53 protein-coding genes (1 of these 53 cut by a window edge) are annotated in these 57671 nt (G+C 58.7%); 43 read left to right on the top strand and 10 right to left on the bottom strand.

The genetic code is table 11. From position 1 onward, the window contains the following. The 13 genes from HMPREF2847_RS10515 to ftsY all read left to right on the top strand — a co-directional run. Positions 1 to 1571, top strand: partial view of an ATP-dependent DNA helicase RecG gene (locus tag HMPREF2847_RS10515; protein WP_070852360.1) — the 3' portion only. It extends 580 nt beyond the left edge of the window; only the last 1571 of its 2151 coding nucleotides appear in the window; its start codon lies off the left edge, out of view; it ends in the stop codon at positions 1569 to 1571. Between the two features lie 24 nt (positions 1572 to 1595). Beyond that, complete coding sequence (locus HMPREF2847_RS10510) at positions 1596 to 1868, top strand: acyl-CoA carboxylase biotin carboxyl carrier protein subunit (protein ID WP_005509454.1); 273 nt, start codon at positions 1596 to 1598, stop codon at positions 1866 to 1868. Further along, entirely contained in the window at positions 1869 to 2435 is a 567-nt protein-coding gene (gene rsmD / locus HMPREF2847_RS10505; protein ID WP_070852359.1) for a 16S rRNA (guanine(966)-N(2))-methyltransferase RsmD, read from the top strand. 45 nt (positions 2436 to 2480) lie between these two features. After that, positions 2481 to 2954, top strand: a complete 474-nt coding sequence (coaD, locus tag HMPREF2847_RS10500) for a pantetheine-phosphate adenylyltransferase (protein ID WP_070439649.1) — start codon at positions 2481 to 2483, stop codon at positions 2952 to 2954. A 10-nt stretch (positions 2955 to 2964) separates the two neighbouring features. After that, positions 2965 to 3726, top strand: coding sequence for an SPFH domain-containing protein (locus HMPREF2847_RS10495; protein ID WP_038628626.1), 762 nt, complete (start codon positions 2965 to 2967; stop codon positions 3724 to 3726). Positions 3727 to 3755: 29 nt separating this feature from the next. Next, complete coding sequence (locus HMPREF2847_RS10490) at positions 3756 to 4316, top strand: YceD family protein (protein WP_070595147.1); 561 nt, start codon at positions 3756 to 3758, stop codon at positions 4314 to 4316. 42 nt (positions 4317 to 4358) lie between these two features. Then, positions 4359 to 5087: a ribonuclease III gene (gene rnc, locus HMPREF2847_RS10485; RefSeq protein WP_070852358.1), complete on the top strand. Its 729-nt coding sequence runs from the start codon at positions 4359 to 4361 to the stop codon at positions 5085 to 5087. Continuing rightward, positions 5087 to 5950: a bifunctional DNA-formamidopyrimidine glycosylase/DNA-(apurinic or apyrimidinic site) lyase gene (gene mutM, locus HMPREF2847_RS10480; RefSeq protein WP_070566949.1), complete on the top strand. Its 864-nt coding sequence runs from the start codon at positions 5087 to 5089 to the stop codon at positions 5948 to 5950. The genes rnc and mutM overlap by 1 nt, the downstream gene beginning before the upstream one ends. An 18-nt stretch (positions 5951 to 5968) precedes the next feature. Then, complete coding sequence (locus HMPREF2847_RS10475; RefSeq protein ID WP_070852411.1) at positions 5969 to 7429, top strand: alanine/glycine:cation symporter family protein; 1461 nt, start codon at positions 5969 to 5971, stop codon at positions 7427 to 7429. Further along, the gene (locus tag HMPREF2847_RS11380) at positions 7419 to 7700 is read left to right on the top strand and encodes an acylphosphatase (RefSeq protein WP_083327371.1); all 282 of its coding nucleotides are present in this window, start codon (positions 7419 to 7421) and stop codon (positions 7698 to 7700) included. The genes HMPREF2847_RS10475 and HMPREF2847_RS11380 overlap by 11 nt, the downstream gene beginning before the upstream one ends. Positions 7701 to 7957: 257 nt before the next feature. Then, on the top strand, positions 7958 to 9274 hold the full coding sequence (locus HMPREF2847_RS10470; protein WP_070852357.1) for an ammonium transporter: 1317 nt from the start codon (positions 7958 to 7960) through the stop codon (positions 9272 to 9274). A gap of 88 nt (positions 9275 to 9362) precedes the next feature. Next, a complete protein-coding gene (gene smc / locus HMPREF2847_RS10465) occupies positions 9363 to 12857 on the top strand; it encodes a chromosome segregation protein SMC (RefSeq protein WP_070852356.1) in 3495 nt (1164 codons plus the stop codon). A 47-nt stretch (positions 12858 to 12904) separates the two neighbouring features. Continuing rightward, entirely contained in the window at positions 12905 to 14479 is a 1575-nt protein-coding gene (ftsY, locus tag HMPREF2847_RS10460; protein WP_070852355.1) for a signal recognition particle-docking protein FtsY, read from the top strand. A gap of 171 nt (positions 14480 to 14650) precedes the next feature. Here the strand turns inward: ftsY and HMPREF2847_RS10455 are convergent, their stop codons facing one another. After that, positions 14651 to 15418, bottom strand: coding sequence for an intestinal mucin (locus HMPREF2847_RS10455; RefSeq protein WP_070852354.1), 768 nt, complete (start codon positions 15416 to 15418; stop codon positions 14651 to 14653). 524 nt (positions 15419 to 15942) lie between these two features. Further along, positions 15943 to 16878 (bottom strand): hypothetical protein, encoded by a 936-nt coding sequence (locus tag HMPREF2847_RS11690; RefSeq protein WP_070852353.1) that lies wholly within the window; start codon positions 16876 to 16878, stop codon positions 15943 to 15945. 604 nt (positions 16879 to 17482) lie between these two features. Between HMPREF2847_RS11690 and ffh the strand changes: the two genes are divergently transcribed. After that, positions 17483 to 19078 (top strand): signal recognition particle protein, encoded by a 1596-nt coding sequence (gene ffh / locus HMPREF2847_RS10445; RefSeq protein ID WP_070852352.1) that lies wholly within the window; start codon positions 17483 to 17485, stop codon positions 19076 to 19078. Positions 19079 to 19094: 16 nt separating this feature from the next. Here the strand turns inward: ffh and HMPREF2847_RS10440 are convergent, their stop codons facing one another. Further along, on the bottom strand, positions 19095 to 21245 hold the full coding sequence (locus HMPREF2847_RS10440; RefSeq protein ID WP_070852351.1) for an acyltransferase family protein: 2151 nt from the start codon (positions 21243 to 21245) through the stop codon (positions 19095 to 19097). 299 nt (positions 21246 to 21544) lie between these two features. Between HMPREF2847_RS10440 and rpsP the strand changes: the two genes are divergently transcribed. The 4 genes from rpsP (at position 21545) to HMPREF2847_RS10420 (ending at position 24197) form a co-directional block, all read left to right on the top strand. Then, positions 21545 to 22027: a 30S ribosomal protein S16 gene (gene rpsP / locus HMPREF2847_RS10435; RefSeq protein WP_070852350.1), complete on the top strand. Its 483-nt coding sequence runs from the start codon at positions 21545 to 21547 to the stop codon at positions 22025 to 22027. A 144-nt stretch (positions 22028 to 22171) separates the two neighbouring features. Further along, positions 22172 to 22666: a ribosome maturation factor RimM gene (gene rimM, locus HMPREF2847_RS10430; protein ID WP_070852409.1), complete on the top strand. Its 495-nt coding sequence runs from the start codon at positions 22172 to 22174 to the stop codon at positions 22664 to 22666. Beyond that, entirely contained in the window at positions 22663 to 23550 is an 888-nt protein-coding gene (gene trmD, locus HMPREF2847_RS10425; protein ID WP_070852349.1) for a tRNA (guanosine(37)-N1)-methyltransferase TrmD, read from the top strand. Before rimM ends, trmD begins: the two co-directional genes overlap by 4 nt. Continuing rightward, the gene (locus HMPREF2847_RS10420) at positions 23550 to 24197 is read left to right on the top strand and encodes a phosphatase PAP2 family protein (RefSeq protein ID WP_070852348.1); all 648 of its coding nucleotides are present in this window, start codon (positions 23550 to 23552) and stop codon (positions 24195 to 24197) included. The genes trmD and HMPREF2847_RS10420 overlap by 1 nt, the downstream gene beginning before the upstream one ends. Here HMPREF2847_RS10420 and HMPREF2847_RS10415 read toward each other — a convergent pair. Then, a complete protein-coding gene (locus HMPREF2847_RS10415) occupies positions 24157 to 24651 on the bottom strand; it encodes a DUF1877 family protein (RefSeq protein ID WP_070833640.1) in 495 nt (164 codons plus the stop codon). The two genes, HMPREF2847_RS10420 and HMPREF2847_RS10415, sit on opposite strands and share 41 nt — an antisense overlap. A gap of 82 nt (positions 24652 to 24733) precedes the next feature. On the opposite strand from HMPREF2847_RS10415, the gene HMPREF2847_RS10410 reads away from it, so the two are divergent. Continuing rightward, positions 24734 to 27049: a Tex family protein gene (locus HMPREF2847_RS10410; RefSeq protein ID WP_070852347.1), complete on the top strand. Its 2316-nt coding sequence runs from the start codon at positions 24734 to 24736 to the stop codon at positions 27047 to 27049. Between the two features lie 38 nt (positions 27050 to 27087). Here HMPREF2847_RS10410 and HMPREF2847_RS10405 read toward each other — a convergent pair whose 3' ends face one another. Beyond that, positions 27088 to 28071, bottom strand: coding sequence for a DUF1648 domain-containing protein (locus HMPREF2847_RS10405; RefSeq protein ID WP_070852346.1), 984 nt, complete (start codon positions 28069 to 28071; stop codon positions 27088 to 27090). Positions 28072 to 28399: 328 nt separating this feature from the next. Between HMPREF2847_RS10405 and HMPREF2847_RS10400 the strand changes: the two genes are divergently transcribed. The 9 genes from HMPREF2847_RS10400 (at position 28400) to HMPREF2847_RS10360 (ending at position 36713) form a co-directional block, all read left to right on the top strand. Then, positions 28400 to 29797 (top strand): HNH endonuclease signature motif containing protein, encoded by a 1398-nt coding sequence (locus HMPREF2847_RS10400; RefSeq protein ID WP_070852345.1) that lies wholly within the window; start codon positions 28400 to 28402, stop codon positions 29795 to 29797. Between the two features lie 139 nt (positions 29798 to 29936). Further along, positions 29937 to 30278, top strand: coding sequence for a 50S ribosomal protein L19 (gene rplS, locus HMPREF2847_RS10395; protein ID WP_048735522.1), 342 nt, complete (start codon positions 29937 to 29939; stop codon positions 30276 to 30278). 74 nt (positions 30279 to 30352) lie between these two features. After that, the gene (gene lepB, locus HMPREF2847_RS10390) at positions 30353 to 31150 is read left to right on the top strand and encodes a signal peptidase I (RefSeq protein ID WP_048735525.1); all 798 of its coding nucleotides are present in this window, start codon (positions 30353 to 30355) and stop codon (positions 31148 to 31150) included. Between the two features lie 64 nt (positions 31151 to 31214). Then, on the top strand, positions 31215 to 31859 hold the full coding sequence (locus HMPREF2847_RS10385) for a ribonuclease HII (protein ID WP_083327377.1): 645 nt from the start codon (positions 31215 to 31217) through the stop codon (positions 31857 to 31859). Between the two features lie 53 nt (positions 31860 to 31912). Next, on the top strand, positions 31913 to 32215 hold the full coding sequence (locus HMPREF2847_RS10380) for a DUF2469 domain-containing protein (RefSeq protein ID WP_005509529.1): 303 nt from the start codon (positions 31913 to 31915) through the stop codon (positions 32213 to 32215). A gap of 210 nt (positions 32216 to 32425) precedes the next feature. Next, positions 32426 to 32851, top strand: a complete 426-nt coding sequence (locus tag HMPREF2847_RS10375) for a YraN family protein (protein ID WP_048735531.1) — start codon at positions 32426 to 32428, stop codon at positions 32849 to 32851. After that, positions 32852 to 34384 carry a YifB family Mg chelatase-like AAA ATPase gene (locus HMPREF2847_RS10370; RefSeq protein WP_048735534.1) on the top strand — a complete coding sequence of 511 codons (1533 nt, stop codon included), beginning with the start codon at positions 32852 to 32854 and terminating at the stop codon, positions 34382 to 34384. Between the two features lie 46 nt (positions 34385 to 34430). Further along, entirely contained in the window at positions 34431 to 35567 is a 1137-nt protein-coding gene (gene dprA, locus HMPREF2847_RS10365; RefSeq protein WP_048735537.1) for a DNA-processing protein DprA, read from the top strand. A gap of 231 nt (positions 35568 to 35798) precedes the next feature. After that, positions 35799 to 36713, top strand: a complete 915-nt coding sequence (locus HMPREF2847_RS10360) for a tyrosine recombinase XerC (RefSeq protein WP_070852343.1) — start codon at positions 35799 to 35801, stop codon at positions 36711 to 36713. On the opposite strand, the gene HMPREF2847_RS10355 is transcribed toward HMPREF2847_RS10360, so the two are convergent. After that, positions 36710 to 37231, bottom strand: a complete 522-nt coding sequence (locus HMPREF2847_RS10355) for a murein hydrolase activator EnvC family protein (RefSeq protein WP_083327369.1) — start codon at positions 37229 to 37231, stop codon at positions 36710 to 36712. The two genes, HMPREF2847_RS10360 and HMPREF2847_RS10355, sit on opposite strands and share 4 nt — an antisense overlap. Positions 37232 to 37608: 377 nt before the next feature. Here HMPREF2847_RS10355 and rpsB point away from each other — a divergent pair, with 377 nt between their 5' ends. The 5 genes from rpsB to HMPREF2847_RS10330 all read left to right on the top strand — a co-directional run bounded on the left by rpsB (position 37609) and on the right by HMPREF2847_RS10330 (position 41807). Further along, a complete protein-coding gene (gene rpsB / locus HMPREF2847_RS10350) occupies positions 37609 to 38430 on the top strand; it encodes a 30S ribosomal protein S2 (protein ID WP_038628671.1) in 822 nt (273 codons plus the stop codon). 55 nt (positions 38431 to 38485) lie between these two features. Then, complete coding sequence (gene tsf, locus HMPREF2847_RS10345; RefSeq protein ID WP_048735543.1) at positions 38486 to 39313, top strand: translation elongation factor Ts; 828 nt, start codon at positions 38486 to 38488, stop codon at positions 39311 to 39313. Positions 39314 to 39495: 182 nt separating this feature from the next. After that, complete coding sequence (gene pyrH / locus HMPREF2847_RS10340) at positions 39496 to 40221, top strand: UMP kinase (RefSeq protein WP_070429358.1); 726 nt, start codon at positions 39496 to 39498, stop codon at positions 40219 to 40221. 83 nt (positions 40222 to 40304) lie between these two features. Beyond that, a complete protein-coding gene (gene frr / locus HMPREF2847_RS10335; protein ID WP_038628675.1) occupies positions 40305 to 40862 on the top strand; it encodes a ribosome recycling factor in 558 nt (185 codons plus the stop codon). Positions 40863 to 40901: 39 nt separating this feature from the next. Further along, positions 40902 to 41807: a phosphatidate cytidylyltransferase gene (locus tag HMPREF2847_RS10330; RefSeq protein WP_070852341.1), complete on the top strand. Its 906-nt coding sequence runs from the start codon at positions 40902 to 40904 to the stop codon at positions 41805 to 41807. Positions 41808 to 41828: 21 nt separating this feature from the next. Here the strand turns inward: HMPREF2847_RS10330 and HMPREF2847_RS10325 are convergent, their stop codons facing one another. Then, the gene (locus tag HMPREF2847_RS10325) at positions 41829 to 42257 is read right to left on the bottom strand and encodes a lipopolysaccharide assembly protein LapA domain-containing protein (protein ID WP_070439607.1); all 429 of its coding nucleotides are present in this window, start codon (positions 42255 to 42257) and stop codon (positions 41829 to 41831) included. A gap of 117 nt (positions 42258 to 42374) precedes the next feature. Between HMPREF2847_RS10325 and rlmN the strand changes: the two genes are divergently transcribed. Then, the gene (gene rlmN / locus HMPREF2847_RS10320) at positions 42375 to 43472 is read left to right on the top strand and encodes a dual-specificity RNA methyltransferase RlmN (protein WP_070852407.1); all 1098 of its coding nucleotides are present in this window, start codon (positions 42375 to 42377) and stop codon (positions 43470 to 43472) included. Between the two features lie 117 nt (positions 43473 to 43589). Here rlmN and HMPREF2847_RS10315 read toward each other — a convergent pair whose 3' ends face one another. After that, positions 43590 to 43991 carry a DUF2631 domain-containing protein gene (locus HMPREF2847_RS10315; protein ID WP_038628682.1) on the bottom strand — a complete coding sequence of 134 codons (402 nt, stop codon included), beginning with the start codon at positions 43989 to 43991 and terminating at the stop codon, positions 43590 to 43592. Positions 43992 to 44206: 215 nt separating this feature from the next. Here HMPREF2847_RS10315 and HMPREF2847_RS10310 point away from each other — a divergent pair, with 215 nt between their 5' ends. The 4 genes from HMPREF2847_RS10310 (at position 44207) to HMPREF2847_RS10295 (ending at position 49793) form a co-directional block, all read left to right on the top strand. Next, positions 44207 to 45439: a M50 family metallopeptidase gene (locus tag HMPREF2847_RS10310; protein WP_048735558.1), complete on the top strand. Its 1233-nt coding sequence runs from the start codon at positions 44207 to 44209 to the stop codon at positions 45437 to 45439. A gap of 59 nt (positions 45440 to 45498) precedes the next feature. After that, the gene (locus tag HMPREF2847_RS10305) at positions 45499 to 47346 is read left to right on the top strand and encodes a penicillin-binding transpeptidase domain-containing protein (RefSeq protein ID WP_048735563.1); all 1848 of its coding nucleotides are present in this window, start codon (positions 45499 to 45501) and stop codon (positions 47344 to 47346) included. Between the two features lie 68 nt (positions 47347 to 47414). Continuing rightward, on the top strand, positions 47415 to 48326 hold the full coding sequence (gene map, locus HMPREF2847_RS10300) for a type I methionyl aminopeptidase (RefSeq protein WP_070852340.1): 912 nt from the start codon (positions 47415 to 47417) through the stop codon (positions 48324 to 48326). 3 nt (positions 48327 to 48329) lie between these two features. Beyond that, the gene (locus HMPREF2847_RS10295; RefSeq protein WP_070852339.1) at positions 48330 to 49793 is read left to right on the top strand and encodes a cobyric acid synthase; all 1464 of its coding nucleotides are present in this window, start codon (positions 48330 to 48332) and stop codon (positions 49791 to 49793) included. Here HMPREF2847_RS10295 and mtr read toward each other — a convergent pair. Together mtr and HMPREF2847_RS10285 are read right to left on the bottom strand one after the other, a co-directional pair. Beyond that, entirely contained in the window at positions 49790 to 51229 is a 1440-nt protein-coding gene (gene mtr, locus HMPREF2847_RS10290; protein ID WP_070852338.1) for a mycothione reductase, read from the bottom strand. The two genes, HMPREF2847_RS10295 and mtr, sit on opposite strands and share 4 nt — an antisense overlap. Positions 51230 to 51289: 60 nt before the next feature. After that, positions 51290 to 52324, bottom strand: coding sequence for an alpha/beta hydrolase (locus HMPREF2847_RS10285; protein WP_070852337.1), 1035 nt, complete (start codon positions 52322 to 52324; stop codon positions 51290 to 51292). A 165-nt stretch (positions 52325 to 52489) separates the two neighbouring features. On the opposite strand from HMPREF2847_RS10285, the gene mqo reads away from it, so the two are divergent. The 5 genes from mqo to HMPREF2847_RS10260 all read left to right on the top strand — a co-directional run. Beyond that, positions 52490 to 53986, top strand: coding sequence for a malate dehydrogenase (quinone) (gene mqo / locus HMPREF2847_RS10280; protein ID WP_038628692.1), 1497 nt, complete (start codon positions 52490 to 52492; stop codon positions 53984 to 53986). Positions 53987 to 54079: 93 nt separating this feature from the next. Continuing rightward, complete coding sequence (locus HMPREF2847_RS10275; protein ID WP_070852336.1) at positions 54080 to 55243, top strand: magnesium chelatase ATPase subunit I; 1164 nt, start codon at positions 54080 to 54082, stop codon at positions 55241 to 55243. 106 nt (positions 55244 to 55349) lie between these two features. After that, a complete protein-coding gene (locus HMPREF2847_RS10270; protein ID WP_246822006.1) occupies positions 55350 to 56027 on the top strand; it encodes a vWA domain-containing protein in 678 nt (225 codons plus the stop codon). Then, entirely contained in the window at positions 56008 to 56628 is a 621-nt protein-coding gene (gene cobO, locus HMPREF2847_RS10265; protein WP_070852403.1) for a cob(I)yrinic acid a,c-diamide adenosyltransferase, read from the top strand. The genes HMPREF2847_RS10270 and cobO overlap by 20 nt, the downstream gene beginning before the upstream one ends. Next, positions 56622 to 57671: cobyrinic acid a,c-diamide synthase CobB (locus HMPREF2847_RS10260; RefSeq protein ID WP_070852335.1), on the top strand; the 1050-nt coding region annotated here is incomplete at its 3' end. The genes cobO and HMPREF2847_RS10260, both read left to right, overlap by 7 nt.

Genomic DNA, 57671 nt, shown 5'->3' with positions numbered 1-57671 from the left:
AGCGCATCCTCGAATGGTTACCGCTGCAGCCAGACCCGTTGCCCGCCACACCGGAGGGACTTACCGATTTCGACTCCGCACTGCGTGGCGCACACTTTCCCTCCATCGCGGGCCCCGACATTGCGCTCACCCGGCTGAAGTACGACGAAGCGCTTGAGCTCCAACTCGCCGTTGGTGCACGCAAACGCACTCAAGAGAGCCTCACCGCTCCGGCCTGCACGGAGATCACCGGAGGGCTTCGCGACGAGCTACGCCGAGGACTGCCGTTTTCGCTTACCGACGGTCAGGTCGCGGTCGCGGCCGATATTGCGCACGACATGTCGCAGACCAGCCCTATGAACCGCCTGCTGGCAGGTGAAGTCGGCTCGGGTAAGACCGTGGTGGCCCTGCTGGGAATGCTGCAGGCAGTCGATGCCAGCAGACAGTGCGCGATGCTCGCGCCGACGGAAGTACTGGCCCAACAGCACTACCGCTCACTGACAGCGATGCTCGAGCAGGCTGGAGTAGCCGTCACTGTGCGACTGCTGACGGGATCGATGTCGACGAAGGAGCGCCGGGCAACCCTGCTGGAGGCAGTCAACGGGGAGGCGGACATTGTCGTCGGCACGCATGCCCTGCTCAGTGAGGGCGTGGAGTTCTTCGATCTCGGGCTGGTGGTTGTCGATGAGCAGCACCGCTTCGGTGTGCGCCAGCGCGACCAGCTGCGCAGTAGGGGACGGGGCGGAATGACACCGCATCTATTGGTGATGTCGGCAACCCCGATTCCGCGCACGGTAGCGATGACCATTTTTGGCGACCTCGCGGTATCGCAGTTGACGGAATTGCCACGGGGACGGCAGGAGATCCAATCCTTTGTCGTACCGACACTGGAAAAGCCGCGCTGGGAGGCACGGACCTGGGAGCGCATTGGGGAAGAAGTGGCCAAGGGTAACCGCGCCTTCATTGTCTGTCCCCGCATTACCCGAGACGAGGAACAGTTCCTCGACGAGTCTGTGGAAGCGGTGTTCGACCGCGCGAGGAAGAAACTGCCCGGTGTTCGTATCAGTCAGTTGCACGGCAATATGGCACCGGAGGACAAAGACCGCGTGATGCAAGCCTTTGCCACAGGACAGCTGGATGTGCTGGTGTCCACCACAGTTATCGAAGTCGGCGTGGATATACGAGAGGCCACAATCATGATGATTCGCCGCGCCGAGAGCTACGGTATCTCGCAGATTCACCAGCTGCGCGGTCGCGTCGGCCGCGGTGACCGGGGTGGACTGTGCTTCCTGTGTACACACACGCATTCGCAGACACCGGAGCGTACCCGGTTGGAACGCATTGCCGCCACCACCGATGGCATTCAACTGGCGGAGTTGGACCTGGCCACCCGTAGTTTTGGCGATCTACTCGGCGATGACCAATCGGGACTGGCAACTGGCCTCGGCCTGGTGGACCTCACCACCGACGGCGAGATCATCGAGCGCACCCGGCACGACGCCACGGCTTTCCTCGACAGCGATGAGAGACTTGTAGGGGAGCTCATCTCCGATATTGATGAAGAGCAGTCGAACTACTTGGACCGCTCCTAGTAAGACCTAAGTAGACTGTGGGACATGGTAAATGTCTGTGCACCTTTTGCAGGAGTAGTCCGCTGGGAGGTCGCCGAGAAAGACTCGGTGACGACTGGTCAGGTCATTGCGGTCGTGGAGGCCGTCAAGCTAGAAGCGCCGGTTTTAGCGCCCTGCCCGGGTACGGTCGCGGAGGTGGCGGCAGATCAATTTGTGGATGTCGAAGGTGGTCAGCTGCTGGCACGAATCACGCCAGCAACTCACAGCACGATGGCACAGAACAACGGCAACGAGAACACATCGCACGAAGGGAAGTAGATGACCCGCATTATTGCAGGTGAGGCGCGCGGTCGCAGACTAGTCGCACCCAAGGGAGAGACCACTCGGCCAACCAGTGACCGCGCGAAAGAAGCCATCTTTTCGTCCTGGTCCACACGCTTTGGGTTAGAGGGAACTCGCGTTCTCGACTTGTTCGCGGGCTCAGGTGCGCTCGGCTTGGAAGCGGCTTCCCGTGGCGCGCGTTCCGTCGTATTGGTGGAAAACGACCTGAACGCCATTGCCGCCATTGAAAAGAACATTCGCACCGTGGGGCATCCCGATGTGGCCGTGTCTCCGATGAAAGTGTCATCGTACCTTGCGGGCGCGCCGGCCGAGCCTTTTGACCGCGTCATCGCCGATCCACCCTACGAGCTGGCGGGGGAGGCCGTTACAGAGATGTTGGAGGCTCTGCGCAGCTTCCTCGCGCCGGGCGCGGTCGTGACTGTGGAGCGTCACCGCGATGACGATGAGACGCAGTGGCCCGAGGGCTACGAGCAGCTCCAGCAGAAGCTCAAGCGTCGCATTCACGGTATGGCGCGCTTCGACACCGCTATCTACAACGCTTAACGTTCTTCTTTACGCTTTACGACGGCCAAAGGTGGTTTGACCTCTATGACTCACGCATGCTGCCCCGGTTCCTACGATCCCATGACCTCTGGTCACCTCGATGTGATTGAGCGTGCCGCGCGTCAATTCGATCAGGTGACCGTGTTAGTTACCCACAACCCGAATAAGCAGGGCATGTTCAACGTCGAAGAGCGCATGGACCTCATTCGGCAGTGCACGCAGCACTTGGACAATGTGCGGGTGGACTCCTGGTCGAAGCTGTTGGTGGACTACACCTCCGCGCAGGGGATTACCTGCCTGGTCAAGGGACTGCGCTCGGCAGCAGACTACGAGTACGAGGCTCCTATGGCACAGATGAATCGGCGCATGACTGGCATTGAAACTCTCTTTGTGGAGGCTGATCCGAAGTACGGTCACGTGTCGTCGACACTGATGAAGGAAGTTGTTCGGTACGGCGGTTCGGTGGAAGGCCTAGTTCCTGAGCCTGTCTTGCACGCCCTGCAGCTCAGACTGAAGTAGCATGTAAGTCATGTTTCGCGTCTTCGAATCTCTTGATGAACTGGTCCAGATCCTAGAAGAGGCACACGGCGTGCCACTGTCGGCCAATTGTATGGTCCCGCGTCAGCGTGTTCTCGAGTTGCTCGATGAGCTGAGGGATGCTTTCCCGGCTGAGCTCGATGACGCGCAGGATGTCTTGGACCAGCGGGATGAGATTATCAACGATGCTGAAGCCCGGGCGAACAACACCATTTCGTCTGCGGATGAAGAAGCCCATCGTATTGTCGACGAGGCAGAGGCCCGCGCTAACCACACCGTCGAGAATGCCAATGCTCACGCGGCTGGCACCGTTGCGGCCGCTGAGGACGACGCCCGTCGTCTCCGCGAGGATGCTCAGCACGAGTACGACAACATTGTGGATCGTGCTTCTGCCGAGTCCGATCGCCTGATTCACGCTGGTAACGAATCCTACGAGCGTTCCGTTGCGGAAGGCCGTGAGGAGCAGGCTCGCCTGGTCGCTGAGTCGACGGTCGTCCGCGAGGCCAACGACGAGGCGAATCGTCTGCTGTCCGACGCACACGCGGATTCCTCTCGCCTCCGCGAAGAGTGTGACCGTTACGTTGACTCCAAGCTCGCCGAGTTTGAGCAGACCCTCCAGGAGACCCTGCGCAATGTCGGTCGCAATCGCTCTGTACTGCGTTCAGGGGCTGGTGCCGTCGGCGGTGGTGCAGGGGCGCAGAACGCGCCGTCTTCCTTCTCCGAGGGGCAGGAACGCCGCCGGTACGAGCGTTAGCGCATCTTCGGGGTAGACTGAGGTCTATCATGACTGACTCATCCCCATTTGTTCTGGACGTTTCGACATGTCTGCAGGGCGGCATGCCCGAGCAGTTCCGCAAGGTAGGCGATAGCCCAGTCCGCGTTGGTGTCGAGATGATTGGCATCGCCGCTGGCGAGGAGGTTGTCGTTGACGGCATTGTCACGAACCTCGGCAGTGGTGTCATGGTTGACGCGACTGTGACTGCCAAGGCCACCGGCGAGTGCGTGCGCTGCCTAGCCCCGCTGAATCCGGAGCTCAGCTTCCATATTTCGGCTGTCTTTTCCAACAACGAGGACTTCATCACAGGCGACGATGCCGAGGAAGAAGACCTTGAGGACGAAGTTGGTCAGATCGTCGACAATACGGTGGATATCACTCAAGCCGTCATCGATGAGGCGGGCTTGAATCTGCCCTTCAATCCGACCTGTCTGGATTTCGATTCCAGCTGTGCTGAGTCGGACTCGGAAGTGCCGGAACCAGACGGCATCTCGGGTGAAGAGGAGCGTATTGATCCGCGTTGGGCTGGCCTGGCGGAAAAGTTTGGCTCGCTCGGGGACGATAAGTAATCGACGACGACTTAGACGAAGACTTTAAAGGAGATATAACGGATGAGCCGCAAGCGTCGGCTAACCGGTGAAGCGGCTAGAAAGGCGGCCTTTGAGGCCGTCGATCACGCCCCGCTGTTGGAAAAACTCGGTGTTGAACTGCCAGAGGAGTCCCTGAAGCTCGCTCTGACCCACCGCAGTTTCGCAAATGAAAATGGCATGCTGACCAATAACGAGCGTCTAGAGTTCCTGGGCGACGCCGTGCTGGGCATGTGCGTTGCTGAAGAACTCTACCGTCGCTTCCCGGACCGTGCTGAGCAGGATATTTCCAAGATGCGCGCAGGTGTCGTGAACATGTACGCGCTGGCTGACCTGGCCCGCAGTATCGGATTGGGGGAGCACATTCTCCTCGGTCGCGGTGAGAAGGCCACCGGTGGCGCGGATAAGCACTCGATTCTCGCTGACACCACCGAGGCGCTGCTGGGTGCCATTTACCTGCAGCATGGCTTTGAGGTTGCCCGCGAGACCGTTCTTCGCCTGTTTAACCAGATGATTGACGATGCCCCGACGGAGTCTCGCGGTCGTGACTGGAAGACGCTGTTGCAGGAGCGCCTGGCAGCCAAGCAACTACGGGCTGCTGAGTACACTGTGCGCACCACCGGCCCCGACCATGACCTAACTTTCTACGTCGACGTGCTGGTTGACGGCGTGGTTAAGGGCAGCGGTACTGGCGCCACGAAGAAGGAAGCCGAGATGCACGCCGCGCATCAGGCGCATACTGCACTGGCATAATGCCCGAGCTTCCTGAAGTCGAGTCCGTACGCCGCGGTCTCGACGCTTACGTCGTCGGTGGCCGCATCGAGGATACTTTCGTCTACAACGCTCGTGCCGTGCGGCGCCAACCCGGTGGTGCCGCAGAGTTTATCGGTCGTACGCGCGGGCGCACGGTTATCGCTACGGATCGCCGCGGCAAGTTCATGTGGCTCACGCTTGACGACGACTCCGCAATCGCCATCCACCTGGGTATGAGCGGCCAATTGCGTGTGGAAGCTCCGTACACGTCCGATACGCTGCCCGGACGCCACACCAGGGCCGCATTTGACATAGCCCTGCCGGACGGCGCTCGGCACCTTATCAACTTCAACGATCAGCGCACCTTTGGTTGGGTCTGGGCCTGTGAAATGGTCGAATCCCACGGTCGCTTTGTTCCGGAACCCGCAGCCAAGATCGCGCCCGATCTATTGGAGCCAACTGTCGATGTGGTTGCACTTGCACACCGCATGATGAAGTCGCGTTCGCCAATCAAGGCCGTATTGCTCAATCAGAACATCGTGTCCGGCATCGGCAACATTTATGCCGACGAAATGCTTTGGGCAGCAAAGGTCGATGGTCGCGTGCCGGCGTGCGACCTTTCGGTCCGTCGATTAGCGAAACTTCTGCGGGAGGGCCAAGCGGTACTTCAGCGGGCGCTAGCGGCCGGCGGCACGAGCTTTGACGCACTATATGTGCATGTCAACGGCGAAAGTGGCTATTTCGAGCGGAGCTTGAACGCCTATGGCCAAGCGGGGGAGCCGTGCTCGAGGTGTGGGCGCGCAATTGTCCGTCTGCCATTTGGGAATAGATCGAGTTATCTGTGTCCCACCTGTCAGCGCTAGAATTTCCTTATGAGTTTCATGGAACAAGCAACCGACTGGGTAAATGCTTGGAATGACAAGTACTGGCTGTTCATGATTGTGCTGCTTGTCTGTGCAGGCCTGTACTTCTGTTGGCGGACCATTGTGGTGCAGCTCCGGTACATCCCGGAGATGTTCAAGGCAATTACCGAAAAGCCGTCTGACATCTCCGAGGGGGTCAAGGGCATCTCGGCCTTTAAGGCCTTCACAATCTCTGCTGCCTCGCGTGTCGGTACCGGTAACGTCGCAGGTGTGGCGGTGGCAATCACTACGGGTGGGCCAGGTGCCGTGTTTTGGATGTGGCTGCTCGCTGCGATTGGCGGTGCTACCAGCTTCGTGGAGTCGACGCTGGCGCAGCTGTACAAGGTGCGGGATAAGGACTCTTACCGAGGAGGGCCCGCGTACTACATCACCAAGGGGCTGGGAGAGAACTGGCGCTGGATGGCGTCGCTCTTCGTCATCGCTATCACGGTGACCTACGGTTTTGTGTTCAATGCGGTGCAGTCCAACTCAATCACGGCGGCTGTGGCTGAGTCGACTGGTCAGGGAACGCCGATCTTTAAATTCTGCGTCGGCATTGTGCTGGCAATCTTGGCCGGCGTCATCATCTTCGGTGGTGTGCAGCGCATTTCGGCGGTGACGCAAATTGTCGTACCGATTATGGCCGTGGCCTACATCATCCTCGGTCTGATTGTGCTGGCTCTCAATATCACTGAAGTGCCGGGCATGATCAAGCTCATCTTCGAGCACGCCTTCGGTATCCGTGAGATCGCTGGTGCCGCTGTCGGTACCGCCATGATGCAGGGTATTCGCCGTGGTCTGTTCTCCAACGAGGCCGGTATGGGGTCCACACCAAATGCGGCGGCTACGGCGTCGGTGTCGCACCCGGTCAAACAGGGCCTCATCCAGACGATGGGTGTCTACTTCGACACCTGGGTCGTCTGTACCATCACCGCAGTTATCATCCTGTTGTCCGATCCGACCTTCGGCGGCGATGCGGAGGGCACCGCGTTGACTCAGGCTGCGCTGTCGGCCCAGGTGGGTACGTGGGCCATCCACGCGGTCACGGTTATCATCTTCTTCCTCGCGTTCTCCTCGCTGGTGGGTAACTACTACTACGCCGAGGCGAATATCCCGTTCCTGTCAAAGAGCAAGGCTGTCTTGAACACCGTGCGCGTCCTGGTTATCCTGTGCGTGATTGGCGGAGCTGTCGGTTCCGTGCCACTAGTCTGGTCGCTTGCAGATACGTTCTCCGCACTCATGGCCACCATCAATATCATCGCGATTCTGCCGCTGGGTGGCGTAGCCGTCGCGCTTCTGCGGAACTACTCCGAGCAGAAGGCCAAGGGACTTAATCCAGTATTCCACCGCGATGATCTGCCAAATCTCCGCGGCCACGACAAGATTGAGTGCTGGGATGGTTCCGACCCGATGACGGTGCGTGAGACCGATGCCGCTTAACGACGTCCGCCTCACCGCATGGGTACACGGACGCGTTCAAGGCGTCGGTTTTCGCTGGCACACCCGCGCGACGGCACTGGAGTTGGGATTGGTTGGTTACGCCCAGAACTATCCGGATGGTCGGGTGTTAGTTGTTGCCGAAGGGCCACGGGCAAACTGTGAGAGCTTGCTCGCTTGGCTTGAGGGGCCGAATACTCCAGGCAATGTGACGGCAGTGGTGCCCCTATGGCAGGAACCGAAGGGGGCATTTAGCACGTTTGACCGTCGTTAAGCGGGTGCTAACTGCCTTCCTTCCCCCCCATGTCGGTGTAGGAAACCGAAAAATTCGAATACGTTCTATCCCTCGCTCTGTGTGATTGATTTTGCGCAGTTGGCGGGGGATTTTTTCGTGTCTTGGGGCAGTCGATTGGGACGCTAAAGAGCTCCCGGAGCGCTAGAAAGATACGTAAGTGAGAAACGGAATACGCAAATACGGAAGAAGGGTGGTTTAAGTTAATAACTACCTACTGACAGACAGGGGAGGCACAAATGACGCCTGAAGAAGTAATTGCACAGTCGGGAAACTCAGCGTGGATGCTGATCTCGGCTTCGCTGGTCTTGCTCATGACACCGGCGCTCGCGCTGTTCTATGGCGGCATGTCGCGACAGAAGTCGGTGCTCAACATGATGATGATGAGCTTTGGCGCTGTCGGCGTTGTCGGTGCCATTTACGTCCTGTGGGGCTGGTCGATGTCCTACGGGTCGCAGTCGATCGGTGGTGTATTTGCCAACCCGTTCGAGTTCTTTGGACTGCGTAACTCAATCACGGACGATGGCGGTAACTACATCGCGGGTGCGAATGGTTACCCGAACATCATCGACATCGGATTTCAGCTCACGTTCTGCTCTATTTCTGTAGCGCTGATTTCTGGAGCGCTGGCCGAACGCGTGAAGTTCTCCACCTGGTTGATTTTCGTCGGTATCTGGACAACGCTGGTGTACTTCCCAATGGCATACATGGTCTGGGGTGGTGGTCTGCTGAGCCACTCTGTAGAGAGCCTTTCGGCAAAGCTGTTTGGGGCCGCTGACGGCGAGGCTGCCATCGCTCCAATTGACTTCGCTGGCGGTACGGTCGTGCACATTGCTGCTGGTACCGCCGCTTTGGTGCTGGCGATTATCGTCGGCAAGCGCAAGTCTATCGATGGTAGCCAGCATCGCCCGCACAACCTGCCACTCGTCATGCTGGGTGCTGCACTGCTGTGGTTCGGCTGGTTCGGCTTCAACGGTGGTTCGGCATTTGCTGCCGACGGTGCCGCCGGTCTGGCATGGCTAAATACGACGGTGGCAGCGTGCCTAGGCATGCTCGGCTGGATTTCACTCGAGCGTTTTCGTGATGGACATCCCACCTCGCTGGGCGCCGCGTCGGGTGTTATCGCAGGGCTTGTGACTATTACTCCGGCTGCAGGAGATATGAACCCGGTGACTTCAATCATTCTGGGCTATATCGGCGGTGTGCTGGCTTGCTGGGGTGTTGGTTTAAAGTACAAGTTCAACTTCGATGACACCCTGGATGTGGTTGGTCTGCATCTGGTTGCAGCCATGTGGGGAACGATTGGTGTTGGCCTGCTGGCTAACGACCGCGGACTGCTTACCGGCGGTGGCATCGACGGCCTGAAATTGTTCGCCATCCAGATCATTATTGCGGTCATCGCAGCGGTGTTCTCGGGCGTGCTGACGTACATCATTGCCCGAGTTCTGAAGGTAACCGTCGGCTGGCGAATCCATGGTGAGCAGGAACATTCTGGTATCGACGTTGCTCAGCACGGTGAATCGGCCTACACGTCGGCCAAGCAGGCGGCTGTGTAATCCAGGCTGTGTAAATGAGACGGTGAAAACAAGTGGGTCCTTGGGTTAATTCAGCTCCAGTCCACAACTGCAGGTAAGATATTGCCCCATGTATTTGAAATCGCTGACTCTGAAGGGCTTTAAATCCTTCGCTTCGGCGACGACGATGAAATTCGAGCCCGGCATCTGCGCAGTTGTCGGCCCGAATGGATCTGGTAAGTCGAATGTCGTCGACGCCCTCGCGTGGGTTATGGGCGAGCACTCCGCCAAGACCCTCCGTGGCGGCAAAATGGAAGATGTCATCTTCGCGGGTACTTCCGGGCGAAAGCCCTTGGGGCGCGCGGAGGTTACTCTTACCATCGACAATTCCGATGGGGCACTTCCCATTCAATATAAAGAAGTCTCTGTCACGCGTCGCATGTACCGCGACGGCGCCAGCGAATACGAAATCAACGGTTCTCGCGTCCGCCTCATGGACGTCCAAGAACTCCTCAGCGACACCGGCATTGGCCGTGAGATGCACATCATCGTCGGCCAGGGTCGGCTTTCTCAGATTCTGGAGTCTCGGCCAGAGGAACGTCGTGCGTTTATTGAAGAAGCCGCAGGCGTGCTCAAACACCGTCGTCGCAAGGAAAAAGCGCAGCGCAAACTGCAGTCGATGCAGGCCAATCTCGACCGGCTGCAGGATCTGACAGGTGAGCTTTCCCGTCAGCTCAAACCGCTAAAGCGTCAAGCTGAGGCCGCCTCCCGCGCCCAGACCGTGCAGGCGGACTTGCGCGATGCCAAGTTACGTTTGGCTGCCGCGGACTTCGTGGATTTGCAGGACAGTCTCAATGATATTGCTGGTCAAGCCAAGCTGATTGAGGAAAAAGTAGAAGCTGCCACGGAGCGCGCCGAGATTGCCGCCGAGCGCACTGCAGAACTTGAAGCCGAATTGGAGGACATTACTCCAGCTGCCGATGCTGCCCGTGACCTATGGTTCCGTCTCTCCGCACTCGGTGAGCGTATTCAAGCGACGGCCCGCATTGCCGCCGATCGCGCGGCCGACCATTCCGTCGCTCCGTGGGTAGGCCCAGATCCGGACTTCCTGGAGCAGCGTGCTGACGATGCCGCCACCGAAGAAGCCACGCTTGCAGAGGCAGAGGCAGAGGCTCGCGAAAAGCTGGAGGAAATCCGAGAAACGCTTTTCGATGCCGAGGAAACCTTCCGCGAAGCCGAGGCCGAGCACCTCGCGGCCGTTCGCGCAATCGCCGACCGCCGCGAAGGAGTGGTTCGCCTCATTTCCGCAGAAGAATCTCTGCGCACTCGCTTGGAAGCCGCCGAAGCTGAAGCTGCACGCCTTGCCGAGCAAACCAATGAGGCCGACGAACGCCGTGCCGATGCCACCGAAGCCGTGGAAAACGCCGCGCAGGAACTAGCCGAGGCCGAATTCGAAGGTCCCGAGCTGCAGAGCGCTTATGAACAGGCTAACCGGGAAGCAGAGCTGGCCTCTACACGGTTGAAAGAACTCCGTGCTGACGAGCGCGACCTCGAGCGCAGCGTCTCAGGTTTGTCCGCCCGCATCGAAGCTCTAGAGACCGCCCGCACCGCCGCTGCCAACGACGGCACCGCGTGGCTACGCGAAAAGCATGAGCTCGGCGTTCTCTCTGAAGTCATTGATGTCGACGCTGGCTGGGAGAAGGCGCTCACCGCAGCCCTCGGCGCAGCCGCCGAAGCACTAGTCAGCGAGGGCAGTGGAGATTCGCTTATCGACGAGCTGGTGACCTCGGGCAAAGGCAGTGCCGTCGTTATCAATTCTGCGGATGCATCTGATTCTTGGCGCTTGGACATCACTTTGCCCGCACAGGCCTCCTGGCTGCTCGACCATGTGACAGTGCCTGCGGAGCTTTCGGGTTCGTTGACCTCTCTGCTCGTTGATGTCGTGGCCTGCGACGACGAACTCGTTGCCCGTGAGCTGGTGACGCAGGATACTCGACTGCGCGTTGTTGACCGCGATGGTGTGCTGCGTGGCTCTGGTTGGGTAGCTGGCGGCGCTGGTGGCACTGCATCAGGTGTGGAAATCGCCGCCGACATTGCTAAGACTCGCGAAGAACTAGCAGAAGCACAGGTGCGTTTGAGTGACCTCGGTGGTGTGCTCTCCGGTGCACAGGCCGAAGAAGAGGACCGCCGCACGGACGCTGCGGCCGCCCGTGCCGCGCTGCGTGAGCATCAGAGTCGTATGAAGGTCCTCATGGATGCCCGAACTCGGGCCACGGCGCAGCTGTCCGGCGTGGTGCATGATGCCGAACGCGCTGAGCAGCGCGGAGCCGAAGCCGCGGACCGAGTAACGAAGCTCCAGAAGGAATTGGCGGAGGTTGCGGACCGCTTGGCTCGCGTTGACCGTGACCCCGAGGAGGGGGAACCGTCGACAAGCGAACGTGACCGTGCCTCGGAGGCTCTGACGGCGGTGCGCGCCATGGAGACAGAGGCGCGTCTGTCGCTGCGTACGGCCGAGGAGAGACTGTCGAGTGTACGAGGTAAGGCCGAGCGGCTTCGTCGCCAGGCTGCGTCGGAGCGCATAGCGAAGGCGCGCCATGAGCAAACGCAGATGGCTAAGGTTGCCCAGCGTGAATTGGCAGAAGTCGTCGCGGAGCTGGCTGAGGATTTGCGTGCGAAGGTCAACGTGTCGTTGGCGCGGGCAGAGGCCGATCGCGACGATGCCGAGGCGCAGAAGAAGACGGTGTCGCAGGCACTATCGGCGGCACGGACGGAGGCAAATGGGGCGCAACGGGAGCTGGCACAGCTAACGGATTCCGCGCACCAGGGAGACATCGCCCGTGCACAGGCGCAGGTCCGTGTGACCGAGGCTGCAGAGCGCATCGTCGACCAGTTGGGGCTGTCTGTCGACGACCTGCTCGCGGACTTTGCTCCTGATGAGAACTTTGACCGCGCAGCCGTGACGAAGCAGCTCAAACAGGCGGAGAAGGATCTGCGTGTGCTCGGCCGCGTCAACCCGTTGGCGCTGGAGGAGTATAAGGCGATGGAGGAGCGCTACTCTTTCCTATCCACGCAGCTCGATGATGTCCTCAGGGCCCGCCAGGATCTCACCGATGTTGTCGAGGAAGTCGATGCCACGATTCTGCAGCTCTTCACAGACGCGTGGAACGATGTCGAGGCAGAATTCCCCGCGGTCTTTCAAACACTTTTCCCGGGCGGTGACGGACGACTGGTTCTCACTGAGCCTGACAACCTGCTCACGACAGGTATCGAGGTTGAAGCCCGCCCACCGGGCAAAAAGGTCAAGCGACTCTCGCTGCTCTCCGGCGGCGAGAAGTCGCTGACGGCGCTGGCAATGCTCGTCGCTATTTTCCGCGCGCGCCCGAGTCCCTTTTACGTACTCGACGAGGTGGAAGCCGCACTTGACGACGTTAACCTGCGTCGCCTTATTGCGTTGCTCGAGGAACTCCGCGCGACCAGTCAGCTGATTGTCATTACGCACCAGAAGCCAACAATGGACGTTGCGAATGTGCTCTACGGTGTGACCATGCGGGGCGATGGTGTGACTCGAGTAATCTCGCAGCGAATGTCACCGGCATCCGCAACTCCGTCGACAGGAGCGGAGTAGGAGCGGAGTAAGTGAGGAAGAGTCGTTGATACTGCATAATGAGAGTTATGACTCCAACTCAGTGGATACTCCTTGTCGTCGCGATTGTCGTTATTATCGCGCTGCTTTTTGTTGTGGGCTATGTCCGCAGGAAAAACCAGCGCATTTCCTTTGCGAAGGAAGATACTAAGGAACTCACCCAGCAGGAGAAGTCTGGAAATTACCAGGCCACTAGTGGTTTTAACTTCGCTCCGGCCGGTAGTGGGACTGATACCCGTGAGAAGCAGCCGGTTGAAAAACCGATGCCCAAGCCGGCGGAAAAGCCCATTGAAAAGCAGGTCCCGGAACCAGTTGAAAAGCGGGCAGATGAGCCCGTTGATAAGTCGACGGATGGCTCCCTACTGAAGCCGGAAGGCCAACTGCCTATTCCCGATAACCCCACCGAAATGGAGGGGGATCACGACCGCGTAATGCGGGAAATCCCAATCGATTTGCCTACGGCTGGGGAAGAGGAATCAGAGCCCGAGCCGGAACCACAACCAGAGCCCCAAGCAGAGCCTGAGGTAGAGGTAGTTCCTGCTCCTGAACCGGTGCCGGAGCCGGAGCCGACTCCCGAACCAGAACCGACGCCAGAATCGACGCCAGAGCCGGGGCCGACGCCAAAGCCGGAGCCGACGCCGGAGCCAGAAACGGAACAGCAGATTGACTCCATCGACCCGGCTGAGGGACGTCTGGGTCGCCTGCGCGGTCGTTTGTCCCGGTCGCAGAATGCAATTGGCCAGTCTGTGCTCGGCATCTTGGGCGCGGGTGACCTTGATGAGGACGCGTGGGAAGAGGTCGAGGACATCCTGGTGATGGCTGACCTCGGTGCGGCTGCGACGCAGCGTGTCGTCGATAAGCTGCGCGAGCGTATTGCCAGCCAGAAGGTGAGCACGGAAGAACAGGCACGCGCCCTGCTGCGTGAGGTGCTGATTGAGGAGTGCAAGCCTGAGATGGATCGCTCCATTCGCGCACTTCCGCACGAGGGCAAGCCCGCAGTGATTCTGGTGGTCGGTGTCAACGGCACTGGTAAGACCACGACGACGGGCAAACTGGCTCGTGTGCTGGTTGCCGGTGGCCACCATGTTGTTCTCGGTGCAGCGGACACTTTCCGTGCCGCTGCTGCAGATCAGCTGGAAACCTGGGGCCGTCGTGTCGGTGCCGAGACCGTTCGTGGCGCTGAAGGCGCGGATCCTGCTTCTATTGCATTTGAGGCAGTTGCTCACGGTATCGAGTCCGGCGCTGATGTGGTGCTCATCGACACCGCCGGCCGCCTGCACACCAAGGTCGGCCTGATGGACCAACTGGACAAGATTAAGCGCGTGGTGGAGAAGAAGGCTCAGGTTGATGAAGTCATCCTGGTTTTGGACGCGACGGTTGGCCAAAATGGTCTGCTGCAGGCTCGTACTTTCCGGGATGTTGTAGACATCACCGGCGTTGCCCTGACCAAGCTGGACGGTACCGCGAAGGGCGGCATTGTATTCCAGGTGCAAAACGAGCTCGGTGTACCGGTGAAGTTGGTTGGCCTTGGTGAAGGTGCTGACCACCTGGCGCCGTTTGAGCCGGAGAGCTTTGTCGACGCACTGCTCGGCGGCCGCAAATAGTAACCAACATCGATGAGTGAATTTTCCATCGATTGGTGAGTACAGCGTCGGTCGTTGCCCCCCCCGGCAAAAAGTAAAGGCCTCGGAGCCACCGCGTAGATTTCTGTAGAGGATACGCGGGGCTCCGGGGCTTTTACTGTTGAGGTGCTAGGAATCTAGCGGAGAGTTGTGCTAGGAATCCTTAGAATTCTTGCGTGCGAGGCGGGTAGCAGCCACGCCACCGACCAGGAGTGCGAGAGCCGCACCACCGAGGGCAGTCGCCTGAACACCAGTGACTGCTAGACCAGTGTTCTTGGTCCCGGTTTGCTTACCGTCCTTCTTAGGGTCGTCGGGCTTGTCGCCTGGATTTTCGTCCCCAGGCTGTTCGTCACCTGGGTTTTCATCATCACCCGGTGCGTCGTCGTCACCTGGGTTCTCATCGTCGCCTGGGTTTTCATCATCACCCGGTGCGTCATCGTCTGGGGTTTCATCGTCGGAAGTTGGACAGTAGCCGTAGACTCCGGTTGCCGGGTCGATCTTGCTCATATCCCGCGGGGAACCGTCGGGGCACGTTGCGGTGTCATCGACTCCCGGCGGAATTCCGTCATTCTCTGGGGCATCTTCATCAGGCTCCGGAGTGGGGCCGGAATCATCAGAGGTGCTACAAGCACCGTAAGCTCCGGTTGCCGGGTCAATCTTGCTCATGTCACGCGGGGAACCGTCGGGACAGGTCTGGGTGTCCTCAACGCCCGGTGGGATGCCATCGTTCGATGAACCTCCTGGATCCGGGTTTGCAGCGTCATCTACACACTGGAAAGTACCGCCAACAGTTTCAAAATGTTGACCGGCGGGGCATTCCGACGGGGCGGGGTCAGGAATCTGTGCGGTGGCGGCGCCAACGCCGATGAGCATGCCGGCTGAAGCGGCAGCGGCCACCATGGTCGAAGAGAGTTTCTTCATTTGGGAACCTCACAATGTCTATAGGAAAGCCCTGCAATCAATGGGCTTATGGGGGAACACTGTTCACATGTTTGATTCTAATAACTAATTAAAGTCTTTAGTGGCATGGGTTTGGGGAGGGGGTAAAGCGAAATTGTTGACTCGTCCAAACCCCAGTAAGGGAAAGTGGGAACTTATATTTACAACGCTGAGTGTGTACACCCGTTGTGGTTGGAGCGTTTATAGAACTCGCCGCTGTCGACTCGGCAGGGGGGCTTTTCTGTCTTCGCTAATGGATCCGAGTCTTCTAATGTCTTATAGCTTTCGCTCATCGTCGCTAGCGAAGCGTGGTACCTGGTCGTGTCGGGGGTGGCGAAAGGCGGGGGGCGTAGAGGTTTGGTAAAAAAATCGGTGCCTGTGGGGTTTATGCGTCGAGCTATAGGAGTTATGACTTTTCGGAGGTATGACGCACAAAAATGCTCCCGATGCTGAATTTGCGTCGGGAGCATTTTATGTTTCGCTAGCGGGATAGAACCCTAAACTTCTTAGCGGTTCTTGCGGGCGATGCGGGTAGCGGCGACACCGCCGACCAGGAGAACCAGAGCGGCTCCGCCCAGGGTGGTGGCGTCAACGCCGGTGGCTGCTAGGCCAGTGCTCTGAGTGGAAGAAGCCTTCTTGGACTCAGAGTTTTTCTGCTCAGACTTCTTGGAGTCTGAAACCTTCTTTACGTTCTCGGAAGAGGTCGTCTTCTTGGACTCGGACGCCTTCTTCTCGGCCTTTTCCTTGGCCTTCTTCTCTTCCTTCGTGCACTTGTTTTCGTTCTTGCACTCAGCAGAGATCTTGATGTCAACGTTTACCTTGACATCCTTACCGTCCTTGCCGTCCTTGCCTGGCTTACCGTCCTTGCCGTCCTTGCCTGGCTTACCGTCCTTGCCTGGCTTGCCGTCCTTGCCGTCCTTGCCGTCCTTGCCGTCCTTGCCCGGCTTGCCGTCCTTGCCGTCCTTACCTGGCTTGCCGTCCTTGCCCGGCTTGTCAGTATCTGGCTTCGTCTCGTCCTTGACACAGACACCGAAGACGTTCGGGTTGCCCGGAACTGGCTTGCTCATGTCGAAGTGCTCGCCCTCCGGGCACTGCTTATCGGAAATACCTGGGTTTCCGAGGTCGTCGGGCTGGGACTCATTGTTACCCGGCGTTTCAGGCTTAGGGGCTTCCTTGTCCGCGACGCACTGGAAGGTTCCGCCGACGTTCTCAAAGTGCTGGCCGTCTGGGCACTTGTCCGGCATTGGGGCCGGAATTCCGTCAGTGGAATCCTGCTCAGGCTGGTCTGCAACGCACTGGAAAGTGCCGTCGACGTTTTCAAAGTGCTGGCCGGCGGGGCACTCGGTCGGCATTGGGGCCGGAGTCTGTGCAGTAGCGATGCCTGCGCATGCAATCATGCTGGCGGAGAAGGCGGCGGCGATAGCCGTAGTGAACTTCTTCATGAAAACCTCTCAAGGAGTCAAACGGTCAGAGACCAATGAATATGATTTTGCCGTTCATCCCTCATCGTGCACGGCGGAAAATAAAACCAGGCCAACTGCGGTTAACTAGGTTCATGGTTAACCATAAATTGGTTGATATATGCATGGCATGGAGGTAGTTATAGGAATAACTCTAGGTGTATAGTGGCACACTTTGACCTGCTGCAATGCTGCCGTTTTGTAATTTGACTTACACCATTTCGGGGGAAGTGTGCGCTAGGGTCGTCCTTAGTAAAAGTTAGCTATTGGCGTTATTTGTCTGTTATTTAACTGATGGTAGCTAGGTTGTGTAAACGTTCTTTATGCAGTGGGGCAACCCTGTCTTAGGTTGTACTTAATTGTCACGTTAAAATAACGAATAGTAATTTAACAGTCCCGAGAATAAGACAGCTTCACCCTATTGATGTTTTCTACTTCCTATTGGTTACACCCGAATCGGGGTGTTTAGGGTGGATGGGATGCAATTGTTGTCGATAGGCGAAGCTATAGATATGTGCCAAACGGAGTAGCCAGCGGGTACGGTAGAACAGTTAAGAAAAGACAAGGCAAAAGGGGAGCTGGAAACTTGTTTGAGTCTCTTTCCGATCGTTTGACGGGTGCCCTGCGGGGGCTGGGCGGGAAGGGTCGCCTGACTGAGGCGGATATTAACGCCACCGCCCGCGAGATTCGGCTGGCTCTTCTGGAAGCCGATGTCTCCCTCGAGGTTGTCCGTACCTTCATTAAGCGCATCAAGGAACGCGCTAACGAAATTATTGGCAGCCAGACGGTCAACCCGGCCAACCAAATCATTGAGGTTGTCAATGAGGAACTGATCAACATCCTCGGTGGCGAGACTCGACGTCTCAATATGTCGAAGCAGCCGCCAACGGTTATCATGCTGGCCGGTCTGCAGGGTGCCGGTAAGACCACCTTGGCCGGTAAATTGGCCAGGTACCTCACGGATCAGGGGCACACCCCAGTTCTCGTCGCCTGCGACCTGCAGCGCCCAGGTGCGGTGCAGCAGCTGGAAATCGTGGCTGAGCGTGCAGGCGTGCCGTGCTTCGCACCGTTCCCGGGCACCAGCCTAGATTCCACCCATGAAATGGGCACCAGCGAGGACAACCCAGTTGACGCCGCGTTCCGTGGCCTCGCTTATGCTCGCCAGCATCGCCACGATGTGGTGATTATCGATACCGCAGGTCGCCTGGGTATCGATGAGGTTCTGATGAAGCAGGCCCGCGATATTCGCGATGCCATCAACCCACATGAAGTTCTGTTTGTCATCGACTCCATGATTGGTCAGGACGCGGTGGAGACCGCCAAGGCCTTCCGAGACGGCGTTGACTTCACCGGCGTTGTCCTGACCAAGCTCGATGGCGACGCGCGCGGTGGCGCTGCTCTGTCTATCCGTGAGGTCACCGGTAAGCCGATTCTGTTCGCCTCCACGGGCGAGAAGTTGGAGGACTTTGACGTCTTCCATCCAGACCGCATGGCCAGCCGCATCCTGGGCATGGGTGACCTGAAGACGTTGGTTGAGGTCGCTTCCAAGGAAATCGATCATGAGCAGGCCGCGAAATCCGCCCAGAAGATCGGTTCCGGCGAGCTGACTCTCGAGGACTTCCTCGAGCAGATGATGATGGTCCGCAAGATGGGCCCAATCGGTAACATCCTCAAGATGCTCCCCGGCGGAGCGGAAATGTCCAAGGCTGCCGAAATGGTCGACGAAAAGCAGCTTGACCGCATCGAGGCGATTATCCGCGGTATGACTCCGGAAGAGCGCGAGAATCCGAAGATTCTGAACGCTTCACGACGTCGTCGTATCGCCAACGGTTCCGGTGTGTCTGTTTCGGAGGTTAACCAGCTCATCGAACGCTTCAATGAGGCGCGGAAGATGATGGCGCAGATGGCCGGCCGATTTGGTATGGGAGGTGGTCGCCCATCGAACCGCAAGGCCAAGCGTGGCCGAAAGGGTAAGGGCAAGAATAAGCGCAAGGGCGCTAACCGGGGACCGACGCCGCCGAAGGCAATGCGCGGTGGCGGAATGCCCGGTATGCCTGGAATGCCGGGGATGCCTAGCATGGCCGAGTTGCAGAAGCTACAGAAGCAGATGGGCAACCAGCTGCCAGAAGGCATGGAGGGCTTTGACCTCAATAATCTCGACTTCGGGCAGGGCAAGAAGTAGCTGGGGCAAGAAGTAGCTAGTCCCGCAGGCTCTCCTGGATCTGGCGGCCCATTTCGGCACTGAAGGTGGCCGCTAGTTCATCGGTGATGTGATTGCTGTCGCGGTAGACGTAGATATTGCCGATAACATTGCGGCAGGTAGTCGGGCCGCAAAAGATGTCGGAAAAATCTAGACTGTGCCCGTTGGGGAAATTTGCAAGAATTTCCTCAGCGGGATTTTCTGCATTTAGAGCAGTTTTGCGGTGGATGGTGCAATCTTCGTTCGCTTCTTCGCACACGCTGGGGGAGAACTGACTCAAGTCCTCCCGTAGCGCCCACGGGTTATCGCGGATGGCGAAGAAATCAATTCCGCGTTCTTGTAGAGCAGCGAAAAACGAGACATAGCCATCCGGCGTATAGTCGCCGGGCTGCGGTGGGTCCGCCTGGAATAAGGGCCTGGTCGAGGTGGTGAAAACCATCTCTGGTTGAATCTCGTCAATTTTCTGCAGTGCCTCGAAAGTCCAGGGCACGCAGATGTCGCCGACTCCGTGGATTGGTTCTAAAGTCGCTGGACAGCCCTGTCGAAGGAGAACGACCACTCGGTAACCGTGCTTCTTGCCGTAGGCATCGATTGGGGCGAACCAGTGTTCCATGTGCGAGCCCCCGATTATGACAATCGATTCACTAGCATCCGGGTCACCGTAAACACACGGCTGGGTCTCATCGCGCCAACGGCGATTCGGCGGGAAGTATCCGACATCTTCGCCGCCTGTCGCAAGGCAACCATCGAGGGCGGGTTCCGGCCAGAGGTCAGTGATGAAATCGGTATTCGGCTTTGTGGCTGCCTTCGGCACCTCGTACCCGTCGGTAAGCGCGAGCGCACCTGGATAGACCATTGGATCTAGGCTGGTGGCAGAGGCACGATTGACGCGCAGCTGCTGCACGTTGACAAGGCTGGTCATGCCAACCAACGCAATGATTACAACAGCGCCGACTACCGCTTGACGACGAGCCGGGCGACGATGCTTGATTGCGTGGATGGCATCGCCGACGACGGGTTGTGTCCGGGTCGGTCGACGAGTCGATTGGGCCAGCGGTAGCTCGACATATTTATTGGTGAGCTTGGCCAGAATGAAGGAAACGATAATGACCGCGGTACCGAGCTTCAGCCCCGGGGCATCGCGGTTGAGGTAGTTTATGGTCAGGATGAGAAGAGGCCAGTGCCACAGGTAGAGCGCGTAGGCGCTCTGGCCTATCTCGCGCATTGGGCGGCTGGCCAGGAACTTGGAGATCCAACCCGCCTCGGGGCCAGCGATAATAATCAGCGCAGCACCTCCGAGGGGCCATAGTGTCCAAGGGCCTGGGAACTGTGCGGCACCGTCGAAGATGAAACCGGTGGAGACCACCAGTGCGAGGCCGATGGCTGCTAACAGCACTCGTAGAGGTTTGGGCATGGGGATGGAGCCCCGGACAAGAATCAGTCCGAGTAGTGCGCCGAGGCAGAGTTCCCAGAGGCGGCTGACAGTGGAGTAGTAGTTCCACCCCTGGTTCTCGGAGTGCATATAGAAGGCATAGGCAAGCGAGCCGAGAGTGATAACTGCCAGTAACGGGGTGAGGATTCGGCGGAGTCTACCGCCAGTAGCGTCGGTACGCTTCGCCTCCACTGGTGAGGTGACAGTCCCGACAATCCGGGATGAGCGCGTCATCCAGGCGAGTAGGGAGATGAGCAAGATTGAGCCGAGGTAAAACTGACCCTGCACCGACATTGACCACAGGTGCTGCAGTGGGGAAGTTTCGCTCTCTGCGGCAGCGTAGTCCGAGCCCTGGAGTGCCAGTTCATAATTTTGGTAGTAGAGCAGGCTGGCGCGGAGTTGCTGGGCAATGTCAATGGTGCGAAGCGATGGAATGAAGTAAATGACAAACAGGGTTGTCGCGAAGAGGACCAGCACCAGTGTCGGGATTAGGCGACGCAGCGTGCGCCAGATGCTCCACCACGGATTGATGGACTGCCGGGGATTGATGGCATTGCGGTACTGCGCGCCGAAGAAGAAAAACCCGGAGAGCAAGAGGAATACGTCCACACCACCGGAAACGCGACCGACGTAAACGTGGAAAAGGACTACGAGGGCAATTGAAATGCCCCGTAGTCCGTCCAAGTCATACCTATACTGGGTGCCGGTGGTTTTCATAGAATGTTACGTTACCGCACTGTCAACGACGTTCAGCTTTAGTGGGTGTGCAGCGTTTCGAGTGCGCAGTTTTGTTAATTTCCAAAAACTGCTGGTAACATACCTCAAGCTGTCTCAATGAGAACCCCTCAGCTGAGGCACGACTGCGAATTCATCGGATCCGGCCACGGCCGCCCGGTGGTCACGCGCAGTGTAAATATCCCAAGGGCAAAACCGGTCCGAGGCACTTCGGTAGTAATTACTCGTGAGCTCGGATGCATAAGTATTGTCCAGTGACATAGAAGAAAGAGGAAATCCTCATGGCAGTCAAGATTAAGCTGCAGCGCCTGGGTAAGATTCGTACCGCTCAGTACCGCGTTGTCGTTGCTGATGCTCGTACCCGTCGCAACGGTGCGGTTATCGAGAACCTGGGCATCTACCAGCCGAAGGAAGAGCCGTCGGTTATCCAGATCGACTCCGAGCGCGTTCAGTACTGGCTGGGCGTCGGCGCACAGCCGACTGAGCCGGTTCTGGCTCTGCTGAAGGTCACCGGCGACTGGCAGAAGTTCAAGGGCCTCGAGGGTGCTGAGGGCACTCTGAAGGTTGCTGAGCCGAAGCCGACCAAACTCGAACTGTTCAACAAGGCTTTGGAAGAGGCCAACAACGGCCCGTCCGCTGAGGCCATCACCGCTAAGCGCCGCGAGGCCAAGGAAGCAGCTAAGGCTGCTAAGGAAGCTGAGGAGGCCGCAAAGGCTGCCGAGGCTGAGGCTGCTGAGTCCGAGGCTTCCGAGGACGCCGAGTAATAAGGACGCTGAGTACGCCGCTTAGCTAATCCGGGCGCTACCTTATACTTCAAGACGAAGTGTTGGGTGGCGCCTTTTTTGCTTTACGCGGGTGTTTTACAGAGCCTTTATAAGAGAGGGAGTGTGCGCGTGTCGGTAGCTGACATGGTGCTTATTGGCCGAGTAATTAAGCCCCACGGTGTACGCGGGGAAGTCGTCGTCGATGCGACAACGGATGACCCGGAAGGGCGTTTCGCAGTCGGGGCCACGCTGTTGGGTGTACAGGCCGGCCGTGAGGAACAGCTGACTGTTAAAACGGCACGCCCGCACCAGGGGCGTTTGCTGGTTCGCTTCGAAGAGATTCCGGGTCGCAATGAGGCCGAGCGTCATCGGGGTATGAAGTTTTATGCCGAGCCCGTCTTCGAAGACGAGGACTTTTACGACTTTGAACTCGAAGGCCTGCGCGTTGTCCACAACGGCACCGATATCGGCGAGGTCACTTCTATTGTTCGTGCTCCCGCTCACCGTCTCCTTGAAGTCACGCTTGACGGTGGCGGCCGGAAGGTTCTTATCCCTCTGGTAGAGGAAATCGTTCCGGAAGTAGACCTTGAGAATTCTACCGTCACCATCACGCCACCGGAAGGACTGTTGGAGCTGTGAGCTTACGTCTCGATGTAGTCACAATCTTCCCGGAGTACCTCGAACCACTGCGCCATGCGCTGCTGGGCAAGGCAATCGAACAGGGCATTTTGAGCGTCGGAGTGCACAACCTGCGCGACTGGGCGCCAGGTGTACACCAAGCCGTGGATGACTCGCCCTACGGCGGTGGCCCCGGCATGGTTATGAAGCCGGATGTCTGGGGTCCCGCTCTCGACGAGGTCGCGACGCTGAAAGTGGAGCAGTCGTTGACATCCGCTGTGCCGCATTTGGACAATGTCCGCCATGATCAGAAACTGGGTTTGGCCGAGGAATCTTCCTATGCTGCAGTGGAAGTGCCGTCGTTAAGCGAAGAAGATTCAGCGAAGCCCCTGCTGATTGTCCCGACCCCGGCGGGCGAGCCGTTTACGCAGCAAATGGCACAGGAGTTCTCACACGAGGAGCACATTGTGTTCGCGTGCGGGCGCTACGAGGGCATTGACCAGCGCGTTATTGATGATGCCGCTAATCGTTATCGCGTGCGTGAGGTCTCTATTGGGGATTATGTGCTGATCGGCGGGGAAGTGGCGGTGCTGGTGATTGCGGAGTCCGTCGTGCGGTTAATCCCAGGTGTGTTGGGCAACCGCAAGAGCCACGAGGAGGACTCTTTCTCTGACGGTCTGCTCGAAGGGCCGTCCTACACAAAGCCGCGCGAGTGGCGTGGACTAGAAGTGCCGGACGTTCTCATCAGCGGCAATCACGCGCTGGTGGACCGTTGGCGGCGCGATCAGTCACTCATTCGTACGGCCGAACGTCGTCCGGATTTGCTTGCCGACGTCGACCTCAGCGTCCGTGACCAGGAAATAATTCAAGAGGTCATTGGGGAAGTAACCGAGGAGAACTGCTAGTGGCACGTGTTCGAATTGCGCGACCCCGGCACGTCATTGGTTGGTTAGCTGTCCTAGGGGCACTGGCGTGGTTCACTCAAACGCAGCTAGCGGGGAGCGTAGATCAGTCGTTTGCAGGCTGGGTCAGTGACCTGCACGGGGCACAGGATGGCCGCGTCGATAGTTTGATGCTGACTTTGAGCGAGATTATCCGGCCGATTTACGTCGCGCCGGTCACACTAGTTGCTGCGGCACTTCTATGGTTCCGCTTCCGTGCGTGGGCGTTGCTACTACCGGCGTCATTCGGTTCGTCGATTGCGGTGACTTATGCCATGAAGTGGTTTTTGGACCGCGATCGACCGGGCGAGGAGTTCTCTCTGGTCAACCTGCACGATGCGGCGTTTCCTTCTGCACATGTGGCAGCGGTTACCTCCAGCGGCATGGCCGCGATGCAGCTGGCCATCCCCGTATTGCGCCGCACAGCTCGCAAGCTGCTCGACCTGGCCATCATCGCGCTTATCGGTGCTGTGGCACTGTCGCGCGTGTGGGTCGGGGCGCACTGGCTCACCGATGTTATCGGCGGCCTCATCGCCGGAGTTATCGGCTTAGCAGTTGCGCTGCTAGTTCTTAGGAGATGGCCACGAGCACGGCGCTACGCGCTGCCTTAGTCTCCTCGTAGAAGGCCACGAGTTCGCGGTACCGCTGTGTCGCAGTGGCCTCGTCGATAAGCGAACCATTGTCTGTGATGCGGGCGTCTAAGTCGATGTTTGCCAGCGTCTGGTGCACGTCGCCGACGCGATCGGCGCGGATGACTGCAGACAGCGGCTTGCGGCAGACGCGGTCGGCGCCGAGGATGGCCTCCGCCAGCGGGTCGCCGAGCGCCTGGCCGTCGATGGGATTGCCGGTCAGGGTGCGCAGCAGGGACTCCCAGTCCGTGTCGATGTCCAGGGCATCTTCGTCCGGAACGTCGACGAAGTGCTGCAGAATAATCTTCTCCGCGCCGTCGTTAACGAGCCCCGCCGTGCCGCCGTCGCTGGTCGCCGCAGGTGCTGCGACCTCAACTAACCGCGCTGCCTCCTCATCGGAAATGCGCAGGTATTCGGCACAGAGTTTCTGCTTCATGGGGCTCCTTTTCCGGTGTTAACTGCGAGCCTTCTGTGGGGCGTTCGCCAATTGGTACTTCCACGATAGTAAAGTTGCCCGGGTGATTTCATCAGTAATTGCCCGAGAACTCGCCGCCACTGGTGCGGACGTTGCCGAAAGTGCCGTCGCAGCCGCTATCAAGCTTCTCGACGAAGGCAACACCGTGCCTTTCATCGCCCGCTATCGCAAAGAAGTAACCGGCGGGCTCGATGACACACAGCTGCGTTTCATCGAGGAACGCGTCGTCTACCTGCGCGAACTAGAAGAGCGCAAGCAGACGATTCTCGCCGCCATCGAAGAGCAGGGAAAGCTTAACGACGACCTCAAGGCCGCCATCCTCGCCTGCGACACCAAGGCACGGTTGGAAGATCTCTACCTGCCGTACAAAAAGAAGCGCAAGACCAAGGCCGATATTGCGCGTGAGGCCGGGTACGAACCGCTGGTGGAGGAGCTACTGGCCGACCCCGCCGCGGACCCCGAGGCTCTGGCCACTAAATATGGCGAGGCAGCTGGTAAGGATGCGAAGGACGCTCTGACCGGTGCCCGTGCGATTTTGGTCGATCGCTTCGCTACTGATGCTGATTTGGTTGGCTCTGTCCGTGAGCAGGTGTGGTCTTCCGGTTCCGCCGCCGCTGCCGTGGTGGAGGGCAAGGAGACTGCGGACGCGAAGTACCGCGACTACTTCGAGCACAACGAACCGCTCGAGACCATGCCCAGCCACCGTGTGCTGGCCGTGCTGCGTGGAGAGGCCGAGGGCATCCTGACTCTCAACATCGATGCGGGTGAAGATGAGACCTACGAACACATGATTCGTGAGGCCTTTGAGCTTCCCGACGGCGGTGCCTCCAAGTGGATTGACCAGGCCGTTCGTTTCGGCTGGCGTACCAAGTTGGAGGTGTCCGCTGCCCTCGATGCCCGCACTCGCCTGAAGGAGCGCGCCGAGGCTGAAGCCGTGGATGTCTTCGCCCGTAACCTGCGCGACCTGCTGCTGGCTGCCCCTGCTGGTCAGCGTGCCACTCTCGGCCTGGATCCGGGATACCGCAATGGTGTGAAGTGCGCCGTTGTCGACTCCACCGGCAAGGTGCTCGACACTGCCATCGTCTACCCGCACCAGCCGCGCAATGACTGGTCTGGCGCCAAGGAGCAGCTGGCCACTCTTTGTGCCACGCACCGCGTGGAGCTCATGGCTATCGGCAATGGCACCGCTTCCCGCGAGACCGAAACCCTGGCCCGCGAAATAGCCGATCTGATTGCTCAGGCCGGAGGCCAAAAGCCGACTCCTGTGGTGGTCTCTGAGGCCGGTGCTTCCGTGTACTCCGCATCGTCCCTGGCAGCATCCGAGTTCCCGGACATGGATGTCTCTCTCCGCGGTGCCGTTTCGATTGCCCGCCGCCTGCAGGACCCGCTTGCCGAGCTCGTGAAAATCGATCCGAAGTCCATCGGCGTCGGGCAGTATCAGCACGACGTTTCCCAGACCAAGCTCGAGCACTCTCTCGATGCCGTGGTGGAGGACGCCGTGAATGCTGTCGGCGTGGAGGTCAACACCGCCTCCGCGCCGCTGCTCGGTCGCGTTGCTGGCGTGTCCTCGACTGTTGCGGACAACATCGTCGCTTACCGAGACGAAAACGGCGCTTTCACCTCCCGCAAGGAACTGTTGAAGGTTCCGCGTCTTGGGCCCAAGGCCTTCGAGCAGTGCGCCGGTTTCCTACGCATCCACGGTGCCACTAACCCGCTGGATTCTTCCGCCGTGCACCCGGAGTCCTACCGCGTCGTCGACGCCATCGCTGCGTCGGCTGGCGTCAGCGTTCAGGAGCTCATCGGCAATTCCCGCGTCCTGTCCAAGGTTCGTGCCCAGGACTTCGTCGACGAGTCCGCAGGTATCGGACTTCCCACAGTCCAGGACATCTTGACCGAGCTGGACAAGCCCGGCCGCGATCCGCGTCCCGAGTTCGTCACCGCCACCTTCAAGGAAGGTGTGGAGAAGGTCTCCGATCTTCAGCCCGGCATGATTCTCGAGGGCACCGTCACCAACGTCGCGGCCTTCGGCGCCTTCGTTGACGTCGGAGTCCACCAGGACGGCCTCGTCCACGTCTCCAACATGGCCCGCGGTTTCGTCTCCGACCCGCACGAGGTCGTCCGCTCGGGCGAGGTGGTCAAGGTGAAGGTTCTCGACGTTGACGTCGAACGCAACCGCATCGGTCTATCGCTCAGGCTTGACGACGACGCCTCGGATGCCAAGCCAAAGCGTGACGGCGGTCGTCGTGATGGTCGTGGAGGCGGCCGAAAGCGTGGTTCCCAGAATAAGAAGCGCGGTGGAGCCAACCGCGGTGGAGGCGGCGGTTCCATGGCTGACGCGCTGCGCAGGGCAGGCTTTTAGCGCTCGATCTGTTAGCGCATAGCCTATTAGCGCATAGCCTATTGGCGCATAGCGTCGATGCGGCTGTTGATCTCACCCGCGACAGCCGCAGCCATTCCATCCGGTACGACGATGGTGTAATCGGACCCCGAGGTCTCAATCTTGACTGCCTCGCCTGACCGTGCCGCCACGGTGATGCGGCCATCATTGCCAAGTCGAAGCCCAATACCGCCACCGTCGGCCCAGTTATAAGTGGCGGGCTTCGCATATTTGATGGTTCGAAGCTCAATGGGGTGTTTCATCTTCAGCGGTCCACAGCCGTTAAAAACGGTAATGGAATCTGTCTTCGGGTCCGTGTCTAGTGTCATGCCGGTTTCATATGCGATGAGGAATAGCGGCGTGCACAGCAGAAAAACAATGCCGAGGCTTGGCAGGAACACTGCGAGCGCTACAGACACCACGCACCAGACTGCGAGGGCGATCTTGACGCCCTTAGAGATGGTCACACTGACGTCGATGGGAGTCGGGTCTCCTTCTCGATGGGGCAACTGTGGCGATGTCGGCTCGGTGACCGTGGCGTCGGTAAGCGAGGAGTAGTCCTTGAGGCGGCGCGTCACGAGCAGGGCCGCTACTAGGCCGATGATGACGCCGGCTATTGCATAGATCCAGCCGATTCGGGCGGTCGTAGGGTCCGTCGTGCCGATTTGCGGGATGATAATCGCGAATTCAACGCCGATTAAGAAGCCGCAGAGAGCGAGGTTGGTTATTGCAATTGGCTTGCGTACGACAAGCGGCGTACTGGTCTTGGCGCCGAGCCAACCGATCTGCGCACATGCTATGACGATGATCGCCATAATCAATGTGCTTTGAACTGGCGGCATGAAACCGTTGGGAGTGTCGTTACCGCTCCAATGCGTTGCTAATTGCTCCGGTAGTCGGTCGGAAATGGCAATTACCCACAGAAGCTGTGCAATGGCCAGAACGCACGGGGCGATGATTGTTCCTCGAACAATCCAGGAGTCAAAGCGTGGAATCTGCTGCATGGAGACAATCTAGCAGTTGGGGGCGGGTGCTTTGTAGCAACCGTCGGCGGCGGTCAGCGGCGGTTGTTATTGGCGTGTGTATCAGCGTGACGTTCTAGCGCGCCGTCTTAGCGTGCGCGGCCTGTCGCAAGAATATGCACCTCGCGACATTCAATATCTCACTCGAAAAAACAAGCGAAAAAGTTTCACCAAAGGGGTTGTGTAATCGAACGAGAGTGCTAAAATGGTGGTATCAAGAACAAAAGTACTTGAGCTTCTCTTCTTGGCGTTGGGCTAGTGATATTCACTGGTCGCCGACGCCGAGTGGGGTTGGGGCTTTGGGGGAACAATGTCTGAAAAAGGTAGTCCGGCCAAACAACCGTCCGATGTTTACCAAGCGGCTCTGCTGCCTGAAGCGCCGCAGTTTTTCCACGAGTCATCCACGAACCAGTTGGCGGTGGCGGGTATCCAACGCAACCGCTTGGAACTGGGTATAGCTTGCGGTTGCACGCCGAAGTCGCTTGAGGTTGATGTGGATGCATACATTGCTGAAATCGCGCCCGAGTTGGGTATTTCCCGCGGTAAAGCGCTCGAGTATGTAGAGGTCGGCATTCAGTTAGCGCGCATGCCCCGGCTGGGTGCCTTTATTAAAGCTCGAGCTCATTTGCCCTTTGCGCATTTGATCACCATTGCTCGCGCGACAGCGCCGCTCCATGATCCAGAGGTGCGTGCAGCTGTTGAAGAAGAAATTGCCCGCTTTGTCATTCCCCGTAAGCATGGCGAGGCGCTCCGGGGAGTTCGCAGCCTGCATAAGTTCCTGCAACGGGTTATCGAAGAAATTGAACCTCAGCTTCGCCCCAAAAACCTTCCGGGTGATGTCGATCCGCTGCTTCCCGCAGGAGAACGCGAAATAGTAGGAGAGAGCATCGGTTTTGAAGACGGCGACAACTTCGCGGAAGTTTTTATGGAGCTGGAAAAGACCCGCGCTCTCGAATTTAAAGCCACTCTCCAAGCTATTTCCACCTCGGCGGGCTGTACTCGCGTCGAAGCTCTGACGCATCTCATCCGTGGTACCGCCGAAGCAAAGATTGTTCTCAACCTGTACTGTCCCGCCACAGAAGAACGCCCTCGCACTGCCTGGCTCGGTGGCGTGGGGTGGATCTCGCAGTTGGCAACGCAGGCGTGGATTGACAAGGTTACGCATATCCGCTTGCTTGCCGACGAATCCGCTGAGGGCTACGCGCCAACCGAAAGTCAGAGGGCCTTCGTTAAAGGTCGGGACGGCACGTGTCGTTTCCCAGGCTGTGATGTGCCTGCGGAGCTCTGCGACATTGACCATATTGAGCCGTATGACAAAGAGCGCCCAGAGGAGGGCGGAGCAACGGAAACGCCGAACCTCCACTGCCTCTGCCGCCGACATCACAACATGAAAACGGCTGGTCTGTGGAATGTTGCACGTGATCGAGATGGAGTGGAACTGTGGACGTCGTCAAGCACGGGCAAAAAGGCGGTGAGCCTGGAAGATGGGCCGCTCGCCGGACATGGGCGCTACACCTTTGACAAGCGGGGATTGCGGATAACGCAGGCACTGGAAGAATATAACCAGTACCGCCAAGAGCTGATTGAACAATCGCAGAAGCTGGTCGAGGAAGCGCGCAAGGGCGAAGACACCGACACTCCCGACACGCCTGACACCGACACGCCTGACACCGAAGAACCGCCCAAAGCGAATGAGTTTGGTTTCTGACCAGGGGGTGTGTAATAATTTCCAGGTTGTCTTTATAGGCAGCTTTACCTGTTTCGGGCATGAACCGGCCGAGCGTCCCTCTGTGGGAAAGCGCCGCCAGGGTCCTCTGTCTATGCAAAAAGTAAAGGAATAAGTTTCCATGAACATTCTTGACAAGGTTGATGCAGCATACCTGCGCGACGACATTCCGGAGTTCCGCGCTGGTGACACCGTCGAGGTCGACGTAAAGATTGTTGAAGGTAAGACCGAGCGTGTTCAGGTCTTCAAGGGCGTCGTTATCCGCCGCCAGGGCGGTGGCGTCCGCGAGACCTTCACCGTCCGCAAGGTATCCTTCGGTATCGCTGTTGAGCGTACCTTCCCGGTGCACTCCCCGAACATCGACGAGATTCGCGTTGTCTTCAAGGGCGACGTTCGCCGTGCGAAGCTGTACTACCTGCGCAACCTGCGCGGTAAGGCTGCACGCATCAAGGAGCGCCGCTAGTCTTTCGGCGCAAAATAATCCCCATCGAGTGTTGAGCTCGGTGGGGATTTTTCTATCGCGTATAGTCTTTTCCCATGACCGACGACGATTCGCGCGAACAGACTGACGGCCAGAAAGAAGACCGTACTGAAGGCTTGAAAGGCTTCCGGAAACTTGACGAGGAGCCTGAAAAACACACTCCGTGGTACATCGAGATTCCAATCATTATCGTGATTGCCCTGCTCATAAGTGCCGGTGTGCAGTCCTTTATCGGCCGCGTCTACGTGATCCCATCCGAGTCGATGCAGCCGACGCTCAACGGATGTGTTGGGTGCACCGGTGACCGCATTTGGGTGGATAAGGTTTCCTACCAGTTCTCAGATCCCAAGCCCGGCGATGTTGTCGTCTTTAATGGCCCGGAGTCCTGGAATAGTAACTACGTGTCACAGCGTTCTACTAACCCGGTGGCGAACTCGCTGCAGACGGTTGGGTCCTGGATTGGCCTTGTCGCCCCGGATGAAAATGCGTTGGTCAAGCGTGTGATTGCCACGGGCGGGCAGACTGTGCAGTGCAGGCCAGGAGATCCCGGCATCATGGTCGACGGCAAGATGACAGACCAGGATTTCATTAAAACTCCGGCAGACAAGCCGGTGGTGGATAATCTTGGCTCAGAGCAGTGTGGTGGTCCTTACTTCGGGCCGGTAACAGTGCCGGAGGGGCATCTGTGGGTCATGGGTGACAACCGCACCAACTCCGCGGACTCTCGCTATCACATGGGTGACGAGCTGCAGGGTACTGTGCCGCTGGATAACGTCGTCGGCAAGGTGCAGGCAATCATTCTGCCGTTTAACCGAATCGGTGGCGTCGATGATCCGGACATCCAGCACAACTAAATCCAGCACAACTAAATCCAGCACAACTAGTCAGCACCGTCTGCTCGCGCCGCCGGCGCCGAAACTGCGGAGGTTGAAGCAGTCGCGCACGATGGAGGTCGCGCTGGCAAAGCGCGGCTTTGGGCCTGTAGCTGGGGTTGACGAGGCTGGCCGTGGCGCCTGTGCAGGCCCGATAGTTATCGCCGCCTGCTGCCTTCCTGAACGCCCCATTGCAGAGCTGGATAAGCTCACCGATTCTAAAAAACTCACGCCAGCCGCACGCGAACGGCTCTTTCCGCTCATCCAACGCTTCGCCACCTCTTTTTGCGTGACGACGATCCCCGCGTCTTACATCGATCAATTCGGCATCCAGGACGCGAATGTCACTGGAATGCGCCGCGCGGTAGCCGGGTTGGGGCAGCGCCCTGGCTATGTGCTTACCGACGCACTCAAGGTGTCCGGCTTCACGGCACCCTATTTGCCCGTGATTGGTGGCGATTCTGCCTGCCGATGCATCGCTGCTGCGAGTGTCTTAGCCAAAGTCACCCGCGACCGCATTATGGTTGACCTATCGGAGAAGTATCCGGACTATGGTCTGGCGGGGCATAAGGGCTACGGCACGGCATCGCATATGGAAGCGATTTCACGCCATGGCGCAACCCCCGAACATCGGTGGTCATACCGCAATGTGCGCTTGGCGCACGCGGAGTATCTTGAGCACCCCGAATAGGCCAACATGTACAAAAGAGCAACATGTAAACACTCGAAGGAGCCGTCGCGGTCGTGAGCGCAGAAGATCTAGAAAACTACGAGGCCGACGTTGAACTATCCCTGTACAAGGAGTTCCGCGATGTCGTTAGCCAGTTTTCGTATGTTGTTGAGACGGAGCGCAGGTTCTACCTGGCCAACGCTGTGGAGCTAATCCCGCACAACAGCGAAAACGAGGTCTACTTCGAGCTGCGGATGTCGGACGCCTGGGTGTGGGATGTCCACCGCCCGGCGCGATTTGTCCGCTACGTGCGCGTCATCACTTTCAAGGACGTCAATATCGAGGAGCTGGATAAGCCTGACCTGCGACTGCCGTAGCTCTTATAGCTTTTCATCTCATGGTATAGCTAGCTGCTAACAGTTATCCACAGTCGAAAAATTATCCACAGTTAGGGCCTTCCGAGCATCTATCGGAAGGCCTTTGTCATGCCCGCTGTGCAAGAGTGTTTCCGAACCGCCAAGGCGGCAAAAGTCTAGGCAGTAAACAGCCTAGGCACAATTCAACGGGGAACCAGGGGGACCGGGGCTATGACACAGAACTTTGAAGAACTGACAACGAGACAGCTCGGCGCGTTTGGGGAGGATTTCGTCGCTGAGATGTTGGAGGATCAGGGGTGGGAAATTATTGCTCGGAATGAGCGCGTCGGACGCTATGAGCTCGATCTTATTGCTGAAGACGTCGACGGCAGGTTGCATTTTGTGGAAGTAAAAACACGGCGCAGCTCGCGAAGTAGTCAGTTTGGGGACGGCAGAGAGGCCATCACCGCAGCAAAGCTTCGTCATTTGTACAAGGCAGCGGCGCAATGGCGGTCAGAAAGCTCTACCTACTGGTTGGAGTCCGTAGTTATCGACTGCGCAGAAGTCACAGTGTCCAGTCCTTCGTCCGGTCCTCCAGTCGTAGCGGTTACGTACATTCCCGCAATCTGCGACGCGGCGACCATGTGGGACTGCTAGATGACTGTCGGTACAGCTCTCGCAGTCAGCCTCAGCGGCATTGAGGGAACTATTGTGCAGGTCGAAGCCGACGTTGGGCGTGGCTTGCCGGGAATGTATATCGGTGGGCTCGGCGATGCCGCCGTCGGGGAAGCCAAGCATCGCGTGCGCACGGCGGTTGCTAACTCGCAGCTGCCCTGGCCGAAAACAAAAGTCGTGGTAAGTCTGTCGCCGGCGCATATCCGCAAACACGGCACTAGCTTTGACCTCGCCATCGTTTGCGCGATCCTAATCGCAACCAGGGATGACATGGAGGCTCGCGGTCGTCTCCGCCACACGGTGCTCATTGGCGAACTCGGGCTCGACGGTTCCATTCGCCCGGTGCGTGGAGTGCTGCCGCAGGTCCTTGCCGCCCGCGAGGCCGGTGCCCGTTGGGTCGTCGTGCCCGCCGCTAACGCCGCAGAGGCCGCGCTTGTCGACGGCATTGCAGTCTGCACCGCAGCCGACCTCACACAGCTATGGGGCTGGGTACTCACCGGATCAGGTTTGACGCCCGCGCTTAACGACGTCCCCAGCGAACAAGCCTTCTCAGTAGACCTAGCCGATGTCGATGGCCAACCTGAGGCCCGCTTCGCCCTCGAGGTAGCGGCAGCAGGTGGGCACAATCTGTTCATGCAGGGTTCTCCGGGAACTGGAAAGTCCATGCTCGCTGAGCGCTTGCCCACAATCCTGCCGCCATTGCAGAAGTGGCAGCAGCTCGAGGTCACCGCGCTGCATTCGGTGGCCGGAGCGCTCGATACTACGGACACTCTTGTCCAGCATCCACCGTTTGTGGCACCGCATCACAGCGCGACTGTGGCAGCGTTAGTCGGCGGCGGTGCTGTGCCCAAGCCCGGCGCGATTAGCCTTGCCCACCATGGGGTGCTCTTCTTGGACGAAATCACCCTCATGCGCCCGGCGGTATTGGATGCGTTGCGGATGCCGATGGAAAACGGGGTGGTCGTCCACCTGCGTACGCACCATCGAGTGACCTTTCCGGCGAGAACACAACTAGTCATGGCGACTAATCCCTGTCGGTGCGGGGCGGCGTATGCCAGCGAATGCACCTGCTCTAGTAGCGAGCGAGCCAAGCATGGTCGCGCATTATCGGGCCCGCTACGCGATCGCATGGACCTCAACGTCACGCTCAGTCCTGCCGGAGCCAAGCTGGGCGTTGAAAACAAAGCACGCAATGAGCCCTCCGCAGCCGTTCGTGATCGAGTACAGGCCGCACGTGACCGTGCCTGCCGCCGATGGCAGGCCCTGGGGCTTGCCGACGAAGCAGCCGTCACCAACGCGAGTGTGCCGCGCTCGCTTCTCCGTCGTCACGCGGGCCTGGACGAAGAGGCGATGGCGTTGTTGGACTTTCAGTTGAGGAACGGAGAGATTACCCAGCGGGGAGTGGACAGAGTAATCGCAGTGGCGTGGACGCTCGCAGATCTCCAGGGGATAGACGCGTTTACCTTCGAGCACGTGCAACGTGCCTGCCAACTGCACGCCAGCGAGGGCGGCTAATACAACGAGCGGCTAATGCAACCGAACCATTATCAAGGGGGAGAAAATGGACGAAATTCACGCGTGGGCTTATCTGAATCGTGTGGTAGAGGCGACGCATCCGCAGATTGTGCGGCTCGTGACGGAGTTTGGGCCGGTAGTGGTAGCGGAAAGGATCAAGGCTCGCGCCGGGCTGCCGGAAGGTCTACTCAATACGACGCAGGCGCGGGCCCAGGTTGACCAAAGCGGTCAGGATTTGGAGCTGGCGGCAGCGATGGGATGGCGCCTTATTTATCCGGGACACCCAGAGTGGCCGGGGGAGCTGCTGTCCTGCTTTACGACGCTCGAAGTCCGTGACCGCGCCGATGCGCCACCGCTGGCGCTGTGGGTTAGTGGCCGTGACTTGCGGGAGATGCTCAGTGAAGCGGTGGCGATTGTCGGAACGCGGATGGCCAGCAGCTACGGGACACAAGTGGCGGCCCAATTCGCGGGGCAGTTCGCGAATGCGGGAGTTAGTGTCATCAGTGGCGGTGCGTTGGGGATTGATGCCGCGGCGCATCGTGCTGCGCTCGACGCTGGCGGCACTACGGTTGTTGTCGGAGCGGGTGGTATAGGGGTTGACTATCCGCGGGCGCATGCAGAACTCTTCGACCGGATTGCAGAGCGGGGTGCGCTGGTCACGGAGTATCCACCGGGAGTGCGACCTGCGCGGCATCGGTTCTTGACTAGGAATCGGCTGGTAGCGGCCCTATCACGAGCAACCACAATCGTCGAGGCGGGCTGGCGTTCAGGGGCGCGCAACACAGCGAACTGGGCAGTGAGGTTAAACAAGCCCTTGGGAGCAGTGCCGGGACCGGTGACGCTGCAAACTACCTCTGGCTGTCATGACCTAATCCGCAGTGGCGAGGCTGTACTGGTGTGTAGTGCCGACAATGTGCGGTCGCTGTATCGGTCAGTTGGCACAGTGAATGAGGATGCTCAGCTCGAATTGTTGTGGGAAAAGTCGGCGGTGCAGAAGCTTTCTCGAAACGAGCTCGCTGTCTACGACTCCCTGAATTCTGCGGAGCCAACACCAGTGGGAAAAGTCGCGGCACAGGCGGGATTAGCCATAGCGCTTACGACACATTTGTTGTTAGAGCTGCAGGGACAGGGGCTGACCAATCGAGTGGAGGGTGGGTGGTTGCGCCAGGAACAGAGGCGTTAGTGAGGCATTAGTAAAACCTTCTGCAAAGAATCTCGAAAAAATCTTGAATTAGGTATTGCAATTCTCTGTACACTCAGTAATATAGGCAAGGCAAGCCTAAGTAACTGTTACGGAAACGGGCTTGTGACATGGGTGAGGCAATAGGGCAGTGGCTCTGGCGAAAGTCGGAGTCACTGCCTTTTTCCGCTGTCTGGTGAGGCCTTGCGGCGTGCATCTACTAAGGTCAGAACCGTGAAGCGCGCAACCGATAAAGACGACACGGCTGATCCGGATTTCGGGCTATCCGCCAATATTGAGGCCGTACTCATGGATTTTCTCGATGAGCTGACTTATTCCCGCAGGCTCTCCGGTGCAACCGTCCGCGCCTATCGAGCCGATCTCATCCCCCTGCTCGCCGGCCTGAACCACATCAGTGAACTCTCCACCCCGGTCATCCGTGCGTACCTTGGCGCGAAGCATGCGGAGGGGGCTGCACGGTCATCGCTGGCTCGCTTAACGACGTCTATTCGGCAGTTCAGTAGTTGGCTTGTAGCTCGGAAACTTCTCGATGCTGATCCGTCGCTGCGGCTGTCAACACCGAAGAAGCATCAGCATCTCCCGGAAGTGCTCTCGCCGGAGAAGGTTGAGGCAGCAATCGAGAAAGTCTCTTCTGAGGACAGCGCAGTAGCGGCACGCGACTTGGCCATTGTGGAACTGCTGTATGCCACTGGGATGCGTGTAGAGGAGCTGTGCAAGGCCGACGTCTCTGATGTGGACTTCTCCCGCCACATCATCTCGGTAGTGGGTAAGGGTAACAAGCAGCGCATCGTGCCCTTTGGGGCGCCAGCGGAGGCGGCGCTCAAAGGCTGGGTCCAGGTGCGTGGAAACCTTCATGCTTCCGCACAGGCTGAACATGCGCTTTTTCTCGGTGTGCGTGGAGGTAGGTTGAATCCGCGGCAGGCGCGCCGAGTTATTCATAAATGGGCTGATGTTTCACCGCATGCGCTTCGGCACTCTGCGGCCACGGCCATGGTGGAAGGTGGCGCTGACTTGCGTGTGGTGCAGGAGATTCTCGGCCATTCGAGTCTGGCGACCACACAGATTTATACCCACGTCTCAGCGGACCGCCTCCGTGAAGTACATAAGCGGGCACATCCGCGCGCTTAACTGCGCACGGGCTTGAGTACGATTGGCCTCCGCTGTATCAAATCCAGCGGATTGAGATAGTCCTTGCCGCGCAGCGCACCCCAATGCAGGCCCGGTTCGGGATGATTGGCGCTGACCACAAGATGGCCAATCACCTGGCCTGCGGCCACGCGGTCTCCCTTTTCTAGTGCGGTATCTATGGGCTGATAGGTTGTGCGGATGCCATCGGCGTGCATGATCGACACGGAAGTCATTCCAGCAATCGAACCGGCGAAATGCACCACACCGGGCGCTGAGGCACGGATTGGCTGGCCCGGGGAGGCGTCCAGGTCAACTCCGCGGTGTCCAGGCTGCCAGCGTTTTTCCGGTGGGGCGTAGTCGCGTAGAACTTTGCCGTGGACAGGGAAGGTATGCGCAATAGTGGATACTGGTTCGCCGGTAGCTGTAGGTGGGCTTGGGGGTGTTGTTAGCGCGACAGCGAGCACGAATAGCGCTAATGTGCGCATTAGCGAGCGCCTGAAACTCTGCTTGGTCGTCATGCGCGATAGTGTGGCGGACGCTGCACTCGTCGACAAGCGGCAGTGCATTGCAAACGGTTCTAGCTGTGGATGACTTTTTGCCCTGTGGATAGCAGGGTGTGTCAGGTATTGCGACCTGCGTGATGTATCAGATAAGATTACGCTCGCGGTGTCTGCCTTAATGGGCGGTCATTAGCACAAAGGACTACGCGCGCGACCCATTCCGGCTGGTTCACGGGTGCTCGGCAGGATATCTGTCGGGTGTGAGGCAGCGGGGGAGCGCTAGGGCACAGGGAAAGCCTGTGCGTGAACTGTAACCACCTATATCGGATAAGAAAGGAAGGGAAGCAGCCGCAGCCCTAGTCAGGCTGGACGTGAGGATCTTCCCTGAATATGACATGGCTGTTGTATCCATGCGAGAACTGCTCGATGCAGGTGTCCACTTCGGTCACCAGACCCGTCGTTGGAACCCGAAGATGAAGCGTTTCATCTTCACCGAGCGCAATGGCATCTACATCATCGACCTGCAGCAGACCCTGACCTACATCGACGAGGCTTTCGAGTTCGTCAAGGAGACTGTCGCTCACGGTGGCAACATCCTGTTCGTCGGTACCAAGAAGCAGGCTCAGGAAGCCGTTCAGAACGAGGCAGAGCGCGTTGACATGCCGTACGTCAACCACCGCTGGCTCGGCGGTATGCTGACCAACTTCGCCACCGTTTCCAAGCGCCTGGCTCGCCTGAAGGAGCTTCAGGCAATGGACGCTGCTGAGAACGGCTACGAGGGTCGCGGCAAGAAGGAAATCCTGATGCTGACCCGTGAGCGCACCAAGCTGGAGCGCACCCTGGGCGGTATTCGCGACATGTCCAAGGTTCCGTCCGCACTGTGGATTGTTGACACCAACAAGGAGCACATCGCTGTCTCCGAGGCTAAGAAGCTGGGCATTCCGGTTGTTGCCATCCTGGACACCAACTGCGACCCGGATGACGTTGATTTCCCGATCCCGGGCAACGACGACGCAATCCGCGCTGCTTCCGTGCTGACCCGCATCATCTCCACCGCTGTTGAAGAGGGCCGCAAGGCTCGCGCTGAGCGCGAGGCCAACGCTGCTCGCGAAGCAGCAGGCGACGCTCCGATCGAGTCCGCCGCTGAGAACACCGACCAGGCTGCAGAGATGGACGCCGAGGGCTCCGCTGCAACTGAGACGGCATCCGCTGAGTAAAGCTGAACTTTCTAACCACCACAAGTTCTAACCACCACAAGGAGGAACGCCCAGCATGGCGAATTTCACTGCTGCTGACGTCAAGAAGCTCCGTGAGCTGACCGGCTCCGGCATGAAGGCTTGTAAGGACGCACTCGTCGAGACCGACGGCGATTTCGACAAGGCTGTCGAGATCCTGCGCATTAAGGGCGCAAAGGACGTCGGCAAGCGTGCAGAGCGCACCGCTGCCGAGGGCCTGATTGCTGTTTCTGGTAACACCATGGTCGAGGTCAACTCCGAGACTGACTTCGTTGCCAAGAACCAGGAGTTCATCGACTTCGCCAACAAGGTCGCCGACGCTGCCGCAGCAGTCAAGGCAAACTCCCCGGAAGAGCTCGCAGCAGCTGACCTCGACGGTCAGACCGCAGCTGAGGCTACCCAGGAGCTCTCCGCAAAGATCGGTGAGAAGCTGGAGCTGCGTCGCGCTGCTACTCTCGAGGGCGACAACATCGCTGTCTACCTGCACCGCCGTGCAGCAGACCTGCCGGCAGCTGTCGGTGTTCTGGTTGCTTACACCGGTGAGGGAGAGGGCGCTGCAGAGACTGCTCACGCAGCAGCTATGCAGGTTGCCGCTCTGAAGGCTCAGTACCTGTCCCGCGAGGATGTCCCGGCTGACCGCGTCGAGGCAGAGCGCGCTGTCTACGAGAAGATTACTCGCGAAGAGGGCAAGCCGGAGCAGGCTATCGCCAAGATCGTCGAGGGCCGTCTGAACGGCTTCTACAAGGACGTTGTTCTGCTGGAGCAGCCGTCCGTCGCTGACAGCAAGAAGACCGTTAAGCAGCTCATGGAAGAGGCTGGCGTTACCCTGACCGGTTTCGTCCGCTTCGAGGTTGGTCAGCACTAATTCGCTGTAATTTGTGCTCTAACCTCTAGCTGCTAGCTAGTGTGAATGCCCCATCCGATTGCTTCGGGTGGGGCATTTTGCTGCCATGTTGCAGACAATGCGGAGCGTCAAGTGTGCCTTGCTGTCGTGACCGGGTAGACTCGTCTGCGACTTTTTAAACGGTGTGAGAAAGGTGCATGGTCATGGCAGAATCTGTCGAGCGCAATGGCTTCAAACGTGTGATGCTCAAGCTCGGTGGTGAGATGTTCGGTGGCGGCAAGGTTGGCGTTGACCCGGACGTGGTGCAAAACGTTGCCCGACAGATTGCGGAAGTTTCCCGAAAGGGCGTCGAGGTCTGTGTCGTCATTGGCGGAGGTAACTTCTTCCGTGGCGCACAGCTTCAGCAGCGCGGCATGGACCGCGCACGCTCTGACTACATGGGCATGCTGGGCACGGTCATGAACTGCCTGGCTCTGCAGGACTTCCTCGAGCAGGAGGGCGTGGACTGCCGCGTTCAAACTGCAATCAACATGGCACAGGTCTCGGAGCCGTACCTGCCGTTGCGTGCTAAGCGCCACCTGGAGAAGGGCCGCGTGGTCATCTTTGGTGCAGGTATGGGTATGCCGTACTTCTCCACCGACACCACCGCCGCCCAGCGCGCCCTGGAGATCGGCTGCGAGGTACTGCTGATGGCCAAGGCCGTTGACGGTGTCTACACGGCCGACCCACGTGAGGTGCCGGACGCAGAGCTGTTCGACGACATCACCCACCGTGAGGTTCTGGAACGCGACCTGCGCGTTGCGGATGCCACCGCTTTCTCCCTGTGCATGGACAACAACATGCCGATTCTCGTGTTTAATCTGCTTACCGACGGAAACATTGCGCGCGCGGTAGCCGGTGAGCAAATCGGTACTCTCGTCCACAGCTGATAAATTTGTTCGTAATACGTTCTTTCCACAGAGCGCTCTAGAACTATCTAGAACCCGCGTAGAAACCCGAGGTTAAAAACACAATGATTGATGAAGTCCTGCTTGACTGTGAAGAAAAGTACGGTAGCTCCGTAGAACACTGCCGCGAGGAGCTGACCCACATTCGCACTGGCCGTGCGAACCCGGCGATGTTCAACGGCGTTATTGCGGAGTACTACGGTGTTCCGACTCCGATTACCCAGATGGCTACCATTTCGGTTCCAGAGCCGCGCATGCTGCTGATTAAGCCGTATGAGCTGAGCGTCATGGGCGACATCGAAAACGCGATTCGCAACTCCGACCTGGGTGTGAACCCGACTAATGATGGCCAGGTCCTGCGCGTAACTATCCCGCAGCTGACCGAGGAGCGTCGTCGTGAGATGGTTAAGGTCGCACGTTCGAAGGGCGAAGACGCCAAGATCGCGATTCGCAATGTCCGTCGTAAGGGCATGGAAACTCTGAAGAAGATTCAGAAGGACGGCGATGCTGGCGAGGACGAGGTGCAGGCAGGCGAAAAGGAGCTGGACCAGGTCACCAAGAACTACGTCGAGCAGGTGGACTCCTTGGTTGAACGCAAGGAAGCGGAATTGATGGAGGTTTAGGCCTTCATATTCAACCGGGAGAGGGGATTTGAGGCGCCAATGCCAACGTCGAAGCCAGCGTCCAATAAGGAACGTGTTCTAGACGAACTACGGCTCATTAAGCCACGCAACTCAGCAGGTCGGAACCTGCCGGTTGCAATCACGGTGGGCGTAGCGCTTGGTGCAGTCGTCATCATCGGCTTGCTACTGGGGGCGCTCGCCTGGACCGTTCTGGTCGCCGCGGCGGTTGGTCTCGCAACCTGGGAGGTCTGCGAGCGGCTCCGTGAGTCCGATTGGCAGGTCCCTCGCCCGGTATTGATTCTCGGCGGACAGCTGATGGTGTGGTTGTCCGCCTACTGGGGGATTGACGGTTTGGTCATGGGCCTGGCCGCGACTCTGATGCTCTTGCTGGTCGTCCGTCTGTTCTTACACGGGATGGCCGAAGCACCACGGAACTGGCTGCGGGATGTCGCAGTCGGTGTTTTCGTGATGATGTGGATTCCGTTCTTTGCTGCGCTAGCAGTGCAGCTGGTACGCATGGACAATCCCTGGGGAGTTGATCCGCGTCTGGTCATTGTGACCTTCATGATTGGGGTTATTTCAAATGACGTCGGAGGCTATGCCGCTGGTGTAATGTTCGGAAAGCATCCGATGGCCCCAAAGGTAAGCCCTAGAAAATCCTGGGAAGGGTTCGGCGGCTCTCTTGTACTCGCCACCATTACTGGAGCGCTCTGTGCGATCTTTATGTTGCACGCGCCGTGGTGGCAGGGCATCGTGCTGGGCATCGCCCTGGTTATCTCGGCTACGCTTGGTGACCTGATGGAGTCCCAGTTCAAACGAGATCTGGGGATTAAAGATATGTCCTCGATTTTGCCGGGCCACGGCGGTCTGATGGACCGCCTGGATGGCATGCTGCCATCAGCCGCGATGACGTGGCTGATATTGCAGCTATTCAGCCTAGTTTAATTCGGCTGGTTCAATCGGCCTTTAGTTGCCGCCCTTACGAATCTGGCGGCGCAGATCAAACATTCGCCAGCCACCGATGAGTGCGGTGATGAGGGCGCCGAGGATGGCAGCGAACAGCATTCCGACGCCGACTGGGAAGTTCCAGGTCCAGCCGAACAGGTTTAGTGCGGTCTCCTGCTGATTCTGCAGAATGAACACCAGCAGTACGATCAGCAAAACTGCACTGATGACCAGGCCAATCCACATAGAGCCCGCAGTGGTCTTTTTCACCTTACGCTGGCCAGGGGCGGGCGCTGGCTCCGGTGCGGAGTCCTTCTCTGTCGGCGCGTCAACGACTGGCTCTGGAAGGTTGTCCTGCTCAGGTGCAGGAGCCACGGAATCATTTGGGGAGTACGACGGAACATCGTCGAAAAGCGGACTGTCGTTATTCGGCTGATTAGCGTTAGTCATACCTATCATTCAACACGTTTTGGCAGGTATGTACCACTTATAAAGGTTCACTTAGTTGCGGCTGCCGAGTCACTCATTAGGCTAAAACCGTCATTACATGCGAAAATGGGTGCCATCATGGCATCTTCACTTCCAATCGTTCTTAAAGCTCCACGTCGCGGCATGCCCGCGACCCATTTTGCGGACCTCGATGTTGAGGAACGGAAGGCTGCGGTTAAGGAACTGGGCCTGCCGGCCTTCCGTGCCGATCAGATTGCCCGGCACTATTACGGTCGGCTTGAGGCTGACCCTATGACGATGACTGACCTGCCAGAAGCAGATCGTCAAAAGGTCAAGGACAGTCTCTTCCCACCTCTGTTGACTCCCGTTCGCCACATCACCTGTGATGACGGCGAGACTCGTAAGACTCTGTGGCGTGCAGGTGACGGTACGCTGCTGGAATCCGTGCTGATGAAGTACCCGGGGCGTGCGACCCTCTGTATTTCCTCACAGGCCGGTTGCGGTATGGCATGCCCATTCTGCGCGACGGGGCAAGGCGGTCTGCAGCGTAATCTCTCCACTGCGGAGATTGTCGACCAGGTGCGTGAGGCCGCTGCCACTATGGCAGCTGAGGGCGGTCGTCTGACCAACATCGTATTCATGGGCATGGGCGAGCCGCTCGCGAACTACAATCGTGTTCTCGCCGCCGTCCATCGCATCACGCGGCCGTCGCCGCAGGGATTTGGCATCTCGATGCGCAATGTCACCGTCTCTACGGTTGGTTTCGCGCCGAATATCCGACGGCTTGCCGACGAGGACCTGTCAGTCACCCTCGCGGTGTCTCTGCATACTCCGGATGACGAGCTTCGCGACGAGCTGGTACCGATCAACAATCGCTTTACAGTGGCCGAGGTACTTGATGCAGCTCGCTACTACGCAGACAGGACAGGCCGTCGCGTATCTATTGAGTACGCTTTGATTCGCGATATTAACGACCAGGATTGGCGTGCAGACCTGTTGGGTAAGAAGCTCCACAATGCTCTGGGCTCACGTGTCCACGTCAACCTAATCCCGCTCAACCCAACTCCGGGTTCGAAGTGGGACGCCTCCCCGAAGAAGCAGCAGGAGGAGTTCGTCCGCCGCGTACAGGCCCAGGGGGTACCGTGCACGGTCCGCGATACCCGTGGCAACGAGATTGCGGCAGCTTGTGGTCAGCTGGCGGCCGAAGAGGTTTAGCCGACAAATAGCAAAAGATCCGCACCGAATTCGGTGCGGATCTTTTTGTGCGCTGTAGCGCTATAGAGCTGTCGCTATAGAGCTGTTAGGCCAGACTTTCTGCAAAAGTGGCTAACTCTACTGGTTCTGTCCTTCCGGCAGGCGGTTCCAGGAGCGCAGCTGAGAGTCGGTCAGGTTAGCGTAGACACCAGTACCGTTAACCTGGTCACGTGCCCACTCCGGCTCAATGTGGCCTTCCGGCTTGTTGTGACCGGTAACGGTGCGGACCTGAGAACCCTGCGGGGCGAACAACTGCAGCAGCAGCCCAATGGCAATAAGGGCAGCAATGGCGACCAGCCACCAATTCTCGACGTTGCCCTTGTGGTTACCGATGGTCATGCCCAGCAGGAAAATCACGGAAATCCAGCCGGCCTTCTGCATAGCGCTCTTGCTAATGCCGTGCCAGCCCCACTTCGCCGACGGCTCGTCGAGGGTGCTGACGCCGCGGTAAATCTCTTCCTTTGGCTCGTGGTTGCTCACTTGAAAGTCCTCCTGTTAACACTTTCGGCGAATTGCACTCTATATGCACTTCAGTCTATCTGCGATTTTGCTGAAAGCGACTGAGCGCATTTTCAGACAATCTTGAGTATCGGGTGTAAGGATACCTTAGAACTTGCTGAAATTGGGACTTCGCCCGGCCGGAAACTCTCCGCCGGTGTTCTGGTTTGCCCAAAGTGGGGGTAGGGTGAGCACTCGTGACATTTCTTCTTGGAGTTTTACTCTTCGCAATCGGCATCGCGGTGACAATCGCCCTTCACGAATGGGGCCATCTCACCGCAGCTCGACTGTGTGGAATGCAAGTGCGTCGGTACTTCATTGGCTTCGGCCCAACGCTGTTTTCCTTCAAGCGGCATCACGCTGCGGCAGGAGGGCATGACACCGAGTATGGAGTAAAGGCAGTTCCGTTTGGCGGATTCTGCGACATCGCAGGTATGACCGCTATGGATCCAATCGATCCTGCCGAAGAGCCCTACGCCATGTACAAGAAGCCGTGGTGGCAGCGCATTATCGTGATGCTCGGTGGGGTGGCGATGAACCTCATCGTTGGATTCATCATTCTTTACTTCATCGCAGTGACGTGGGGTTTGCCCAACATGGGTAAGGAAATGGCCCCGCGTATTCAGGCGGTACAGTGCGTCTCGCCGGCACAGCGGGCCGACGGCACTCTGGAGCCCTGCACTGGTTCCGGTCCTGCAGAGCGCGCAGGGCTACGTGCCGGAGATGTGATTGAGAAGATTAATGGCACCAAGATTACGTCCTACCCCGAGGCTGTGTCGCTTATTGGCAGCTCTGCAGGTGGCGACATCAAAATGACCATCGACCGCAATGGCAGCGCCCAGACGGTCACGGTCACCCCGGAAGTCGTCAAACGCAAGACTAACGACGGCCAGGACATCGACCAGCCTGCGATTGGTATCGCCTTCCAGCGACCAGAGACTATCCTCCACGAGTACAACGCAGTGACCGCCATCGGCGGTGCGGCCAGCTTCACAGGCAGTCTTTTTGGGGCGGTTTGGAATGGGCTGCTCTCCATCCCGGAGAAGGTTCCCGGTGTGGTTGCGTCCATCTTCGGTGCTCAGCGTGACCCGGCCAGCCCAATGAGCGTCGTCGGCGCTTCGCGTGCCGGCGGTGAATTGGTGGAGATGAACCAGTGGCCGTCATTCTTCCTATTGCTGGCCAACCTCAATTACTTCCTGGCCGTGTTCAACCTCGTGCCGTTGCCGCCACTCGACGGTGGCCACATCGCCGTTGTTATTTATGAACGCATTCGAGACGTGATTCGCAAGGCATTCGGTAAGCCAGCGCTTGGGCCTGCCGATTACACCAAACTCATGCCAATTACTATGGCCTTTACCGCGGTTTTGCTGGTCTTCGGCGTTCTGGTCATGGCCGCTGACGTGGTCAATCCAATTGTGCTGAACCGCTGATAGCAGGTTGCGGCGTGCCAGCGTCGTCGTAAAGCAAAGCGGTGCTAACGTCAGCCCACATGGAACAAACTTCGCGCCGCAAGCCCCTGCTTCGCAGTATCTCGGCTGTGGCAATCACGGGTCTGGTGTTGTCATCCGCCGCGTGTACGCCGCGGCCTGACACCGGGCGCGAGGTGCTAGAGGAATTCCTGGGGGCGCTGGCGGGAGGGGACGTTGCTAAGGCGGCGGCACTGACTGATCACCCGGACTCCGCTGAAGGAGATCTGAAGGCGGCCACTGCCGGACTCCAGCCGGAGGGGCTTGAGTATGAGATTGCGGGTATCGATTCCAGCTCGAACCAGTCCTCGGCGGAAGTCGCCATGAATTGGCAGCTACCGCATCAGCGACGCTGGGGATATGACACCACTTTCACACTGACCAAGACTGAGACTGGGCAACGAGATTGGGCATTGCGCTGGTCGCCAGCATCCCTGCATCCACAGCTGGGGCGTAACCAACACCCAGAATTGCGCACTATCGCAGCTCCACGTCCGTCTGTGGTTGGCTCGGACGGTGCGGCCTTGCTCGAGCCAGGGACTGTGCACCGGGTAATTCTCCATCGTGATGGGGCGGAGAATGTGCAGTCGTCGATTAACCGGGCGGCGACGGTCATCAATAATGAAATGCCGGAAGACGGTCCGAAGCTTGACGCACGCGCTGTGGGGGAGCAGGCGAGCGGCGGAAAGGGTAATTTTTCGCTGATCGTGTTGCCGGCATCCACGCCACAGCGTGTCAAAGATGATCTCGCTGACATTGATGGAATTTCGGTTAACGATGAAGCCGCTATGGTGCGACCCGACCCGGGGTTCGCGCCCGATTTGATGAGCCGCGTGGAAAGACTAGTGGACACCGGTGATCACGGTGCCGATGGCTGGAATATCGTGGCGGCCAACGAGGGCGGAGCCGTCGTCGGAACCCTCTATGAGGTGTCTCCGGATGTAGCGCCGGCGGTGCAGGCATCAATTAGTAAAAAGGTGCAGGACGCAGCGCAAAAGGCCGTCGATACGCGGCAAGATGCTAAGGCAATGCTGGTGGCTGTGCAGCCGTCTACGGGCAAGATTCTGGCGGTAGCACAGACAGCGGAAGCAGATAAGGACGGCGACCTTGCGCTGATGGGACAGTTCCCGCCGGGATCGACGTACAAGATTGTCACTGCCGCCGCAGGTGTGCAGCACGAGGGGCTAAATGCGGGATCGACTGTGCCGTGCCCAGGTTCGATGGAGATTGGGCCGCGTATTGTCACCAACTACAACGGAAGTGGTGTCGGGAATACCTCGCTGAGCGATGCGTTCGCGCGGTCTTGTAACACCACGTTTGGCAACATCTCTCACAAGTTGGAGCCAGGGCAGTTCAAGGAGGAGTCCAAGAACTTCGGCATCGGCATCAACTATCACATCGCGGGCCTCGACACTATTACCGGCAGCGTGTCTGATGGCAGTGATGAAGTCGAGCGTATCGATGCGGGCTATGGGCAGGGCAATGACTTGGCCAGCCCGTTTGGCATGGCCCTGGTTTCCGCGACGGTGGCGGCCGGACGCACTCCGACACCGTCACTCGTGCCAAGCGCGGGAACCTGGCAGTCGCAGGTATCAAAGCCACTGCCGCCTGAGGTTTTGAATGAGGTTCGCACACTCATGCGGGCGGTGGTGACCTCTGGTACTGGTTCGGCCATTGCCGGTCGAGGTGAAGTTTATGCAAAGACCGGTGAGGCCGAGTACGCTGGCGGCTCCCACGCTTGGTTTACTGGCTACCGCGATGATTTGGCCTTTGCCACGCTTATCGTTGGCGGTGGTGGTTCGGAGCATGCCGTGGCGATTACCGATGCCTTCTTTGCCAATATCGATGAAGGTTCGGGGGACGAGGGCTAGAGCATTTCTGGCTTTGAAACCGGCACAGGCCGAAAGGCTAATTCGGGGGTAGGGGTAGAGTATGTTCCATGATTCAGCGTTCTCCACTTACTCAGCAAAAGTCCACTCCAATTCGCACCGTTCCGGCACATATTGAACGGCCGGAGTACGCCTGGAAGGACGAGGTTCAGGAAGGCGTCGGCGAGCCGCTGGTACAGACTCCGGAAGATATTGAAAATATGCGAGAGGTCTCTCGCATTGCTGCCAACGCGTTGGTGGAGGCCGGCAAGGCCGTAGCTCCGGGCGTGACCACGGATGAGATTGACCGGGTGGTGCACGAGTACCTGTTGGATCACGACACCTACCCGTCCACGTTGGGGTACCGCGGTTTTGAGAAGTCGTGCTGCGTGTCTCTCAATGAGATTGTCTGCCACGGTATTCCGGATACTCAGGTTATTGAAGACGGCGATATCGTCAATGTCGACGTCACCGGATACAAGAACGGCGTCCACGGCGACACCAACGCGACTTTCCTCGCGGGCAATGTCTCGGAGGAGCACAGCCAGCTGGTGGAGCGCACTTACAATGCCACCATGCGCGGCATTAAGGTTATCAAGCCGGGCCGTGAGATTAATGTCATCGGCCGCGTGATTGAGTCCTACGCTAAGCGTTTTGGATACAACACTGTTCGGGACTTCACCGGTCACGGTGTCGGGACCACGTTCCATAATGGTTTGATTGTGTTGCACTACGATGAGCCGAGCCAGGACACCATTTTCGAGCCGGGCATGACCCTGACTGTCGAGCCGATGATCAACCTCGGTGAGCTGCCGTACCACATCTGGGATAACGGCTGGACTGTGCAGAATGATGACTTCAAGTTCACCGCCCAGTTCGAGCACACGGTGCTGGTGACCTCCGACGGCTACGAAATCCTCACTCTGCCGGATGAGCAGAACGTGCCAGGCCAGTTCCAGACTGGTTGGAAGCCCGAGGCCTAAGCAGTGCAGGCTCCTGCAGCTCTGATTGCCGGCTGCACCTCAGATGCCGGTAAGTCGGTTCTGGTTGCCGGCATGTGTCGGTTGCTCGCGCGACGCGGAGTGCGCGTCGCGCCCTTCAAGGCGCAAAACATGTCCAATAATTGCGCTGTCACGCTCGACGGCGGCGAGATTGGGCGCGCGCAGGCTCTGCAGGCGTTGGCCTGTGGGCTGGAGCCGGATGTCTCCTTTAACCCGGTGCTTCTCAAGCCGGGCTCGGACCACACCAGTCAGGTGGTGGTGAAGGGCAAGGCCGATGGGCATGTGAGCGCCCTGACGTACCGGTCGCGGAGAAAAGCGCTGCGCGGAGTAGTTGCGGAGGCTTTGGAAGAGCTGCGGGGGCAGTTCGATGTCGTCCTGTGTGAAGGTGCTGGCAGTCCTGCCGAGGTCAATCTGCGAGAGTCAGACATCGCCAACATGGGGTTGGCAGAGCTCGCTGATTTGCCGGTTGTGGTCGCCGGTGACATCGACCGCGGTGGGGTGCTTGCACATTTCGTCGGCACGCATGCAATTCTGAGCGCCGAAGATCGCGCGCGGATTACCGGTTTTATTGTCAACAAGTTCCGGGGCGATGTTTCGCTGTTGACACCGGGATTGGACGTAGTGCGTGAGTACACCGGTGTGCCCGTACTCGGCGTGGTGCCGTTTATTCCGGGGCTGTGGATCGATGCGGAGGATTCGCTCGGCACAGTCGCTGGTGCGTCGGTAGGGCCGGCGAACGCACCGCTGGGCACGGAAACGTTGTCCGTGGCCGCCATTCGCTTGCCGCGCGTGTCCAACGCCACCGATATCGAGGCGCTTGCCTGTGAACCAGGGGTACACGTGCAGTGGACGGTCGATCCGTCGGTCGTTGCTCGCGCCGACCTGGTCGTGTTGCCCGGGACGAAGTCGACGGTCGCTGATCTCAAGTGGTTGCGCGAGCGTGGGCTTGACGACGTGCTAGAGAACCGAGCCGCCCGGGGGCTACCGCTGATTGGCATCTGCGGCGGGTTCCAAATGCTCTGCACTACCATCACTGACTCGGTGGAGTCGGCAGCCGGGACCGTGAACGGGCTTGGCGTGTTCGACACCGACATTGAATTCGCGGGGACGAAGACACTGGTGAGTCACCCGGATGGCTCCTACGAAGTGCACAATGGACAGGTTGTGCGAAGCAGTGAACATCCTTTTATCACTGAGCCTGAAGAAGGGGCGCGGCGTGGCATGGTGATGGGCACGCACCGCCACGGCTACCTGGAAAATGATCAGGCGCGCCGCGAGTTGCTGATGGAAGTGGCAGTTGCCGTCGGTCGGGACGGCTTCGAGGTCAGCTCTACTACTTCGTTTGCCGCAGAACGGCTGCGGCAGGTCGACATGTTGGCCGATGCAGTCGAGGAGTACCTGGCTGGGCCGGCATTGGCCCAGGCCACAGGTATTGAGCAGCTGGGCTAATTATCGAACTCCAGGCCCAGAATCGCGTTTTCAATCAGCTCGGGCAGCGCTGGGTGAATCCAGTGCTGGCCTGTGACAACTTCGCGCACATCCATCTCGAAGCTCATCATCTGGATGCACTGCTGCACTAGAGTGGCAGCCTGCTCGCCGATGAAGTGCGCACCCAGCAGGCGGCCGGTGGCGCGGTCCGCAATCAGTTTGGCAAAGCCGTCGCGATTCTCCAGTGCCCAGCCGTAGGCAACGTCGCCGTAATTCTGTACCTTCACGGTAATGTCCGTGCCATTTTCCGCAGCCCAGGCGCGAGCTTCGTCCTCGGTCATACCGACCTGACCAATCTGCGGATGTGAGAAGACTGCCGACGGAATGTAGCGGTGGTCAAATTCACGCAGGTCGGATGGGTTCAGCACGTTGTGGAAGACCACCTTGGCCTCATGGTTGGCAATATGCTTCAGCTGGTACGGGCTAGAGACATCGCCCAGCGCCCACACACCTTCGGCTGAGGTGCGACCGTACTGGTCAACCTTGATGCGACCATCGTCGTGCATCTCCACACCACCGGCTGCAAGATCCATACGGTCACCGTTGGGGATGCGTCCGGTTGCCACCAGCAGGGCATCGGCTGCGAGCTCCGTGCCGTCGTCAAGCGTGGCCGTGACGATCTGACCCTCCTGGGAGAGTTCAGTGATGGAGGTGTTCATACGGATGTCAATGTCGCGGGCGGCAACCTCGTGGAAACGCTCGGAGATAGCGGCATCTGAGCCACGCAGCATGACATCGGAGCGCACCAGCATGTGCACCTTCGTACCGAAGGAGGCGAAGACGTGCGCGAACTCGCTAGCGATGTAGCCGCCGCCGACGACAATCATTTCGCGCGGAAGCTTGTCGACGCGCATGATGTTCTCGTTGGTGTAGTAATCCACCCCGGACTGTGCGATAAGGCCCGGGACATGCGGGCGGGAGCCTGCAGCGATGATGATGTTGTCGGCTGTGATGTCGACGGTTTCCTCGCCGATGCCAGTGCGAATAGTGCGCGGGCCGACGAACGTTGCGTGGCGGTCGTAGACATCGATATTGGGAGTCTCGTCCCCGCGGCGGTATGCCTCGCCGCCGTCGGCAATCTGGTCGACTCGCTGGGCGAAAACGCGATCCTGGATTTGCTTGAGATCAACGGAGTTGAAGGTGCCGTGCACGCCCAGGCGGCTGGCCTCGCGGATGTTGCGGGCGGCATCAGCGGCCAGAACGAACATCTTGGTGGGAATACACCCAACGTTGAGGCAAGTACCGCCGAAACGTCCTTCCTCCACCAGAGCGATACGGACATTGTCGTAGTCCGGGGCTGGAATGGAATTGCCGGACCCTGTTCCGATAATGATGACGTCGTAGTGGCGTGGGGTAGTCTCAGGCGAATTCTCAGTGGTCACAAGCACTCCTAGCATTCTGGTCAAACTAGTTTGGTTCAACCGTACTGAATGCTGATTTATTCCGAGCTCCTATTTTCAGCTGCCTCCCGGATTGACCGTGGTAAGGAACTGGAAGGTCTCATTAAAAGCGCGATCTAGTGCTTCGGGTTCCGAGAGATACACGTCGTGGAGGGCACCCGGAATCGCGACGTTGCGAGCCTGCGGGCTCAGGTGGGCAGTGGCATCGGCAATTTGTTCAGTGTTGAGAACAGAGTCAACGCGACTGAGCTCCGGAGTGTAGTCGGAACCGAGAAGGTAGTTGTCCGAGTGGAGGACGAGCGTCGGCACGCCGGTGTCGATACCGCGGCTGACACGTTGTTGGCCGACGATGATGGCATTCAGCCAACGCCAGTTCTTGTCATGGCCAGCCAGCGGCTTGAAAGTACGGTTGTACTCCCAGCGTCCCTGGTGATCGGCGCTAATGGATTTGCCATAGCCGCCCGCAGACTGCACCGGAATAAGATTGTTGGGGCGAATACGCGACATAACGCGAGCTACTAGCGAGTACACGGGAGCCTTTGCGCGGGAAACGTGCAGAGTCAGCCACGGTGAGTTCAAGACGGCAGCCGTGACGGAAATATTGGGCGCTTGCGGGCAATGGCCGCCTGTGCTTCGTAGCCAATCGAGCCAGAGAACGGCAATGAGACCGCCGGTGGAGTGCGCATTAACAGTGACAGTTGTATGACCGGCGTGGTCTAACACCGCGAGTGCGCCGTTGAGATCTTCGAAGTAATTCGTTAAATCGCTGCAGCCATGCCAAGTCTGCCCCGGTTGGTGAGCGCGCCCGCACTTGCGCAGGTCAATGGCGTAAAAGGCGTAGCCTTCGGCATAGTACCGTTCCGCCACGTGCCTCTGGAAGAAATAATCCGACATCCCATGAATCCATAGAACCGCCGGACGTGTTTGGAAGTCGCTTGCCGACGAGTCGGGGCAGTAGCGAACCAAAACCGCGCGTACGGATCCCTCGCCGTCGGGGTCCTGGCCGAGTTCGATGACATGTTGGCTGTAGCCCTCGCCTAGGTTATCGGGGTTAAAGGCGGGGGTAGTGAAATCGGGAATATCGGTAGTCACAGGGTCAAGCCTAGCGCCGATTACCGGGGGTAGTGTGAATGTGTGACACAATAGATTATGGACTGAGACGGTAGCTCTCTTTTGCGTCTTTAGTTGTGTGTGCGCGCATGTGAGCGAGCGCTAGTTTGAATCACTAATCAAGTTAGTAAGGATGTTGACAGCAAAATGGCTGATAACAAGCTTCCTGCCTCCAGTGGCGACGAGGTAGATGTCGTCCTCATCGGTGCAGGTGTAATGAGTGCGACGCTGGGTGTGCTGCTCAAGGAGCTCGAGCCATCCTGGTCACAGGTTCTGTTCGAGCGTCTCGATCAGCCCGCCAAGGAGTCTTCCTCCCCGTGGAACAACGCCGGTACGGGCCACTCTGCTCTGTGCGAGCTGAACTACACGCCGGAGAAGAACGGCAAGGTCGACGTCACCAAGGCTAAGACCATTAATGAGCAGTTCCAGGTTTCCCGCCAGCTGTGGACCTCGCTGATTGAAAACGGCACCCTGACTGACCCGAAGGAGTTCATCAACCCGGTTGATCACACCACCTTCGCTCAGGGGCCGGAGCAGATGGCGTTCATGCGTCGTCGCTACGAGGCACTTGAGAAGGAGCCGCTGTTCCACGGTCAGGAGCTCATCGAGGATCCGGATCGTTTCGCAGAATACCTTCCGCTGATGTCGGAGGGGCGTGACTTCTCCAAGCCGGTCTCCGCTATTCGTAACCCGAATGGTACGGACGTTAACTTCGGTGCACTGACCAAGCAGTACCTGGCCGCACTGTCCGATATGGGTACTGAGATTCGCTACGGCCACGAGGTCACCGGTCTGAAGCGCGACGGTTCCAAGTGGATTGTCACCGTGAAGAACCTGCACACCAAGGACGTTCGCACCTTGGTTGCTAACTTCGTCTTCGTCGGTGCCGGCGGTGACGCGCTGCCGCTGCTGCAGAAGGCTCGTATTAACGAGATTCGTGGTTTCGGTGGCTTCCCGGTCTCCGGACAGTGGCTGCGCTGCACCAACGAGGAAGTTATTGCTCAGCATGACGCCAAGGTTTACGGTAAGGCTTCCGTCGGCACGCCGCCGATGTCGGTTCCGCACCTGGACACCCGTGTTATCGACGGCAAGCGTGGCCTGCTCTTTGGTCCGTACGCCGGTTGGAACATGAAGTTCCTGAAGAACGGTAACAACCTGGACCTGATTAAGTCTCTGCGTCCGGCCAACCTGCCGTCCATGATGGGTGTTGGTGTCCAGGAGATGGGGCTGACCAAGTACCTGATTACTGAGGTTCTGAAGGATTTCGACGCACGTATTGAGTCCCTGCGTGAGTACGTCCCGAACGCTCGCCCGGAGGACTGGGAGCTGATTGTCGCTGGTCAGCGAGTCCAGGTCATTAAGCCGATGAAGGCCCCGGTCTTCGGTACCCTCGAGTTCGGTACCGCGGTCATCAACTCGTGGGACGGCACCATTGCCGGCCTGATGGGTGCCTCCCCGGGTGCTTCCATCGCTCCGGCCGTGATGATCAGCCTGATTGAGCGCTGCTTCGGCCGCCACATGGGCAAGTGGGCTCCGAAGCTGAAGGAGCTCGTCCCGTCCTACGGCACGCACCTGGCTGATGACCCGGCTCTGTTCAAGGAGGTCTGGGAGGCTTCCCAGAAGACCCTGAAGTTGGAGCGCTAAGCACTCCGCTGAAGAGCTTCAAAGAGTTCAATTAAGCCAACATTTTCTACCCCGCTGTGAGCCATCCGCTCCCAGTGGGGTAGAACTGTGTTTATGGAAAAAATCACGTCAGCTACCACTGCACAGACAGAGCCCACTTTTCCCTTTACTGCGATTGTCGGGCAGCAGCGACTACAGCTTGCGTTGATTCTGACCGCCCTATCCCCGGAGATTGGCGGCGTGGTCATCCGCGGTGAGAAGGGCACAGCCAAGACCACTACAGTCCGCGCATTGGCGCCATTTCTCAGCGGATCGTTGGTGAACCTGCCACTCGGCGCTACGGAGGATCGAGTCGTAGGCTCTATCGACGTGGAGACTGTGCTAACCACCGGACACGCACGGTTCAATCCGGGGCTACTCAGCGCTGCTGATGGCGGCATTCTCTACGTCGACGAGATTAACCTGTTGCCGGACCACCTCGTTGACTCCGTGCTCGATGCTGCAGCCACCGGACGTGTGGTTGTTGAACGTGACGGCATCTCGCACTCTGCTACCTCCAGGTTCGTGTTGGTCGGCACGATGAACCCGGAAGAGGGTGAATTGCGTCCCCAACTTCTCGACCGCTTCGGTCTCGCCATCGACGTCACCGCCTCCAAGGATCCTGCCGTCCGCGCGGAGATCGTCGCCCGTCGACTCGACTTTGACGCCGACCCGGAGAACTTCGTCACGCGCTTCGCCGCCGACGACGATGTGCTGCACGCTCGCATCGATCGCGCACGCGCACTGCTTGACGACGTCGAATTGACCCCCAACATTCTTGGTCAAATTGCAACCGTGTGCGCTGCTTTTGATGTGGACGGGATGCGTGCCGACATCGTCATTGCACGTACCGCCCGCGCTCACGCTGCATGGCGAGTAGCTGGGGACGAGTCAGCGCAGCCACAACCGGGTAAGCCAATTGAGATCACTGCGGAAGACATCAGGGTAGCTGCAGAAATGGCACTGCCGCACCGTCGTCGCCGTGACCCCTTTGATGAACCAGGATTGGACCAGGAGCAGCTCGATGATGCTCTGCAGGATGCAGAGGAGCAGTTCCGAGATGACCAGAATCAGTCAGAGTCGGATCCGGAGTCGGATCTGGAATCGTATCCAGAGCCCGAGGCTGATCAGGTCTCCCAGTTCGACTCCAACTCCGAACCTCAGGAGCCACAACAGTCGAATTCCGCCGGATCGAAGGGAGGTCGCGCCGCTGAAGGCGCCCCCTTTCGCCGTTCGTAAAATCAGTGTCGACGGCGTCGGCCAAGGAGATTCCGGCCGTCGCTCCAAGGCCATTGGTCCCCGGGGCAGCACCATTGGCGCCGAACGTGACGGTCATGGTCTCCACGTGCCGGCGACAGTGCTGGCCGCGGCCAATCGTGGCGCCCGCATTGGCGACTCCATGATCCCTCTGGAACCGGAAGACGTTCACGGCGCTATCCGACAGGGAACTGAGTCCAATCTGGTCGTCTTCGTTGTGGATACCTCGGGTTCTATGGCCGCGCGCGACCGCCTGGCAGCTGTCACCGGCGCCGTCACTTCGCTGCTGCGCGATGCCTACCAAAGCCGTGACAAAGTCGCCGTCATTACTTTCCGAGGCAACAGTGCCGAATTGGTTTTACCACCGACCAAGTCCATTGATACCGCGGTGCGTCGTCTCGCAGACGTCCGTACTGGTGGGCGAACCCCATTGGCCGAAGGATTGCTGAAGGCACACGAAGTGGTGGTGCGGGAAGCGCACCGGGAGCCCACGCGCCGCGCAATTATGGTGTTGCTCTCCGATGGCCGAGCAACAGGTAAAAATGGGCTGCAGCAGGCGAGGGCCGTGGCCGCAAAGATCCGTCGTCAAGCGTTGGCGGCGACGGTGGTTATCGACTGTGAGCGCTCTCGCGTGCGGCTGGGGTTGGCACAGGAAATCAGTGTGGAATTGGGTGCCACCTGCATAAACCTTTCCGAGCTCAACGCCGAGACGGTGGCGGGCGTAGTCCATGCCTATCATCGAGACCATGGCACAAGGAAAGCTTGACCCCAAATCAATTCCCAACGACGGGCTGACCACCAGGCAGCGTCGCATGATTCCGATTACTGCCGTGCATACCGGCCCAGGTAAGGGTAAGTCCACGGCGGCATTCGGGATGGCGATGCGCGCGTGGAATCAGGGTATGAACATTGGTGTCTTCCAGTTTGTGAAGTCGGCAAAGTGGAAGGTTGGCGAGGAAGCTGTCATGCGTCGGTTGGGCACGCTTCACGACGAAACGGGAGAGGGCGGCCCGGTCGAATGGCACAAGATGGGCGAAGGCTGGTCTTGGTCGCGCAAGCAGGGCACCGAGGAGGACCACGCCGCAGCTGCTGCAGAGGGATGGCAGGAGATCAAGCGGCGCCTCGAAAATGAGGTGCACGACTTCTACGTTCTCGACGAGTTCACCTACCCAATCAAGTGGGGTTGGATTGATGTCGACGATGTGGTGGAAACATTGAAGAACCGTCCTGGCCACCAGCATGTGGTGATGACTGGCCGTGATGCGGATCCGAAGCTCGTGGAGGTCGCGGATCTGGTGACTGAGATGACCAAGATTAAGCACCCGATGGATGTCGGACGTAAGGGACAAAAGGGCATCGAGTGGTAGCACCTGGAATTGTCATCGCGGCGACAGCTTCAGGCACGGGAAAGACGACAATCTCCACGGGTCTGATGCGTGCACTGTCGCGTCGTCACGCGGTGGCACCTTTCAAAGTCGGACCCGACTATATTGATCCTGGCTATCACGGGGTAGCCGCTGGTCGTCCCGGGCGCAATCTGGATTCCTTTATGTGCTCGCCTGAGATGATCGGGCCGCTCTACGCACACGGAGCTGCCGACAGCGAGATTGCGGTGGTCGAAGGTGTTATGGGGCTTTTCGACGGCCGCATTGGTGACGACCCGCTATCGGTGGAGGGGTCGACGGCCGAGATTGCCTCGCTGCTGGGACTGCCGGTGGTGCTGGTTATTGATGCCCGGCATATGTCGCAGTCGGCGGCGGCTGTTGTTCACGGTTTCTCCACGCTTCGCACTGACGTCCGTGTCAGTGGCGTGATTGTTAATCAGGTGGGCAGCCCGCGGCATGCGGACATCATTACCCGTTCTGTGGAGGCCATGGGTGTCGAGGTGCTCGGCGCTATTCCGCGAGTGACTGATATTGAGGTTCCCAGCAGGCATTTGGGGCTGGTCACTGCAGTCGAGCAGGGTGAGCAGCTAGAGGCGGTCATTGAATCGATGGCCAACTTGGTGGAGACGTACATCGACATCGACCGGATTGTCCAGCTTGCCCGGCAGCCCTATCCAGCTGAGCCATGGGACCCCGCACAGTTCGTTGCACCGCTGGCTACTCAGCGCCGCGTGCGCGTGGCGGTCGCGGCGGGTCCTGCGTTCTCGTTTACCTATGCAGAGCACCGTGAGCTATTGCGGGCTGCTGGAGCCGAGGTCGTGGATTTTGACCCATTGGTTGACGAACTGCCGGAAGCCGAAGGCTACATCGTGCCCGGTGGATTCCCGGAAGAGCATGCTGATGCGCTGTCTGTTCGCGATGACATTCGCCGGGATCTACGGCAGGCCGCCGACGATGGCGCACTGATTCACGGCGAATGTGCGGGGCTGCTCTGGCTGCTTGAAGATCTCGGTGGGCGCCGTATG

Source organism: Corynebacterium sp. HMSC074C03, from assembly GCF_001838285.1.
GTDB lineage: Bacteria > Actinomycetota > Actinomycetes > Mycobacteriales > Mycobacteriaceae > Corynebacterium > Corynebacterium amycolatum.
The sequence above is the reverse complement of the archived record's forward strand: the minus strand, read 5'-3'. Positions and strand labels throughout refer to the sequence as shown.

Excerpts from the sequence above, each read along its gene's own strand:
- HMPREF2847_RS10510 (WP_005509454.1), top strand. The coding sequence starts at position 1,596 with ATGGTAAATGTCTGTGCACCTTTTGCAGGAGTAGTCCGCTGGGAGGTC.
- rsmD (WP_070852359.1), top strand. The coding sequence starts at position 1,869 with ATGACCCGCATTATTGCAGGTGAGGCGCGCGGTCGCAGACTAGTCGCA.
- coaD (WP_070439649.1), top strand. The coding sequence starts at position 2,481 with ATGACTCACGCATGCTGCCCCGGTTCCTACGATCCCATGACCTCTGGT.
- HMPREF2847_RS10495 (WP_038628626.1), top strand. The coding sequence starts at position 2,965 with ATGTTTCGCGTCTTCGAATCTCTTGATGAACTGGTCCAGATCCTAGAA.
- HMPREF2847_RS10490 (WP_070595147.1), top strand. The coding sequence starts at position 3,756 with ATGACTGACTCATCCCCATTTGTTCTGGACGTTTCGACATGTCTGCAG.
- rnc (WP_070852358.1), top strand. The coding sequence starts at position 4,359 with ATGAGCCGCAAGCGTCGGCTAACCGGTGAAGCGGCTAGAAAGGCGGCC.
- mutM (WP_070566949.1), top strand. The coding sequence starts at position 5,087 with ATGCCCGAGCTTCCTGAAGTCGAGTCCGTACGCCGCGGTCTCGACGCT.
- HMPREF2847_RS10475 (WP_070852411.1), top strand. The coding sequence starts at position 5,969 with ATGGAACAAGCAACCGACTGGGTAAATGCTTGGAATGACAAGTACTGG.
- HMPREF2847_RS11380 (WP_083327371.1), top strand. The coding sequence starts at position 7,419 with ATGCCGCTTAACGACGTCCGCCTCACCGCATGGGTACACGGACGCGTT.
- HMPREF2847_RS10470 (WP_070852357.1), top strand. The coding sequence starts at position 7,958 with ATGACGCCTGAAGAAGTAATTGCACAGTCGGGAAACTCAGCGTGGATG.
- smc (WP_070852356.1), top strand. The coding sequence starts at position 9,363 with ATGTATTTGAAATCGCTGACTCTGAAGGGCTTTAAATCCTTCGCTTCG.
- ftsY (WP_070852355.1), top strand. The coding sequence starts at position 12,905 with ATGACTCCAACTCAGTGGATACTCCTTGTCGTCGCGATTGTCGTTATT.
- HMPREF2847_RS10455 (WP_070852354.1), bottom strand. The coding sequence starts at position 15,418 with ATGAAGAAACTCTCTTCGACCATGGTGGCCGCTGCCGCTTCAGCCGGC.
- HMPREF2847_RS11690 (WP_070852353.1), bottom strand. The coding sequence starts at position 16,878 with ATGAAGAAGTTCACTACGGCTATCGCCGCCGCCTTCTCCGCCAGCATG.
- HMPREF2847_RS10440 (WP_070852351.1), bottom strand. The coding sequence starts at position 21,245 with ATGAAAACCACCGGCACCCAGTATAGGTATGACTTGGACGGACTACGG.
- rpsP (WP_070852350.1), top strand. The coding sequence starts at position 21,545 with ATGGCAGTCAAGATTAAGCTGCAGCGCCTGGGTAAGATTCGTACCGCT.
- rimM (WP_070852409.1), top strand. The coding sequence starts at position 22,172 with ATGGTGCTTATTGGCCGAGTAATTAAGCCCCACGGTGTACGCGGGGAA.
- HMPREF2847_RS10415 (WP_070833640.1), bottom strand. The coding sequence starts at position 24,651 with ATGAAGCAGAAACTCTGTGCCGAATACCTGCGCATTTCCGATGAGGAG.
- HMPREF2847_RS10405 (WP_070852346.1), bottom strand. The coding sequence starts at position 28,071 with ATGCAGCAGATTCCACGCTTTGACTCCTGGATTGTTCGAGGAACAATC.
- HMPREF2847_RS10400 (WP_070852345.1), top strand. The coding sequence starts at position 28,400 with ATGTCTGAAAAAGGTAGTCCGGCCAAACAACCGTCCGATGTTTACCAA.
- rplS (WP_048735522.1), top strand. The coding sequence starts at position 29,937 with ATGAACATTCTTGACAAGGTTGATGCAGCATACCTGCGCGACGACATT.
- lepB (WP_048735525.1), top strand. The coding sequence starts at position 30,353 with ATGACCGACGACGATTCGCGCGAACAGACTGACGGCCAGAAAGAAGAC.
- HMPREF2847_RS10375 (WP_048735531.1), top strand. The coding sequence starts at position 32,426 with ATGACACAGAACTTTGAAGAACTGACAACGAGACAGCTCGGCGCGTTT.
- HMPREF2847_RS10370 (WP_048735534.1), top strand. The coding sequence starts at position 32,852 with ATGACTGTCGGTACAGCTCTCGCAGTCAGCCTCAGCGGCATTGAGGGA.
- dprA (WP_048735537.1), top strand. The coding sequence starts at position 34,431 with ATGGACGAAATTCACGCGTGGGCTTATCTGAATCGTGTGGTAGAGGCG.
- HMPREF2847_RS10355 (WP_083327369.1), bottom strand. The coding sequence starts at position 37,231 with ATGACGACCAAGCAGAGTTTCAGGCGCTCGCTAATGCGCACATTAGCG.
- rpsB (WP_038628671.1), top strand. The coding sequence starts at position 37,609 with ATGGCTGTTGTATCCATGCGAGAACTGCTCGATGCAGGTGTCCACTTC.
- tsf (WP_048735543.1), top strand. The coding sequence starts at position 38,486 with ATGGCGAATTTCACTGCTGCTGACGTCAAGAAGCTCCGTGAGCTGACC.
- pyrH (WP_070429358.1), top strand. The coding sequence starts at position 39,496 with ATGGCAGAATCTGTCGAGCGCAATGGCTTCAAACGTGTGATGCTCAAG.
- frr (WP_038628675.1), top strand. The coding sequence starts at position 40,305 with ATGATTGATGAAGTCCTGCTTGACTGTGAAGAAAAGTACGGTAGCTCC.
- HMPREF2847_RS10330 (WP_070852341.1), top strand. The coding sequence starts at position 40,902 with ATGCCAACGTCGAAGCCAGCGTCCAATAAGGAACGTGTTCTAGACGAA.
- HMPREF2847_RS10325 (WP_070439607.1), bottom strand. The coding sequence starts at position 42,257 with ATGACTAACGCTAATCAGCCGAATAACGACAGTCCGCTTTTCGACGAT.
- rlmN (WP_070852407.1), top strand. The coding sequence starts at position 42,375 with ATGGCATCTTCACTTCCAATCGTTCTTAAAGCTCCACGTCGCGGCATG.
- HMPREF2847_RS10305 (WP_048735563.1), top strand. The coding sequence starts at position 45,499 with ATGGAACAAACTTCGCGCCGCAAGCCCCTGCTTCGCAGTATCTCGGCT.
- map (WP_070852340.1), top strand. The coding sequence starts at position 47,415 with ATGATTCAGCGTTCTCCACTTACTCAGCAAAAGTCCACTCCAATTCGC.
- mtr (WP_070852338.1), bottom strand. The coding sequence starts at position 51,229 with ATGCTAGGAGTGCTTGTGACCACTGAGAATTCGCCTGAGACTACCCCA.
- mqo (WP_038628692.1), top strand. The coding sequence starts at position 52,490 with ATGGCTGATAACAAGCTTCCTGCCTCCAGTGGCGACGAGGTAGATGTC.
- HMPREF2847_RS10275 (WP_070852336.1), top strand. The coding sequence starts at position 54,080 with ATGGAAAAAATCACGTCAGCTACCACTGCACAGACAGAGCCCACTTTT.
- cobO (WP_070852403.1), top strand. The coding sequence starts at position 56,008 with ATGGCACAAGGAAAGCTTGACCCCAAATCAATTCCCAACGACGGGCTG.